Genomic DNA, 56,370 nt, shown 5'->3' on the forward strand with positions numbered 1-56,370 from the left:
TGGGAGGCGGCCTGGGACCACGCGGCCGGCCTGCTCCTCGTCGAGGAGGCGGGCGGCACGCATCTCACCCGCGCCGGCGAGCCGTTCCGCGTGACCGGCGGCAACGCACTGCCGTTCACTGCGGCCCGGGACACCGCAACCGCCCAGCGGCTGACCGAACTGCTGCGCACGGCAGCCTGAGTCCCGCACCAGTCCGCCCTGTCCGCCCTCTCCGCCCCGGTCACCGGTGGCCGGACGGCGCTCGCGATGTGCTGTACGCGGCGGACGGCGATGCCATGGCGTTCCGGCTGCCCCGTGTCCGGCGGTCGCGAAGGTGCTGGCGGGTCCGCTGTGCCGGGCGCCCGGCGCCCTGCGGGCCCGTGCCGTCGCGTCCGATCCGTCATCGGCGGCCGGGTGCGGGTGGCGGTCAGCGCTCAGCTGGGTCCGGCGGACGGTGAGGCCGTGGCGTTCCGCCTGCCTTCGTCCTCGGTCGGGGGCCGGGCGGTGCCGGCGGGTTCGTCGTGCCCGGCGGACGGCGAGGAGGCCGTGGCGTCCGGCCTGCCCCCGTCACCCTGGTCGGAAGGCGCTCGCGGGGTCCACTGGGATGCGCCCGTACGGCTCCTCTCGCCCCCGCCCGCGGGCCGGACGGGGTCGCGCGGTCCACCCGGGCCGGGGGAGTGTCAGTCCTCCGGCATATCCTGGCCCCCAGTGGCCATCGGCTGACGAAGGGGTCCGAAGGTGCCGTCGATGCTCGATGCGGTCGTGGTGGGTGCGGGACCGAACGGACTGACCGCTGCCGTGGAGCTGGCCCGCCGCGGCTTCTCCGTCGCGCTGTTCGAGGCGAAGTCCACCGTGGGCGGCGGCGCCCGCACCGAGGAGCTGACGCTGCCCGGCTTCCGGCACGACCCGTGCTCGGCCGCCCACCCTCTCGGGATCAACTCACCGGCGTTCCGCGCCCTGCCCCTCGACCGCTACGGCCTTCAGTGGCTGCATTCCGGGCTGCCGATGGCGCACCCCTTCCTCGACGGCACCGCGGCCGTGCTCTCCCGCTCGGTCGCCGAGACGGCCGCCTCCTTCGGACCGCGCGACGCGGGCGCGTACCGCAGACTGGTCGAGCCGTTCCTCCCCCACTGGGACACCCTCGTACGGGACTTCATGTCCCTGCCGCTCAGCGCGCTCCCACGCGACCCCGTCACCCTGGCCCGCTTCGGCCTGGCCGGGCTGCCGCCGTCCACCTGGCTGCTGCGCCGCTTCAAGGACGAGCGGGCCAAGGCCCTGTTCGCCGGTCTGGTCGCGCATGTGATCGCGCCGCTCAACGGCCTGGCCACCGGCGCCATCGGCCTGGTCTTCGCGCTGTCCGCGCACGCCCGCGGCTGGCCGGTGCCCCGCGGCGGCTCCCAGGCGATCTCCGACGCCCTCGCCGGCTATCTCAAGGACCTCGGCGGCGCCGTACACACCGACTACGAGGTCAAGCGGCTGGACGACCTGCCCCCCGCGCGGGCGTACGTCTTCGACACCTCGCCCACCGCGCTCGCCCGCATCGCCGGCTTCGGCGACCACTACCGCAGCTACCGCTACGGCCCGAGCGTCTTCAAGATCGACTACGCGCTGGACGGCCCCGTGCCCTGGACCGCGCCCGAGGCCCGCGCCGCCACGACCGTACAGATCGGCGCGAGCAAGGACGAGATCGCCACCGCCCTGCGCGACGCCTCCCGCGAGGGCCGCGCTCCCGCCCGGCCGTTCATGATCACTGTGCAGCCCAGCGTCGTCGACCCGACCCGCGCCCCCGAGGGCAAGCAGGTCTTCTGGGCGTACGGCCATGTCCCGAACGGCTGGTCCGGCGACCTCACCGACGCCATGGAACGCCAACTGGAGCGCTTCGCCCCCGGTTTCCGCGACCGCGTGCTGGCCCGCGCCGTCGCCGGCCCCGCCGAGCTGGCCGCCCACAACGCCAACTACGTCGGCGGCGACATCGCCTGCGGCGCGGCGTCCGGACTGCAGTTGCTGCTGCGCCCGAGACTGTCGCTGTTCCCGTACCACACCCCGCATCCGGCCGTCTTCATCTGTTCCTCGGCCACCCCGCCGGGCCCCGGCGTGCACGGCATGTCGGGGCACAACGCGGCCAAGGCCGTCTGGCGAAGACTGAGGCAGACATGACCACCATCACCCTCGTCCAAGGAGACATCACCCGGCAGAGCGCCGACGCGATCGTCAACGCGGCCAACTCCTCCCTTCTCGGCGGCGGAGGGGTCGACGGCGCGATCCACCGGCGCGGCGGTCCCGCCATCCTGGAGGAGTGCCGCGCCCTGCGCGCCTCCCGCTACGGCAAGGGCCTGCCCACCGGCCGGGCGGTCGCCACGACGGCGGGCGCACTCGACGCCCGCTGGGTCATCCACACGGTAGGTCCGGTGTACAGCCGGAGCGAGGACCGCTCGGCGCTGCTGGCCTCCTGCTACCGCGAGTCCCTGAAGGTCGCCGGTGAACTCGGCGCCCGCACGGTCGCGTTCCCGGCGGTCTCCACCGGCGTCTACCGGTGGCCGATGGAGGACGCGGCCCGGATCGCCGTGGAGACGGTGCGGGCCACGGACACGGCGGTCGACGAGGTCCGGTTCGTGCTTTTCGACGAGCGGGCGTACGAGGCGTTCGCCGCGCAGCTTCGCTGACGGAGTCAGGGTGGGGTTTGCCGTAGTAAGAGGTGAAGCCAGGCACCCCGCCGGCCCGGCCGGCACGGATCCCCGGCTCGCGCCACGCCCCGCCGCCTCCCCCTGGCCCCTGGCCCCGCTCCCCGCGTGACATCATCGGCCGAGGTCAGGAACGCCGTCGTACGAGGAGCACGATGAACTCCGCTCTCACCGTCCCCCCGGCCGTCGGTGCCGCTCTGCTGGACGACTTCTCCCTGGAGATGACCGGCAAGGACGTGCTCCGGCTGGAGGAGGCGCAGGACAGCATCCCGCGGGGCACCCGGATCAACATCACCTACCTCGCCGGTGAGGACCTCGGCATGCGGCTGGCGGCCGCCCGCGCGGTCCAGCGGCTCGGTTTCGTCCCCGTACCGCACATCTCCGCACGCCGCCTGCCCTCCCGCGCCGCCCTGGAGGAGTTCCTGTCCGGCCTGGCCGCGGACGGCACCGCGGAGAACGTCTTCGTCGTCGGCGGCGACCCCGCCCGTCCCGAGGGCCCCTACGAGGACGCCCTCGCCGTCCTGCGCACCGGGCTGCTCCAGCACCACGGCGTCCGCCACGTCGGCATCAGCGGCTACCCGGAGGGCCACCCCGCGATATCCGACCGCACGCTGTGGTCGGCCCTCACCGACAAGGCGGCGGCCCTCGGGGCGCACCGGTTCGGCGGCGATGTCATCACCCAGTTCGGCTTCGACGCCGACCCGGTCCTCGGCTGGCTGGAGGCCGCCCGTGCCCGGGGCGTGCACCTGCCCGTCCGCATCGGCGTGCCCGGACCGGCGGGCGTGCGCCGGCTGCTCGGCTACGCCACCCGCTTCGGCGTCGCGACCAGCGCCTCCGTCGCCCGCACGTACGGTTTCTCGCTGACCAACCTCATGGGCACGGCCGGCCCGGACCGCTTCCTGCACGCGCTCGCCCGCCGCTACGACCCCGAGCGGCACGGCGCGGTGAAGGTGCACTTCTACACGTTCGGCGGACTGCGGCCCACCGCCGAGTGGGTCGCTCGCTTCCGGCAGCAGAGCCGCTCCTAGAAGGACCGTAGGCGGCGACGGCAGGAGCAGTACGGCCACGAGCAGGGTCGGCCCGGACGATCCACGTGCGGCACCTGGAGGTGATGTCCCCGGGCCCCGAAGCCCCGCCCGGAACGGGGAACCCGGCAGGCCCGCGGACGCCGGTGTCGGATTTCCGCCAGCACCGGCTGCCCCGCGTGGCCGATGCTGGAGGCATGCAGACAGCGACCCACCTCGACCGGGAGCACTGCGTACGCGCCGTGCAGTCCAAGGACGCGCGGTTCGACGGGTGGTTCTTCACGGCCGTCCTGACCACCCGGATCTACTGCCGGCCCAGCTGCCCCGCGGTCCCGCCCAAGCCGGAGAACATGACGTTCCACCCGAGCGCGGCCGCCTGCCAGCAAGCCGGGTTCCGGGCGTGCAAGCGCTGCCGTCCGGACACCAGCCCGGGTTCCCCGGAGTGGAACCAGCGTGCCGACCTGGTGGCCCGCGCCATGCGGCTCATCGCCGACGGTGTCGTGGACCGCGAGGGCGTGCCCGGACTCGCCGCCCGGCTCGGCTACAGCACCCGCCAGGTGGAGCGGCAGCTGCTCGCCGAACTGGGCGCGGGACCCCTCGCGCTCGCCCGCGCCCAGCGCGCCCAGACCGCGCGGCTGCTCATCGAGACCACCTCACTGCCCATGGCGGAGATCGCCTTCGCGGCCGGATTCTCCTCCATCCGCGCCTTCAACGACACCGTCCGCGAGGTCTTCGCCCTGACCCCGAGCGAACTGCGCACCCGAGCGCCCGAGTCCGGGACCGGCACGCCGGGCGGAATCAGCCTGCGGCTGCCGTTCCGCGCCCCGCTCAACCCCTCCAACCTCTTCGGCCACCTCGCCGCCACGGCCGTACCCGGCGTCGAGGAATGGTGCGACGGCGCCTACCGGCGCACGCTGCGCCTGCCGTACGGCCACGGGATCGTCGCGCTCACACCCCGCCCCGACCACATCGCCTGCCGCCTCACCCTGAGCGACCTGCGCGACCTGACCGTGGCGATCAGCCGCTGCCGTCGCCTGCTCGACCTGGACGCCGACCCCGTCGCCGTCGACGACCACCTGCGCACCGACCCGTTCCTCGCACCCCTGGTCGACAAGGCTCCGGGCCGCCGCGTGCCGCGCACGGTCGACGAGGCCGAGTTCGCCGTCCGCGCCGTACTCGGGCAGCAGGTGTCCACGGCCGCCGCCCGTACCCACGCGGCCCGCCTGGCCGCCGCGCACGGCAAGCCCCTGGACGACCCCGAGGGCGGCCTCACCCACCTCTTCCCGTCCCCCGAGGCGCTGGCCGCCGTCGACCCCGGGACGCTGGCGATGCCCCGCACCCGGCGCACCACCTTCACCACCCTCGTCCGCGAACTCGCCGACGGCACCCTGCACCTGGGCGTCGACAGCGACTGGTCCGAGGCGCGCGCCAGGCTGCTCGCCCTCCCCGGCTTCGGCCCCTGGACCGTCGACGTCATCGCCATGCGCGCCCTCGGCGACCCCGACGCCTTCCTCCCCACCGACCTCGGCATCCGGCGCGCGGCGGGGGAGCTGGGCCTGCCCTCCACCCCGGCCGCGCTCACCGCCCGCGCCGAGGCATGGCGGCCGTGGCGGGCGTACGCGGTGCAGTACCTGTGGGCGACCGACAGCCACCCGATCAACTTCCTCCCGGTATAAGAAGGTTGCACCCGTGAACGTGACGCCCGTGACTCCGACGACGACCGTGACTTCCATGACGCCCGTGACTCCTATGACCGCTGTGACTCCCGTGGCCTGCCACACCGTGATCGACAGCCCGTACGGCCCGCTCACCCTGGTCGCCGACGCCGACGGCGCCCTGTGCGGGCTGTACATGGCCGGCCAGCGGCACCGCCCGGCCGAGGAGAACTTCGGCCAGCGCGACGACACCCCGGCCGTCTTCGCCGCGGCCGAGGAGCAGCTGACGGCCTACTTCGCGGGGGAGCTGACGGAGTTCACCGTCGAACTCGCCGTCCGGGGAACGCCGTTCCAGCGCAGCGTCTGGGCGCAGCTGACCCGCATCCCCTACGGCGAGACCCGCACCTACGGCGAACTCGCCGACGCCCTCGGCAGCCCCGGTGCCTCCCGCGCCGTCGGCCTGGCCAACGGGCGCAATCCCGTCGGGATCATCGTCCCCTGCCACCGCGTCATCGGCTCCGACGGCAGCCTCACCGGCTACGGCGGCGGCCTGGACCGCAAGCGCCGGCTGCTGGACTTCGAACGGGGAACGGCCCTCTTCTGAGCAGGACACGCCCCTCCGGGGGCGTGACGGGCACGTCAGCCGAGGACCCGGACCGGGGCGCCGTCGAGATAGGCCTGGATGTCCTCCACGGCCTGGCCGTAGTAGCGCGCGTAGTTGGCGCGGGACACATAGCCCAGATGCGGGGTGGCGAGCAGGCGCGGCGCGCTGCGCATCGGGTGGCCGGCGGGCAGCGGTTCCACGTCGAAGACGTCGACACCGGCGCCGGCGATACGGCCCTCGTGCAGCGCGGCGAGCAGCGCGTCCTGGTCGACGATCGCGGCCCGCGAGGTGTTGATCAGGTAGGCGGTCGGCTTGAGCAGGGCGAGTTCGGCGGCGCCGAGCAGCCCCCGGGTCCGGTCGCTCAGCGCGAGGTGTACGGACACGAAGTCGCTGCTCGCGAGGAGTTCCTCCTTGGAAGGGGCGAGGCGTACGCCGGCCTCGTCGGCGCGCTCCTTGGTGAGGTTCTGGCTCCAGGCGACGACCTCCATCCCGAAGGCGAGCCCGACCTGCGCCACCCGGCTGCCGATCCGGCCCAGACCGAGCAGCCCGAGGGTGCGGCCGTGCAGGTCGGCACCGACGGTGGACTGCCAGGGGCCGCCTTCGCGCAGGGTGTTGCTCTCCTGGACGATGCCGCGGGCGAGACCCAGCAGCAGGGCCCAGGTGAGCTCGACCGGCGGTGTGCCGGAGCTCTCGGTGCCGCACACGGTGACGCCGCCGGCCCTGGCCGCCGCGTGGTCGATCACCGAGTTGCGCATGCCGGAGGCGATCAGAAGCCTCAGCCGGGGCAGCCGGTTCAGCAGGCCGGCCGGGAACGGCACCCGCTCGCGCAGGGTCACCACGCAGTCGAAGTCGGCGAGCGCCGCGACGAGTTCGTCCTCGCTCGTGAAGTGCTCGGTGAAGGAGACGACCTCCACGCGGTCACCCAGCACCGACCAGTCGGCGGACGTGACCGCCACGTTCTGGAAGTCGTCGAGTACGGCGCAGCGGAATCGCATGTCATTCCTCCCGGAGAATCGCGCTGTCGAAGCACGGCCATGGGCGGCCGCCCGTCCCGGCGCAGCCACCGCAGGAAGATCTTGCCCCGCCCGTTCGCCGCACCGGACGCGGGGGTGCCGGCGGACACCGACAGGTTCGGCGGCAGGCCGAAGGGGCATGGTGCAGCCCCAGAGGGTCTGCATCAACGCCCCTCGATGGCTCTCCTGAAGCGGGTGTCGGCGCCGGCCGCCCTCCTGTCCGCCGGGCCGGCCGAGCCCGCCGCGGCTGCACATCACCGCGTGGCGCTGGGCGACGGACGTGCCAGATCCGTGGTCATCCTGCTGACCGCGACAGCCACCGATCCGTTTCAGCGGCCCGGCTGATGAACCTGCGCCTGGTTGGACAGCGCCGCCGGCCGAGCAGCCGCAGCCCGAGTACGGCCGCCGCGGCGGCGAGGGTGAGGAGGCAGGAGAGGACGACGGCGGCGTACGCGTCGTGGTCCGAGGTGCCCGACGGGCGGGTCACCAGTGCCGCCCGGCAGAAGAAGCCGGCGGCGAGGGGCAGCAGGGTCAGCGGCACGGCGAGACCAGGCGCAGGCAGCCGCGGTCGTCGTCGGCCCGGCGGGGGCCGGTCATGCCACCCGGTGGCCGTTCTCCAGCTCCGCCGTGCCCGAGCCGGACGCCAGGACGTCCAGGGCGGTCAGGACGCGGCGGCCGAGGGCGCCGGGCAGATGGGCGGTGATCTCCTCGCGCGGGACCAGGCGCCAGGAGAGCAGTTCCGACTCCTGCAGACGGATGGCCTTGAGGTCGGCGTCACTGAGGACACCGCCGTCGTACAGGTACGCCACCAGCGGCGGGCGGTCCTCGCCGTGCGTCCAGTCCACGGCCAGCAGCCGGCCGGGCCGCCGGTCGAGCCCGATCTCCTCCAGAGTCTCCCGGCGGGCGCCCTCGCGCGGGGTCTCCCCATCGTCCGACTCGATGGTGCCGCCCGGAAGCGCCCAGCCCTCGCGGTAGTTCGGCTCGACCAGCAGCACGCGCCCCTCGGCGTCCCTGAAGAGCGCGGCGGCACCGGCGAGGACACGGGGCAGGCTCGCGATGTACGTGGCGAAGTCACCAGTCGTGGTCATTGGGGAAGGGTAACCAGCCGCCGTACGGCTACGGGCCGGCCGTCGCCAGGCGCACGGTGCGTTCCGCCAGCGCACTGATCCGTACGCCGTCGAAGCCGAACACCGCGCTCCGCACCGTGTCCTGAAGCGGGTCCTTCCACTGGGCGGGGATCGCGTCCGCGCCGGTGAGGACGCCCGCCACCGAGCCGGCCGTCGCCCCGTTGGAGTCCGTGTCCAGGCCGCCGCGGACGGTCAGCGCGAGGGTCCGGGTGAAGTCACCGTCGCCGTACAGCAGCCCGGCGGTGAGGACGGCGGCGTTCGGGACGGTGTGGATCCAGCCGAGCCCGGCGGTCTCCGCGGACAGCGTGGCCAGGGTCTCCTCCCAGGGCAGCCGCGTCTCGTGCAGGGTCATGGCCCGCCGTACGGTGCGGGCCAGGCGGCTGCTCGCCGGGATGACGCAGAGCGCGCTCTCCAGCGCGTCCCGCACGGTCGGCGCGGTGAACGCCGCCGCGATCAGCGCGGCCGCCCACATGGCGCCGTACACGCCGTTGCCGGTGTGCGACAGCACCGCGTCCCGGCGGGCCAGGGCAGCGGCGCCGGCCGGGTCGCCGGGGCGGGTCCAGCCGTGGACGTCGGCGCGGATGAGCGCGCCGATCCACTCCTGGTACGGGTTGTCGTACGTCGCCGTCAGCGGCGGCTTCAGCCCGTTCGCGAGATTGCGGTACGCCGCCCGTTCCGCGGTGAACGTCTGCAGGTACGGCAGCCTGAGCAGCCACAGGTCGCCGACCTGCTCGGTGCTGAAACCGAAGCCGTGCGTCTCCAGCAGGTGCAGGCCGAGGATCGCGTAGTCGACGTCGTCGTCCCGGCAGCTGCCGTGGATCCGGCCGCGCACGCAGACACGCCACTCCGGGCGCAGTGCGGCGGTCTCGGCCGGGTCGGCGGGCTCGGGCAGGTAGTCGGTGAGCGGCAGGGCCTCGGCCTTGCGCAGATAACGGTCGATGCGCTCGCGGGTCCACACCTCGCCCTGCTCGACCGGCTTGCCGAGCATGTTGCCCGCGATCCGGCCGAGCCAGCCGCCGTGGATGCGGTCGGCGAGGGCGGCGGATCCGGGGCGCTGGCTGGTCATGGCTGGGGTCTACCCGTTTTCCCCGGCTTCTTCCCAGGGTCTTCCCGGGTGCCTGCCCGGCGCTTCCCGGCCGTTCCAGGTGCTTCCCAGCCTTCGGTCGGGGCATGACGGCGAGGGTGTCCTCCGGTTAAGGTCGCAGCGGCGCGACTGGCCCTGACGTGCGCAGGGCCCGGAGAGCAAGGGGAAAGCAAGGTGGCGGACGCTGCAGTGAACGAGACCCGTCGGGTGCTCATCGCCGCGGACAAGTTCAAGGGCTCGCTGACGGCCGTGCAGGTCGCCGAGCGGGTGACGGCCGGGCTGCGCCGGGTCGTGCCGGACCTCGCGGTCGAGGCGCTGCCCGTGGCCGACGGCGGCGACGGGACGGTGGACGCGGCGGTCGCGGCCGGTTTCGAGCGCCGGGAGGTCCGGGTCGCCGGGCCGCTGGGCCAGGAGGTGCCGGCCGCGTTCGCGCTGCGCGGCGACACCGCGGTCGTGGAGATGGCCGAGGCGAGCGGCCTCCAGCGTCTCCCGGCCGGCGTCTTCGCGCCCCTGACGGCCTCGACGTACGGCTCCGGCGAGCTGCTGCGGGCCGCGCTCGACGCGGGCGCGCGGACGATCGTGTTCGGCGTCGGCGGCAGCGCCACGACGGACGGCGGCGCGGGCATGCTGGCGGCGCTGGGCGCGCGGTTCCTGGACGAGGACGGGGAACCGGTCCCGCCGGGCGGCGGCGGGCTCGCCGATCTGGCGCGGGCGGACCTGTCCGGCCTGGACGCGCGGCTGTCGACCGTGGAGCTGGTCCTCGCCAGCGACGTCGACAATCCGCTGACCGGGCCGAAGGGCGCGCCGGCGGTGTACGGCCCGCAGAAGGGCGCCTCCCCGGACGACGTGGAGACCCTGGACGCGGCGCTGGTCCACTTCGCGAAGGTGCTGGAGGCGGCCGTGGGCCCGCGTGCCGCGCAGTACGCGGCGGCGCCGGGTGCGGGTGCGGCGGGCGGCATCGGCTACGGCGCGCTGCTGCTGGGGGCCCGGTTCCGGCCCGGCATCGAGGTCATGCTGGACGTCCTCGGTTTCGCGCCCGCGCTGGAGCGGGCCTCTCTGGTGATCACCGGTGAGGGCTCGCTGGACGAGCAGACGCTGCACGGGAAGGCACCGGCGGGGGTCGCCGCGGCGGCCGGGGCCGCCGGCAAGGAGGTCGTGGCGGTGTGCGGGCGGCTGGCGCTGTCCCCGGAGGCGCTGCGGGGGGCGGGGATCGCCCAGGCGTACCCGCTGACGTCCGTCGAGCCCGATGTCGCCAGGTGCATCGCGGACGCGGGACCGATTCTCGAGCGGGTCGCCGCCCGTATCGCCGAGGACCGCCTGCGCTGAGGCGCCTGGGGCTCCGCCCCCAGACCCCGGCCTGAGCTGTGGGCACACAGGGGCCTGGGGCCGGAGCACCCAGGCCCCCGACAGGGCCACGTCCCGGCTCAGGACACGATTCGTCCCGCGCTCGCCTCCGGGTGCCACCGCCGCTACGCCGTGGCCCTCAGGATCCGCCGGTACGGCGACAGCCGCCCCGGGGTCCTGCATGACCGGGACGACCCGGCGAACGTGCTGACCGGCGCCGGGGAACGGCGGGAGGCGGCCCGCCCGCCGCGCGGCTGCCCCGACGGCTGCCGTCGGGTGTCCGGGCCCGGCCCCCTGTCCGCTCGGCCACCGAACGCCTCGAACGGCCGCGCGACCGCCCGGCCCGGCAGCGCCCGCATCCCGCCCCCGGAACACGGGCAAAAGGCGAAGGGCCCTGGACCAACCCGGTCCAGGGCCCTTCTGCCGTCGGCTTCCCGCTACGGCAACTGCGCCGCGCGAGCCTCGCGGCGGTTGCCGCGGAAGTTGTTCACCCGCCGGGCCGTGGCGAACAACGGAATCACCGCGCCCATGACCAGCTGCAGCGCACACCCCGTCTGCAGCAGGAGCTGGCCGCTCGGCGCGTCGAAGGCCCATGCCGCCAGCAGGCCCATGGACAGCACGATCCAGCACAGCATGGCCCCGGCCAGGCGCCCCCTCGGCTTCGGGTACTCCACCCGGCTCACCATCAGCCAGGCGGTCCCGAGGATCGCCAGCAGCGTCGCCACGAACGGCAGCTCCAGCAGCACGATCGAGACGACCGTCAGCGCGCCGAACGGCGAGGGCATGCCCTGGAACATGCCGTCCTTCATCGTCACGCAGCTGAAACGGGCGAGTCTGAGCACCACCGCCAGCAGCACCACGATCGCCCCCACCGCCGCCACCCGCTGGTGCGCGTCGTCCGCGACCATGCCATAGACGAGCACGAAGTACGCGGGGGCGAGCCCGAAGCTGATCAGGTCGGAGAGGTTGTCCAGCTCCGCGCCCATGGGGGACGAACGCAGCTTGCGGGCCACCAGTCCGTCGAACAGGTCGAAGACGGCCGCGCAGAGCATCAGGATGACGGCCGTGGCGGCGCTGTGCCGCGCCATGCCCGCGGACTCGTCATTGCCCGTCAGATGCGGGATCAGGATGCCGGTGGTGGTGAAGTACACCGCCATGAAGCCGCACGTGGCGTTCCCCAGGGTGAGGGTGTCCGCTATCGACAGGCGGAGCGAGAGGGGCATCTCCTCTTCTTCGTCCACCTCGTCGGCCTCGGGCACCCAGCCCGCCTGGGTCTCCGGATCAATCACGGTCAATGCGAGTCACCCCAGCCACGGTCTTCTGTCCGACCTCGACCGCGACCTCCACGCCCTCGGGCAGGTAGAGGTCGACACGCGAGCCGAAGCGGATCAGACCGATACGGTCGCCCTGCTCGACCTTCGTGCCCTCCGGGATGTAGGGCACGATGCGGCGGGCCACCGCGCCGGCGATCTGGATCATCTCGATGTCGCCGAGTTCGGTGTCGAAATGCCAGACTACGCGCTCGTTGTTCTCGCTCTCCTTGTTGAAAGCCGGAACAAAGCCGCCGGGGATGTGCTCGACGGACGTCACCGTGCCCGACAGGGGCGCGCGGTTGACGTGGACGTTCAGCGGGCTCATGAAGATCGCGACGCGGGTACGCCCGTCCTTCCACGGCATGATGCTCTGCACCACACCGTCGGCGGGCGAGATGACCCGGCCCGGGGCGACCTCGCGCTCGGGGTCGCGGAAGAACCACAGCATGCCCGCCGCCAGCGCGGTGGCGGGCACGGCCACGGCCCGGGCCGCGCCGGAGCGTCGGGCGCGGGCCAGGCTGAGGGCTGCGGTGGCGACGGTCGGGAGAAGCCACGGCGATGCTCCGCGCGCGAGGCGTACGCCGGCCCGGCTGTCGCGAGGTGCAGAGTTTTGGCTGTGGGGCATGGATGACCTTCGTAGCGGATGATGCCGCGCAATGACGGGGGACGGCGGCTTTCCGGGGATCGTACCGGTCGTGGGCTGCAACTGGGCAAGCCGGGCAGTCGAGTCGGCGGCCGAAGACCGTCGACGGGGTGTGATCTTCTTCTCGAAGAAAACACCCCGTAACCGGACATTCAGCCCTGGAACCGATACTCTTCGAGCAGTCGGCGGCCGATGATCATTTTCTGGATCTCGGCGGTACCTTCACCGATGAGCAGCATCGGGGCCTCGCGGTAGAGGCGCTCGATCTCGTACTCCTTGGAGAAGCCGTAGCCGCCGTGGATCCGGAAGGCGTCCTCCACGACCTCCTTGCAGTACTCGGAGGCGAGGTATTTCGCCATTCCGGCCTCGAGATCGTTTCGCTCGCCGGAGTCCTTTTTGCGCGCCGCGTTGACCATCATCGCATGCGCGGCCTCGACCTTGGTCGCCATCTCCGCCAGCTTGAACTGGATGGCCTGGTGCTGGGCGATCGGCTTGCCGAAGGTGTGCCGCTGCTGGGCGTACTGCACCCCCAGCTCGAAGGCGCGCTGGGCGACGCCGCAGCCACGCGCCGCCACGTTGACCCGGCCGACCTCGACACCGTCCATCATTTGGTAAAAACCTCGGCCGGTGACGCCGCCGAGCACCCGATCGGCCGGTACCCGCAGGCCGTCCATGATCAGCTCGGTGGTGTCGACGCCCTTGTAGCCCATCTTCTCGATCTTGCCGGGGATGGTCAGGCCCGGGCGGACCTCGCCGAAGCCCGGCTCCTTCTCGATCAGGAAGGTCGTCATGGACTTGTGGGGCGCGGTGCCCTCGGCGTGTCCTTCGTCACTCCGGACGAGAACGGCCACGAGCGAGGACGTGCCGCCGTTCGTCAGCCACATCTTCTGGCCGTTCAGAACGTACTCGTCGCCGTCCTTGACCGCCTTCGAGGTGATCGCCGACACGTCGGAGCCCAGGCCCGGCTCCGACATCGAGAAGGCTCCGCGGATGTCGCCGGCCGCCATGCGCGGCAGGAAGTGGTCCTTCTGCTCCTGCGTGCCGTGCTGCTTGAGCATGTACGCGACGATGAAGTGGGTGTTGATGATGCCGGACACCGACATCCAGCCCCGGGCGATCTCCTCCACGCACAGCGCGTAGGTGAGAAGCGACTCGCCCAGGCCCCCGTACTCCTCGGGGATCATCAGGCCGAAGAGGCCGAGTTCCTTCAGGCCGTCGACGATCTGCTGCGGGTACTCGTCACGGTGCTCCAGCCCGGTCGCGACCGGAATGATCTCTTTGTCGACAAAGTCACGGACCGTCGAGAGGATCTCCTGCTGGACGTCGGTCAGACCGGCGGTCTGGGCGAGACGGGCCATGGCTTACTTCTCCGACTTCTTCTCCGCGGGTGCGGTCAGCTCCGGGCGGCCGGGCTGCTCGCCGCCGCGCTCCTTGATGTACGTCTCGGTGGGCACCATGACCTTGCGGCGGAAGACGCACACCAGGGTGCCGTCCTGCTTGTAGCCCTTGGTCTCGACGTAGACGATGCCGCGGTCGTTCTTGGACTTCGACGGCCACTTGTCGAGCACGGTCGTCTCGCCGTAGATCGTGTCGCCGTGGAAGGTCGGCGCCACGTGCTTGAGCGACTCGATCTCCAGGTTGGCGATCGCCTTGCCGGAGATGTCCGGCACGGACATGCCGAGCAGGAGGGAGTAGATGTAGTTCCCGACGACGACGTTCTTGCCGAAGTCCGTCGTCTTCTCCGCATAGTTGGTGTCCATGTGGAGCGGGTGGTGGTTCATGGTGAGGAGACAGAACAGGTGGTCGTCGTACTCCGTGACCGTCTTGCCCGGCCAGTGCTTGTACGTCGCCCCGACCTCGAACTCCTCGTAGGTACGTCCGAACTGCATCGCGCTCAGGGCTCCTTAGCTGGCGGGAATCTCGAACTTCGACGTGCGCTGCATGCCGGCGGCCCGGCCCTTGCCCGAGACGACCAGGGCCATCTTGCGGCTGGCCTCGTCGATCATCTCGTCGCCGAGCATCGCGGAGCCCTTCTTGCCGCCCGCCTCGGACGTGTAGTAGTCGTACGCGTCCAGGATCAGCTCGGCGTGGTCGTAGTCCTCCTGGGACGGCGAGAAGATCTCGTTGGACGCCTCGACCTGGCCCGGGTGCAGCACCCACTTGCCGTCGAAGCCGAGCGCGGCGGCGCGCCGGGCGACCTCGCGGTAGCCTTCGACGTTGCGGATCTGCAGGTAGGGGCCGTCGATCGCCTGGAGGTTGTTGGCGCGGGCGGCCATCAGGATCTTCATCAGGATGTAGTGGTAGGCGTCCGCCGGGTAGCCGGGCGGCTGCTCGCCCACGACCAGGGACTTCATGTTGATGGAGGCCATGAAGTCGGCCGGGCCGAAGATGATCGTCTCGACGCGCGGGGAGGCCTGCGCGATCGCGTTGACGTTGTTGAGGCCCTGGGCGTTCTCGATCTGCGCCTCGATGCCGATCTTCCCGACCTCGAAGCCCATGGTCTTCTCGATCTGGGTCAGCAGCAGGTCCAGCGCGACGACCTGCTCGGCGTTCTGCACCTTCGGCAGCATGATGCAGTCGAGGTTCTGGCCCGCGCCCTCGACGACCGTGACGACGTCGCGGTACGTCCACTCGGTCGTCCAGTCGTTGACGCGCACGACCCGGGTCTTGCCCGTCCAGTCGCCCTCGTTGAGGAACTTGACGATGGTGTGCCGCGCCTCCGGCTTGGCGAGCGGCGCGCACGCGTCCTCCAGGTCCAGGAAGACCTGGTCCGCCGGCAGGCCCTGCGCCTTCTCCAGGAAGCGCGGGTTGCTGCCCGGCACGGCCAGGCAGGAGCGCCGCGGGCGAAGGCGGTTGACGGTCGTCATGCGGGGACCTCCAGAGGGTCGAGCTGGTTCGCTTTCCGGATCTCGTCGACGATGCGGCCGATGATTCCGGTGATGTCGAAGTCCTTCGGGGTGAAGACGGCGGCCACTCCGGCGGCCCTGAGCTGGTCGGCGTCACCATTCGGGATGATGCCACCAGCGATCACGGGTATATCTGTGGCACCGGCCACACGCAGCCGCTGGAGCACGTCCGGCACCAGCTGGGCGTGCGAGCCGGACAGGATCGACAGGCCCACCGCGTGCACGTCCTCGGCGAGGGCCGCGTCCACGATCTGCTCCGGGGTGAGCCGGATGCCCTGGTAGACCACCTCGAAGCCGGCGTCACGGGCCCGTACGGCGATCTGCTCGGCGCCGTTGGAGTGCCCGTCCAGGCCCGGCTTGCCGACCAGGAAGCGCAGCTTGCCGACGCCCAGGTCGCGGGCGGTGGCGTCCACCTTGGCGCGGACCTCGGCGAGCGCGGAGCCCGGCTCGGCGGCGACCGCCACCGGCGCGGAGGACACCCCCGTGGGCGCCCGGAACTCGCCGAACACCTCGCGCAGGGCGCCGGCCCACTCGCCGGTCGTGACCCCGGCGCGGGCGCACTCCAGCGTGGCCTCCATCAGGTTGTCGGTGCCCTTGGCGGCCTCCTTCAGCCGCTCCAGCGCCTTGCAGGGGCGCGGGTGGTTGAAGGGCGGCTGGTAGCGGGTGTCGCGCCAGTGCTCCAGCCCGGCGATGACCCGGGCCTCGACCGCCGGATCGACCGTCATGATGGCGGTGTCCAGGTCGGCCGTCAGAGGGTTCGGCTCGGTGCCCTCGAAGGCGTTGACACCGATGATCTTCTCCTCGCCGGACTCGATCCGCGCCCGGCGCTCCGCGTGCGAGGAGACCAGCTGGGACTTCAGGTAGCCGGACTCCACGGCGGCCATCGCGCCGCCCATCTCCTGGATGCGGTCGATCTCCGCGAGGGAGTCCGCGACCAGCTGGTCCACCTTCGTCTCGATCACCTTCGAGCCCTCGAAGATGTCCTCGTACTCCAGCAGATCGCTCTCGTAGGCGAGGACCTGCTGGATGCGCAGCGACCACTGCTGGTCCCAGGGCCGGGGCAGGCCCAGGGCCTCGTTCCATGCGGGCAGCTGCACGGCACGCGCGCGTGCGTCCTTGGAGAGGGTGACCGCCAGCATCTCCAGCACGATCCGCTGGACGTTGTTCTCCGGCTGCGCCTCGGTCAGGCCGAGCGAGTTGACCTGGACGCCGTAGCGGAAGCGGCGCTGCTTGGGGTTCTCGATGCCGTACCGCTCACGCGTGACCTTGTCCCAGATGCGGCCGAACGCCCGCATCTTGCACATCTCCTCGATGAAGCGGACGCCCGCGTTCACGAAGAAGGAGATGCGGGCGACCACGTCGCCCATGCGTTCCTGCGGCACCTGGCCGGAGTCGCGCACGGCGTCGAGGACGGCGATCGCGGTGGACATCGCGTACGCGATCTCCTGCACCGGCGTGGCCCCGGCCTCCTGCAGGTGGTAGCTGCAGATGTTGATCGGGTTCCACTTCGGGATGTGGGAGACCGTGTACGCGATCATGTCCGTCGTCAGGCGGAGCGACGGCCCCGGCGGGAAGACATGCGTCCCGCGGGACAGGTACTCCTTGACGATGTCGTTCTGGGTCGTGCCCTGGAGCTTGGTGATGTCCGCGCCCTGCTCCTCGGCGACGACCTGGTAGAGCGCCAGCAGCCACATGGCGGTGGCGTTGATCGTCATCGAGGTGTTCATCTGCTCCAGGGGGATGTCCTGGAACAGCCGGCGCATGTCACCGAGGTGCGCGACGGGCACGCCCACCCGGCCGACCTCGCCGCGGGCGAGGATGTGGTCGGGGTCGTAGCCGGTCTGCGTCGGCAGGTCGAACGCCACCGACAGACCGGTCTGGCCCTTGGCGAGGTTGCGCCGGTACAGCTCGTTGGACGCCTCCGCCGTCGAGTGGCCGGCGTACGTCCGCATGAGCCACGGACGGTCCTTCTGACGCTCTGTCATCTATGGCTCTCAGACGTTCCGGAAGCGGTTGATGGCGTCGATGTGCTTGGCCCGCATCTCCTCGTCGCGCACACCGAGGCCTTCCTCGGGCGCGAGGCACAGGACGCCGACCTTGCCCTGGTGCAGGTTGCGGTGGACGTCGTAGGCCGCCTGGCCGGTGTCCTCGAGCGAGTAGACCTTCGACAGGGTGGGGTGGATCTTGCCCTTGGCGATGAGGCGGTTGGCCTCCCAGGCCTCGCGGTAGTTGGCGAAGTGCGAGCCGATGATCCGCTTCAGGGACATCCACAGGTAGCGGTTGTCGTACTCGTGCATGTAGCCCGAGGTCGAGGCGCAGGTGGTGATGGTGCCGCCCTTGCGGGTGACGAACACGGAGGCGCCGAAGGTCTCGCGGCCGGGGTGCTCGAAGACGATGTCGATGTCCTCGCCGCCGGTGAGCTCGCGGATGCGCTTGCCGAAGCGCTTCCACTCCTTCGGGTCCTGGGTGTTCTCGTCCTTCCAGAACTTGTAGCCCTCGGCGTTGCGGTCGATGATCGACTCGGCGCCCATCGAGCGGCAGATGTCGGCCTTCTGGTCGCTGGAGACGACACAGATCGGGTTGGCGCCGCCGGCCAGCGCGAACTGCGTGGCGTAGGAGCCGAGTCCGCCGCTCGCGCCCCAGATGAGGACGTTGTCGCCCTGCTTCATGCCGGCGCCGTTGCGGGACACCAGCTGGCGGTAGGCGGTGGAGTTCACCAGGCCCGGGGCGGCGGCCTCCTCCCAGCTCAGGTGGTCCGGCTTCGGCATCAGCTGGTTGGACTTGACGAGCGCGATCTCGGCGAGGCCGCCGAAGTTGGTCTCGAAGCCCCAGATGCGCTGCTCGGGGTCGAGCATCGTGTCGTTGTGGCCGTCGGAGGACTCCAGCTCGACGGAGAGGCAGTGGGCCACGACCTCGTCACCGGGCTTCCAGGCGTTGACACCCGGGCCGGTGCGCAGGACGACGCCCGCGAGATCGGAGCCGATGATGTGGTACGGCAGGTCGTGGCGCTTGGCCAGCTCGTTGGTGCGGCCGTAGCGCTCCAGGAACCCGAACGTGGACAGCGGCTCGAAGATCGAGGTCCACACCGAGTTGTAGTTGACCGAGGAGGCCATGACGGCCACCAGGGCCTCGCCCGGGCCGAGTTCGGGCACGGGCACCTCGTCGAGGTGGATCGACTTGCGCGGGTCCTTGTCGCGGCTCTCAAGGCCCGCGAACATCTCCGTCTCGTCCTTGTGCACGGTGATCGCGCGGTACGAGTCGGGGAGCGGCAGGGCGGCGAAGTCGGCGGACGTGGCGTCCTTCGACTGGATCGCGTCCAGGATGTCCTTCACGGTCACGGTGTTGCCTCCGGCGGTGAGCGCCCTGAGGGAGGGGCGCTGGGGGATCGTCGGTGCTGCTGAGGGTTTTGGGTGTGCCGTCGGTTCGGCTCGGTGGTGCTTCGGCAGCGCTTTGTGGCGCGGGAGGTTGCCTGTGACGCAGGCGTTCGGGCGCGCAGGCGGTGGGCCTGCCGGGACAGCCCGGACACCTTCAACGTATGACACCGCGTGTCAGGTGACAAGGCACTGAGTGCCAGAACTTGCCCTCAGATGAAATCTTTACGTAACAAATGAGCGATGATCGATCGAACGGGGTCTGGAATCTGCGCGAAAACGGGCCCTGACATGGCAAAACGGCCACCCGGTCGGGTGGCCGTCGTCACAGCGGGGGAGCGGGCTCAGCGCTCCTTCAGCGCCGCCTCGATGGTCCGCATGACCTCGTCCAGCGGGGCGTCGGTGCGGGCGACCGTGACGAGGACCTCGCCGTGCGCGGACACCGTCGCGGGGGCCGTGGCCGCCGGCCGCTGGGCCGTGCCGCGGCCGGCGCCGATGCCCGTGCCGAACGTCTTGCGCACGATCGCGAAGGCGTGGTCCAGCTGCGCCTCCACGTCCCCCTGGCCGCCCGCCCTCAGCCAGCGCCTGAGGACGTGGTTGTGGGCGGTGACGACCGCGGAGGCGGCCACCTCGGCCAGCAGCGGGTCGTCGTTGGCGTCGTCGGCGTGCGCGTGCTCGTCGAAGTGGCCGAGGAGATAGCGGGTGAAGAGGCGCTCGTAGCGGGCGACCGAGGCGATCTCGGCCTCGCGCAGGGTGGGCACCTCGCGGGTGAGCTTGTAGCGGGCGACCGAGATCTCCGGCCGGGCCGCGTACATCTTCATGACTTCCTTGATGCCGCGGCACACGGTGTCGAGCGGATGCTCGTGCGCCGGGGCGGCGTTGAGGACCGCCTCGGCGCGGATCAGCGTGTCGTCGTGGTCCGGGAAGATCGCCTCTTCCTTGGAGCGGAAGTGGCGGAAGAAGGTGCGGCGGGCGACCCCGGCGGCAGCCGCGATCTCGTCGACGGTGGTCGCCTCGTACCCCTTGGTCGCGAACAGCTCCATGGCTGCGGCCGCCAGTTCTCGGCGCATCTTGAGCCGCTGGGCGGCGGCGCGACTGCCTGCGGCACTTTCCGGCGCGTCGGGCGTAGCTGGTGTACGGGAGGACTTGGCGGGCTGGGACATGACCCGAACGTACTGCATGTGCGCAGTTCGGTGCGCGGGTGAGGGGTTTCTCCCGCCCCGGGAGCCGTCCCCGCCCCAGGAGGGCGGGGGCAGGTCCGCGGGGCCCAGCAGTCCGCCCCAGTCCGTCTCCGCGGGGGACCAGTCGCCGCCGCCGTCAGCGGCGGGCATACTCGCGGAAGCCGCGGCCGGTCTTGCGGCCGAGGCAGCCCGCGGCCACCAGGTGCTCCAGCAGCGGGGCCGGGGCGAGGCCGGGGTCGCGGAACTCGCGGTGCAGGACCTTCTCGATGGCCAGCGAGACGTCCAGACCGACCACGTCCAGCAGCTCGAAGGGGCCCATCGGGTAGCCGCCGCCGAGCTTCATCGCCGCGTCGATGTCGTCCAGGGACGCGTAGTGCTCCTGGACCATCTTGATCGCGTTGTTGAGGTACGGGAACAGCAGCGCGTTCACGATGAAGCCGGCCCGGTCGCCGCAGTCCACCGCATGCTTCCTGATCTTCGCGCAGACCTCGCGGACGGTCGCGTGGACGTCGTCGGCCGTCAGCACGGTCCGCACGACCTCGACCAGCTTCATCGCCGGCGCCGGGTTGAAGAAGTGCATGCCGATCACGTCCTGCGGGCGCGAGGTGGCGCGGGCGCAGGCGACGACGGGCAGCGAGGAGGTGGTGGTGGCGAGGACCGCGCCGGGCTTGCAGATCTTGTCCAGCGTGGCGAACAGCTGCCGCTTGATCTCCAGGTCCTCGGCGATCGCCTCGACGGCCAGGTCGACCTCGGCGAAGGCGTCGTACGAGCCCGCCGGCACGATCCGGTCCAGGATCTGCGCGGCGGCCTCGGCGGTCAGCCGGCCCTTGTCGACGGAGCGCGAGAGCGACTTGCCGATCCGGGCCTTGGCGGCCTGGGCCTTCTCCGCGCTGCGGGCGGCCAGGACGACGTCGTAGCCCCCCTTGGCGAAGACCTCGGCGATGCCGGACGCCATGGTGCCGGAGCCGGCGACACCGACGGAGCGGACTTCGCGCCCCTGAGCCGTCGCACCGTCCGCCGCCGGGGTCAGCGCGTCCGGCACGACCGTGGCGCTGCCCGGCGCCGCGTAGGTGTAGAAGCCCCGCCCGGACTTGCGGCCGGTCAGGCCCGCCTCGCTGAGCTGCTTCAGGATCGGCGCCGGGGCGTGCAGCCGGTCGCGGGACTCGGCGTACATGGCCTCCAGCACCGTACGCGCGGTGTCGACGCCGATCAGGTCCAGCAGTGCCAGCGGGCCCATCGGCAGGCCGCAGCCGAGCCGCATCGCCGCGTCGATGTCCTCGCGGGAGGCGTACCGGGCCTCGTACATCGCGGCAGCCTGGTTGAGGTAGCCGAAGAGCAGGCCGTCCGCGACGAAACCGGGGCGGTCGCCGACCGCGACCGGCTCCTTGCCCAGCTCGATCGCGAGGTCCGTGACCGCGGCGACGGCCTGCGGCGCGGTCAGCACCGAGGAGACCACCTCGACCAGCTTCATCGCCGGGGCCGGGTTGAAGAAGTGCAGGCCGAGCACCCGCTCGGGGCGGGCCGAGTCGGCCGCGAGCCGGGTGACGGAAAGGGCGTTGGTGCCGGTCGCGAGGATCGTCCCGGGGCGGACGATGCCGTCCAGCTCACGGAAGATCTGCTGCTTGATCTCGTACGACTCCGGGGCCACCTCGATGACGAGGTCGGCGTCGGCCGCAGCGGCGAGGTCGGTGCTGGTCCGGACCCGGGCGAGGGCTTCGGCGCGCTCCTGGCCGGTGAGCCGGCCGCGCTCGACACAGCGGGCGGTGGAGGCCTCCAGGGCGGCGAGCGACGCAGCGGCCTGGGCCTCGCTGATGTCGATGCCGATCACCTCGCGTCCCGCCTTCGCGAGGACCTCGGTGATGCCGGTGCCCATGGTGCCGAGGCCGACGACGGCGATCGTCTTGAGCGGGGACAGAGCTGGGCCGGAAAGGGGAGTGGCCATCGCGGGACTCCAGGAATGAGGGTGACGACGAGGAACGCGCCGGGTGCGCCGAGGGGCGCACCGCGGAGCGGAAAGGAGTGCGGGTGTTGCCGGGCTGCTGAGCGCACACGCCCGGTGCTGCCGGTGCCACGGGCGATGCACACGCCCGCGAACGGCAATCGGCAGGGAATCCGACCGGCCCTGTCCCGGAGCCGGGTCGTACTGCGGTACACGTCGTACCGAACCGACCAATGCTCACGACGGCCGCGTCACCAAACCGTCGTCAGCGGAAGTGCGAGTGGGTAACTCGCTCGTCTGAGCTTAACCGGCGAGTAACGAGCGCGCCAGCCCTCGGTTCGCACCGGACTTTGTGATGTAGCTCCCTCCGGCCTCGCCACCCGCCTACGCTGGCCTTCGTGGACGAAGAGTTGCGATCACTCACGGAGCGCTTACGGCAGGAGTCGGGTGGCTCGGCGGCGTACGACCGGCTGCTCGCGACCGAGGACCACGACGAACTCGCGGAGGTGCTCACCGCGCCCGGACAGCCGCTGTGGGCCAGGGAGCTGGCCGCGTTCCGGCTCGGCCTCGCGGGCGACCGGCGCGCCTTCGAGTCCCTGGTGCTCCTCCTCAACCACCGTGACCCGCCGCGCTGCGCCGGTGCCGCCCACGCCCTCGCCTGCCTGGGCGACCCCCGCACGGCCCGCGCGGCGGCGGCCCTCGCGACGAACGAACTCCGCGTGGCCTATGCCCTGCAGCCGGTCCGCCTGCTGACCGGCCTGCGCGCCCCCGAGTCCGTGCCCGCCCTGATCACCACCCTGGAACGCCGCCTGCGCCCGCACGACCCCTACCGCCGGGTCGCCCTCGCCTGCGTGGAGGGCCTCGGCACACTGGGCGACCCCCGCGCCCGCCGGGTCCTGACCGAGGCCCTGGCCCACCCGGCCCTGGCCGAGGCGGCGGTGTACGCGCTGGCAAGGATCCCGCCGGAGGAGGAGACGAGGTGACCGCCCTTCGGGCCGCAAGGCGTGCCGGACGGGCAAGCCGGCCCGGAAGGCGTGCGGTTCCCGGCTGAGCCGAGCACCGGCGCCGCACGCTCCGGAGCCCGGGAAGGCGGCGGCCGGATCCTGGCGGACTACCACCTCAGGGTGAGGCCCCTCCCTCCAAGGGTCATGAGTCACCCACCACCGCAAGCGCCTCGATCTCCATCAGGAACTCCGGCGCCACCAGCGCGGCCACCTGCACCGCGGAGGACGCCGGGAGGCGGTCGTCGGGTATGTGGGCGGCGCGGGCCGCGCGGATCGCGGGGAGGTGGGCCGTGTCGGTGACGAAGTACGTCAGCTTGACGACGTGTGGGAAGCCGGCGCCGGCCGCGGCCAGGCAGCGCTTCAGGTTCTCGAACACCTGGCGGGCCTGGGCCACGGGGTCGCCCTCGCCGACCAGCTTGCCCTGCTCGTCCAGGGCGAGTTGGCCGGAGACGGCGACGAAGCGGCCGCTCGCCGAGACGACATGGCTGTACTGGGCCGCGGGGGCGACGCCGTCCGGGGCGGCGATCCGGGTCGGTTCACTCATGGCCCCATGATGGACCGGCCCACTGACAACGCCTCGAAGGGCAGCGCCCCGAGGGCTTGGGATCACATGGGCCCGGAGTCGCGGGGAAGCAGCAACGCCGAGTCCGTGTGCAGCGTGATGCGCACCGGTGTGAACGCGGTGGCGTCCGCCGGCGGCTCCCCGGTGCCCGTACTGCGGGCGTACCGCGGATGGGCGCCTCCGCTGATCTGCCAGCGTATGCGGTGACCGGCGGCGAAGCGATGGGCGGTGGCACTCATCGGCACGGTGACCTGCGAGGGCGCGGCATCCGTCGTCCGAAGCCGGCCCAGTCCGTCACAGACGTTGACGGAGCGGCCCTGTGCGTCCACGTCGCACAGGCGGGTGAAGACGTCGGCATGCCCGGTGTCCGTGGAGATGCTCAGCCGTGCGGAGACCGGGCCCAGGATGTCCACGGGCTCGGTCAGCACGGGGCCGGTGAACGTCAGGACGTCGTCCCGGGCCTCCAGACGGCCGTTGTCCCTGGGGCCGGCGGTGCGGGAGAGCAGCGGGCCGCCGAGGGAGGGGGTGGGGTCGGCCGGGTCGTAGCGGAACGACGCCAGTGGTGCGCGGTCCGTGGGGGCCTGCTGGGTGAGATGCCCGCCCGGGGTGGGGTACCACGGGGTGGCGGCGCGGGCCGGCGGCCAGTCGTCGAGGTCCCGCCAGGCGTTCTCGCCGCCGAGGTGCACGCGCACCGCGGTGGGACGCAGACCGGAGGGGTCGCCGTACAGGTGGGCGCGCAGCCAGGCGAGGCTTTCGGTGAACACCTCGGGCCATCCCCGCTGCAGGGCGGAGGTGTGGGTCCAGGGGCCGACCAGCAGGGCGGTCTCGCATCCGGCGTGACGCAGCCGGTCGTACTGCCCGAAGGTCTGGTCGGCCAGCGCGTCGTGCCAGCCGGTGATCAGAGCCGTGGGGACGCGGAGCCGCTCCGCCGGCTCCGCCAGCGACGCCCCGCGCCAGTAGGCGTCCTCGGCGTCCGGGTGTGTCATCACGCCGTCCAGCCAGGGCACTTCGCCGCCGAGGGCGGACACGTACGCCCCCCGAAGGGGCTGCGCGGTGGTGACGGCGCGCAGGCGGCGCTGCAGGCGCAGTGTCGCCCTCACGAACGGTGCCATGCCCTGGTGCTGATAGGTCATGCCCACGCCGACGGCGAGGGCGTTCTCCAGGCGCAGCGCACCGTCCGTGTGGAACAGGGCATGGGGATCGTGCAGGCCCACCTGCACCACCATGGCCTTCAGTTCCGGCGGCGGCTCCAGGGCGAGGGCCCACTGCGTGTAGCCCAGATAGCTGGGGCCGACGGTCCCCAGGGTTCCGCCGAACCACGGTTGCCCGCGCAGCCAGGACACCGTGGCCCGGCCGTCGACGGCCTCGTTGCGCCACAGGTCGAACGCGCCGCCCGAACCTCCGGTGCCGCGGCAGCTCTGCAGGACGACGTGAAAGCCCTGTTCGGCGAAGAGTATGCCGTACATGGCAGACCACGGCAGGCCTCGGCCATAGGGCGAGCGCACCAGGAGGGTGGGGAAGTCGCCCTCCGCGCGCGGGAAGTAGTGGTCCGTGATCAACGGGCTGCCGTCGGCGGCCGGCACCACCAGCCCCGGCTCCCATCCGGCCTCGTGGCGTTTCGCCGGCAGACCTCGCCAGGTGGCCCTCAGCATCCGTGCGGACAGCGGTGGCTTTCCGGCGGGCTGCACCCAGACCGGTCCGGCCACGACGTCGGGCGTGCGTGATGGCATGGTTCCCCTCCTTAATTCCGTACGATGTACGAGAATAGAGGATGCTTGGATGGCCTTCGCAAGAGCCGCCTCGGTGACCAGGGGAAGGAACGCGAGTCCGTGCCGCACGACAGGGGGTCCGGCGCCGTGGGTGTCGACCCGGAACAGCTCTGGCTGCGTCCTGCCGAGCCCCGCAGGGGACGCAGGCCCTCCTTCAGCCGGGAGGCGATCGTCGAGGCGGCGGTCACCCTGGCGGACAGCGAAGGGCTCGAAGCGGTCACCATGCGGCGGGTGGCCGCAGAGGTCAGAGCCGGAGTGATGTCGCTCTACAGCTACGCCCCCGACAAGGAGACACTGCTGGAACTGATGGTCGACCACATCAGCGGTGAACTGATGGTCACGGAAGCGCCCAGCGGTGACTGGCGTGCCGATCTGAAGACCATCGCCCATCTGCAGCGCGCCCACATGCTGCGCCACCCCTGGCTGCCCGCCGCCCTGTTCACCCGTCGCGTTCCGGGCCCGAACACGCTGGCCTTCCTGGAGCACGCGCTCGCCGTCCTGCGGCCCACCGGACTGGACGGCGCGGCGAAGCTGGAGGTCTTCGCCCAGCTCACCGCATTCGTGGCCGGACACGTCGCCCACGAGGTCGCGCAGACCGCGGTCTCCCGGTCCCCGGACCGGGCCGCGGCCGAGGCCCGCTACCTCGCCGCTGTCGCCGCCGACGGCTGCCACCCGGAACTCGCCGAGGCCCTTGCCGCCCCCGGCCGCCCCCTCACCCCCGAAGCCACCTTCACCCGGTTCCTGGGCCGCCTGATCGACGGCCTCGACACCCGCTGACGGCAGCGCCGGTGACCGTGTCCCGCGCGGCCCCCGGCGGGCCCAGGCCCTGTCGTCACATTCCCGCCTGCCCGGCGACGCCTGGCACGAGCGCTCGCCGCGTTGCCGAACCGCCCACGTGGCTCCGCCAGGAGGGCGCTCCGGCGCCTTGCGGTCGCACGCACCAGACGCCGCCGGGCCCGCCCGGCGGGCGGACGACGGGAATGTGACGACAGGGCCTAGCGGAAGCCCAGCAACCGGTGCAACGCCAGCCCCCGCGCCACCGCCGGCACCGCCCTCGGCGCCACCGGCTTCGGGTCGGGGGACTTCGCGCAGACCGCGTCGGCGACCCCCGTGCCCCGCGGTACCCGGCCGTCCGTCAGATACGCGGCCAGATACCTGTCCAGGCAGTCGTTGCCGCTCAGCGTGATGCCGTGGTTGCCGCCGCCCTCCTCGACCACCAGGCTGGAGCCGGCGAGCAGACGGTGCACCGTGACACCGCCGGAGTACGGCGTGGCCGCGTCGTCGGTCGCCTGGAAGAGCAGGACCGGCGGCAGCTTGGCGTTGGCGATGTCCACCGGCTTGCGCCGCGCGGTCGGCCAGAACGCGCACGGCGCGTTGTACCAGACGTTGTTCCAGGCCATGAAGGGCGCCTTGGCGTACACCGCCCAGGTGTCCGTGCGCCACTGCTGCCAGCTGCCGGGCCAGGACGTGTCACGGCACTGCACCGCCGAGTAGACGCTGTAGCCGTTGTCGCCGGAGCCGTCCACAGCGCCGAGGTTCTCGTACGCCTCCAGCAGTGGCCCGGTGTTCCTGTCGCGCGCATAGGCCGCGAACGCCTCCGCGAGGTCGGGCCAGTAGCCGGTGTAGTAGCCGCCGGGGACGAAGGTGTCCTCCAGCTCCGAGGCGCCCACCTTGCCGCCGGCCGGCTTCTTCGCCAGGGCCGCCCGCATCGCGTACCACTCGGCCTCGACCTTCTGGGGGTCCCTGCCGAGGTGGTACGTCGCGTCGTACCGGGCGATCCAGGCCATCAGCGCGCGGTGGCGGTCGTCGAAGGCGAGGTCCTGGCCGAGGTTGTCCTCGTACCAGACGCCGGTCGGGTCGACGATCGAGTCCAGCACCAGACGGCGGACCCGCTCCGGGTACAGCTTCGCGTACACCGCGCCGAGGTAGGTGCCGTAGGAGTAGCCGAAGTAGCTGATCTTCGGCGCGCCGACGGCCGCACGGATCAGGTCCATGTCGCGCACGGTGCTGACCGTGTCGATGTACGGCAGCACATCGGCGTACTTGCGGCCGCAGGCGGCGGCGAAGGACCGCGCGCGGTCGAGGTTCGTCCGCTCCAGCGCGGCCGTGGCGGGCACGGTGTCCGGGCGCACCGGCTTGAAGTGTCCGGGCACGCAGTCCAGGTCCGGGCTGCTCGCGCCGACGCCGCGCGGGTCGAAGCCGATGACGTCGTACTGCGCCGCGACGCTCCTGGGCAGTGCCCCGGCCACGAGTCCGGCGAGCTCCAGTCCGCTGCCGCCGGGCCCGCCGGGGTTGACCAGCAGCGGGCCCTGGGAGGTCTGCGCGGTGTGCGGGACGCGGGAGAGGGCGAGCGTGATCTGCCGGCCCGACGGGTTGGCGTGGTCCAGCGGCACCTTGAGCCGGGCGCACTGCAGCGTCGGATAGTCGTCGGTGCCGCACTCGGTCCAGGCGAGCCGCGCCGCGGGGGCGGCCGGGGCGGCCTGCGCGGGCGGGGTGGTGACCGAGCCCGCCAGCACGGCGGCGGCTGCGCACAGCACGGCTGCGCGTGTTCTCATGCGTCCTCCCGGGACGGAGGTTTCTGCGGACCGCGAGGGTCACCTCTCTCGCCGCATCGTCCCGGAATCGGCGCCCTGAAGAACGCCTTATAGACATAGTTGACCCTTTTGGGTTGCCCGAAGCCCTCGAACGCCCTCACCCGGGGCCGGGCGGGTCTCTCCCCCGGGCGAGGCCCTCACAGGAGCGTCAGCTGCGTCGGCTCGGGCACTCCGGCGGGCTGCGCCGGGCGGATCCGGCGGGCCGGGCCCGCGTGCGTGGGCCCGATGCCGTACTCCTGCGCCAGCTCGTGCACCTGACGGGTGATCCGGCGCTGGTACCACCTGGGGGCGTAGGCGCCCTCCGCGTACAGCCGCTCGTAGCGCCGCACCAGGTGCGGGTGGTGCCGGCCGAGCCAGGCCATGAACCACTCCCGCGCACCGGGGCGCAGATGCAGCGTGAGCGGGGTCACCGAGGTGGCCCCGGCCTCCGCCACCGCCCGTACCGTGGCGCGCAGTTGCGCCGGATGGTCGCTCAGGAACGGGATCACCGGCGCCATCAGCACCCCGCAGCCGATGCCGTGCTCGCCCAGGGTGCGTACGACGTCCAGCCGGCGCTCGGGCGCCGGTGTGCCCGGCTCCACCGTGCGCCACAGCTCGGTGTCGAGGAAGCCGACGGAGACCGAGATGCCCACGTCCGTCACCTCGGCCGCCCGGACCAGCAGGTCCAGGTCGCGCAGGATCAGGGTGCCCTTGGTGAGGATCGAGAACGGGTTGGCGTGCTCGGTGAGGGCGCCGATGATGCCCGGCATCAGCCGGTAGCGGCCCTCCGCGCGCTGGTAGCAGTCGACGTTCGTGCCCATCGCCACGTGATCGCCCTGCCAGCGCCGGGAAGCCAGCTGGCGGCGCAGCACCTCGGGCGCGTTCACCTTGACGACGATCTGGGTGTCGAAGCCGATGCCGGTGTCGAGGTCCAGATAGCTGTGTGTCTTCCTGGCGAAACAGTAGACGCACGCGTGCGTGCAACCGCGGTAGGGGTTGACCGTCCACTCGAACGGCATGCGCGAGGCACCCGGCACCCGGTTCAGCACCGAGCGTGCCCGGACCTCGTGGAAGGTGATCCCGCGGAACTCGGGCGTGTCGAAGGTGCGGGTGGTGACGGCGTCCGCGCCGAACAGCGCGGTCCCCGCCCGGCCGTGTCCGCTCTCACCTGTGAGGTTCTCCCAGCGCATGACGCCCTCCTCGCTAGCCCTGCGCACAGAATAGAACATGTGTTCCCGTGATCGTGCGACCCCCGATTTGGGTGGCCGGGCACCGGGGTGGTTGGCTTGCCCCAACCCCGAGAAACCAGGTCGTGGAGGAAGCAATGGCGCAGGTCGAGGCCACTACGGAGCGGGTCGTCGCGGCGGACGCGGAGAAGGTGTTCGACGCCCTCGCCGACTACCGCGGCACGCGGCAGAAGCTGCTGCCCGAGCACTTCAGCGAGTACGAGGTCCGCGAGGGAGGCGACGGCGAGGGCACCCTCGTCCACTGGAAGCTCCAGGCCACCAGCAAGCGCGTGCGCGACTGCCTCCTGGAGGTCAGCGAGCCCACCGACGGCGAGCTGGTCGAGCAGGACCGCAACTCCTCCATGGTCACCACCTGGCGCGTCACCCCCGCCGGCGAGGGCAGCTCCCGGGTCGTCGTCACCACCACCTGGAAGGGCGCCGGCGGCATCGGCGGCTTCTTCGAGAGGACCTTCGCGCCCAAGGGCCTCGGCCGGATCTACGACGCCGTGCTCGCCAGGCTGGCCGCCGAGGTCGAGAAGTAGCCCGAACGCCGCGACGGTGAAGGGGCGTTGCCCCTCGGGGGACCCCTTCACCGGTTCGAGTGGACCTCCTCCTCGTCCCGAACCGTGCCGTAACTCGCCGAAGTTGTTCGCAGTTGTCGCCTTACGCGGGAAATGTGACAGGTGCGACGAGGGGAGCGGTACGTGGGCGGCACGACTCTGATGCGGGACCAGTCGCTCACCGCGCCCCCCGGCGCGCCCGCGGCCCCACCGGCCGGGACCGCCGAACCCGGCGCCCGCCGCGTCGGGCTCGTGTTCTCCGGGCTGATGCTCGCCCTGCTGCTCGCGGCCCTCGACCAGATGATCGTCGCGACCGCGCTGCCGAAGATCGTCGGCGAACTGCACGGCCTGGACCGGATGTCCTGGGCGATCACCGCCTATCTGCTCACCTCCACCATCGGCCTGCCGCTGTACGGCAAGCTCGGCGACCTCTTCGGCCGCAAGGGCGTCTTCCAGTTCGCCATCGCCGTCTTCGTCGTGGGCTCCGCGCTCGCCGGCCGGTCGCGGTCGATGGACCAGCTGATCGCCTTCCGCGCGCTCCAGGGTGCCGGCGCGGGCGGGCTCATGACCGGCGTGCAGGCGATCATCGCCGACATCGTGCCGCCCCGGCGGCGCGGCCGCTACATGGGCCTGATCGGCGCCGCCTTCGGCCTCGCCTCCGTCGCCGGGCCGCTGCTCGGCGGCTACTTCACCGACCACCTCTCCTGGCGCTGGTGCTTCTACCTCAACGTCCCCTTCGGCCTGGTCACCCTCGCCGTCGTCACCCTCGTCCTGAAACTCCCCGAGCCGCCCAGCCGCGGCCGCCTCGACGTGCCCGGCGCGCTGCTGCTCGCCACCGCCTCCACCTGCCTGGTCCTGCTGACCACCTGGGGCGGCACCCAGTACGCCTGGGACTCCCGGCGGATCATCGGCCTCGGCGCCGGCGCCTTCGTCGCCGCCGTCCTCTTCCTCGTCGCCGAGCGCTTCGCCGCCGAACCCCTCATCCCGCTCCGGCTGTTCCGCGACTCCGTCTTCAACGTCAGCGGCCTGGTGGGACTCGTGACGGGCGTCGCCCTGTTCGGCGCCGCCAGCTATCTGCCGACCTTCCTGCAGATGGCCGACGGAGCCAGCGCCACCGAGTCCGGGCTGCTGATGCTGCCCATGATGGCCGGGATCGTCGGCGCCTCCGTCGTCGGCGGACAGCTCGTCAGCCACACCGGCCGCTACAAGATCTACCCCGTACTCGGCGGCGCCGTCTCGGCCGCCGGCATGTGGCTGCTCTCCCACCTCGAAGCGGACACGCCCCGGCTGCACTACAGCATCTGGATGGCCGTCCTCGGCGCCGGCATCGGCCTGGTGATGCCCGTCCTCGTCCTCGCCGTGCAGAACTCCGTACGGCCCGCCGACCTCGGCACCGCCACCAGCGCCGGCAACTACTTCCGGCAGATCGGCGGCAGCGTCGGCGCCGCGGTCTTCGGCACCCTTTTCGCGAACCGGCTCACCTCCGCGCTGCACAAGGAGCTGCCCCCGCGCGCGGGCACCGCGCTGCCCGACCCCGACTCGGTCACTCCGCAGCTCGTCCACGCGCTGCCCCCGGCGCTGCGCGACGCCTACATCCGCGCCTACGCCGACGCGATGCCCCGGATCTTCCTCTACCTCGTCCCGGTGCTCGTCCTCGGCGTGCTCGTCGCCTTCTTCCTCAAGGAGAAACCACTGGTGTCCCACCACACCACCGAAGCCGAGCCCGATCCCGAGCCTGAGACCGTGAACCCCCCGATCCCGCAGGCGCGTTCCCCCTACGCCGCCGGAGTCCCCGTCTGCGGTACGGTGCAGCACCCCGACGGCACCGTGGTGCCCCGCGCCGCGCTCACCCTGATCGACGTCGCCGGAGCACAGATCGGCCGGGGCGCGAGCGGCGAGGACGGGCGGTACGCGCTCAGCACACCCGGCTCCGGGTCGTACGTGCTCATCGCCGCCGCCGGCGGCCACCAGCCGCAGGCCGTCTCCGTCACCGTCGGCGAACGGCCCGTCGAACTCGACGTCGTACTCGGCGGCGCCGGACGCCTCGCCGGCAGCGTGCTCACCGCCGACGGCACCCCCGTGCGCGACGCCACCGTCACCCTCACCAATGTGCACGGCGAGGTCGTCGCCACCACCCGCAGCGGCCGTGAGGGCGGCTACGTCATCACCGAACTGGTCGCCGGCGAGTACACCCTCGCCGCCGGCGCCCCCGCCTTCCGCCCCGCCGCCCTCCCGGTCACCGTGCAGGCCTCCCGGGAGACCCGGCAGGACGTCGAACTCGCGGGCGGCGCCGTGCTGAAGGGCACCGTCCGGTCGAGCGGCGGACGGCCCGTGGAGGACGCCCGCGTCACGCTCCTGGACGCCGCCGGGAACGTCGTCGACACCCTCACCACCGCAGCGGACGGAATGTTCCGGTTCGTCGACCTCGCGTCCGGCGAGTACACCGTCATCGCCGCCGGTTACCCGCCGGTCGCCACCGTGCTCCAGGTCGCGGGCGGCGGCCGTACCGAACGGGACCTCCAGCTGGGCCACGAGGACTGAGCGGGCCGAGCGGGGGCGCGCGCAGGACTGCGAGCTGCGCGCCGGTGCGATCCGGTGAAACCAATTCCAGGATTGCCACACATCGCGACCGGCCGCCGCCGTACCGTAGTGGCGGGCGGCACAGATCGTTTGCGGACAGCCGTGGGGAGAGAGGGCCTGGGCCATGGACCGAGGCAGCGAGCGGGAGACACCTCCCGGGAGCGGCGCCGGCGGCGCGGCGGCGGGCCGGATTCCGCTGGCCGTGGTCGTCGTCGACCACGACGGCCTGGTGTCCCACTGGAGCAGCGGCGCCCGGCGCCTGTTCGGCGTGGGCAGGGAGGACGCCGTCGGCCGTGCCGCGGCCGACCTGCTGCCCGTCTCCGGCGCCCTGCCCGAGGACCTGCGCGGCGACGCGATGCCGGACGCCTACGAGGAGTACGGCGCACTCGGCCCCGGCCTGGAGGCCTCGCTCGGCGGGCACACCGGCTACGCTACCGCCGGCCGCGCCCGTCTCTTCCCGCCCGCGCAGGAACCGGACGGCGAGCGGCTGGACGTGCTGTGGTGGGCCTACCCGCTGGTCGGGCCCGGACCCTTCCGGTTGCTCGTGCTCGCCGCCGACGCCACCCGGCTGCGCGACGAGCGCGGCTACGACGACGAGACCGCCGAACGCATCTCGCCCGGCTTCGCCCGCCACACCGAACTGCCCGCCTTCGAGGAACTGGAACGGCGGCTGCCCGAGATCCTGCCCAACATGGGCCCCGGACTGAGCGGCCGCATCGTCTCGCAGGTGCTCGAACTGGGCTATCCGGTCCTGGAGTTCAGCCAGTTCGACCGGGTGCCCGTCACCCCGTACTGGGGCGTGCCCCGCCGTCCCGGGCGCCCGCGCGCCGAGGCCGTCGTACCACAGCAGCGGCCGGCGGCCGTCGCGGTCCCGGAAGGCGCCGAGCAGGACCTGGAGTACGCCGCCGTGCGCGAGCGGCTGGAGTTCCTCAACGAGGTCAGCTCCGCCATCGGCACCTCCCTCGACCTCGGCGCGACCATCCGCGAGGTCACCAGCGCCGCCGTACCCCGGTTCGCGGACTTCGCCGGCACCCACCTGCGCGCCGCCGTCCTCGCCGGCGAGGGATTCCCGGACGGCCCGCCGGACGCCCACACGGTGATGTTCCGCGTATGGGTCGAACACAACGACGAACCCGGCCGCTGGGACGACACCGTGCCGGTCGGCGAGTCCTTCGCCTTCCCCGAACACACCCCGTTCTACCAGTGCATGGTCACCGGCGAACCGGTGATCGTCCCGCGGGTGACCGAGGAGCTGGGCGACCGCATCTCCGGCGAGTTCGAGAAGCGCGACCTCAGGCCGCTCATCACCGGCCGCTCCCTGCTGATCGTCCCGCTCAAGGCCCGCAACGTCGTCCTCGGCTTCATGGTGCTGATGCGCCGCCCGGACCGCCCGGCCTTCGACGACATCGACCGCACCACCGGCGCCGAACTCGCCGCCCGCGCGGGCCTCGTACTCGACAACGCCCGCATGTACACCTACCAGGAGAACGTCGCCGACACCCTGCAGGACAGCATGCTCCCGCAGGTCAGCCCCCGGATGGCCGGCTGTGACATCGCCACCCGCTATCTGCCCGGCACCCGGCTCGGCCGGATCGGCGGAGACTGGTTCGACACCATCAAACTGCCCGGCTCGCGCACCGCCCTCGTCGTCGGCGACGTCATGGGACACGGCCTCAACTCGGCCGCGATGATGGGCCAGTTGCGCACCGCCGTGCAGACCATGGCCGCCATGGGGACGCCGCCCGCCCAGCTTCTGCGCAACCTCGACGACCTGGCCCGCAGGCTCGGCGACACCTACCTCGCCACCTGCCTCTACGCCGTCTACGACCCGATCCGCGGCGAACTGCACCTCGCCAACGCCGGACACATCCCGCCCGTCCTGGTCCGCGCCGAGGACGGCAGCAGCGAACTGCTCGAACTGCCCACCGGCGCCCCCATCGGAGTAGGCGGCGTCCCCTTCGAGGCCACCCGGGTCAGGGTGGGACCCGGCGACCGGCTGGTGCTGTGCACCGACGGCCTGGTCGAGGTGCGCGGCTGCGACATCGGCGAGGGCCTCGCCGCGCTCTGCGAGTCCGCCGCGCATCCCGCCGCCTCCATGGACGACGCCTGCGACACCATCATCCGCGCCCTGAACACGCGCGGCGGCCGCAAGGACGACGTCGCCCTGCTCATGGCCCGCCTCAACGGCATCCCCGACGACCACGTCGCCGAGTGGCGCTTCGACGCCGACCCGCGCGAGGTCGGCCGGGCCCGCCGCGAGGTCCGCGCACAGCTCCTCACATGGGGGCTGCCGCAGACGGTGGAGACCGCCGAGCTGCTGGTCAGCGAGGTCGTCACCAACGCCGTCCGGCATGCCCAGAGCGAGCCCGTCGGGCTGCGCGTGGTCCGCACCGACGCACTGCTGTTCGAGGTCACCGACGACGAACCCGGACTGCCCGAGATGCTCAGCGCCGGGCCGTACGACGAGTCCGGCCGCGGCCTGCGCGTGGTCAGCCGGCTGGCCCGGGAGTGGGGCGCCAGCGCCACCGGGCACCGTAAGACCGTGTGGTTCGAACAGGCCATCACCGGAAGAGCCGCAAGAGGATGACGAGCAGGGGGCGTGCGGCCGCCGGTGCGCGCCCCCCGGCTCCACTGGCGTCCGTACATCCGGTGAAGGTGGCCGCCCGCCCCTTGCCCCACCGCGGGTCCCCGCGATATCCCGATCACGGAACCGAACCGTGGGGAGATCGCATGAACGTCTCGGACAAGTACCGCAGCAACTGGGAGAGTTACTGGAGCGAGACCTCCGACGAGGCGGGGGAGGCGATCTGGGACTGCGACCCGGCCCTGTCCGCCGCACCGCACAGCGCCCTGCTGCTGCCCCACGCGGACCCGGCGCGCACCATCGTCGACCTCGGCTGCGGCAACGGCACCCAGACCCGCTACCTCGCCACCCGGTTCGCGCGCGCCGTCGGCGTCGACCTCTCGCACGCCGCCGTCGAGCACGCCCGCCGCACCACGCAGGACGACGCCGTGGAGTTCCAGCAGCTCGACCTCACCGACGGCGGCGCCGTACACGCCCTGCACGAGCGGCTCGGCGACGCCAACGTCTACATGCGGGCCGTCATCCACCAGAGCGAACCCGAGGCGCGGCCCGCGGTCGCCGCCGCCGTCGCCGAGATCATCGGCACCGAGGGGCGCGCGTTCGTCGTCGAACTGACCTCCGGCTCCCGGGACGTCCTGGGACGCGCCGTGTCCGAGGGCCCGGGGCCCAAGCTGCAGCGCGTCTTCCACCACGGGCTCAAGCCCGCCGACGCCGACGACGAGGAGATCCCGCGGCTGCTCGACGCGGCCGGCCTGAAGGTCCTCGCCGAGGGCGACACCGCCCTGCCGCAGACCGAGCACCTGGCCGACGGCACCCGCATCGACCTGCCGGCCCGCTGGTTCGTCCTCGCCCGGGCGTAGGCCCTCAGGGGTGTGCAGCCCACCGTGCCGCACACCCCGCTTCGCTGCCCGGCACAGGACGGTCCGAGATCCGGGCACCGGCAGAAGAACCGGCGGACGGCGAACCGGCGGACGGCGGACCTGACGGTGCCGTCGGGGTCGTAGCATGGCCGCGCCCCGGCGCGTAACGTGACGCAGCATGAAGATCCTCATCAGCGCCGACATGGAGGGGGCCACCGGCGTCACCTGGCCGGCCGACGTGCTGCCGGGGACGCCGCAGTGGGAGCGGTGCCGGTCGATGTTCACCTCGGACGTGAACGCCGCCGTGGCGGGCTTCCTCGACGGCGGAGCAGAGCACGTCCTGGTCAACGAGGCCCACTGGACCATGCGCAACCTGCTGCTGGAACAGCTCGACGAGCGGGTCGAGATGCTCACCGGGCGGCACAAGTCACTGTCCATGGTGGAGGGCGTGCAGCACGGCGACGTGGACGGCATCGCGTTCGTCGGCTACCACGCGGGCGCCGGCATGGAGGGCGTCCTCGCCCACACCTACCTGGCCAACCAGATCACCGGGGTGTGGCTGAACGACGTCCGCGCCAGCGAGGGCCTGCTCAACGCGCACGTCGCCGCGGAGTACGGCGTCCCCGTCGTTCTCGTCACCGGTGACGACGTGGCCTGCGAGGACGCGCTCGGGTACGCACCGGAGGCGCTGAAGGTCGCGGTGAAAGACCATGTGTCGCGGTATGCGGCGGTCTGCCGCACCCCGGCCCGGACCGCCGCCGACATCCGCGCAGCCGCCAAGGAGGCCGCACAGCTGGCGGTGCGCCACGCACCCGTTCAGGCCGGGCCGTTCACGCTCGCCGTGGAGTTCGACGCCGAGCATCTGGCGATGGCCGCGACCGTCGTGCCCGGGGTCGCACGGACCGGGGAGCGGAAGGTGGCGTACACCAGCGCCACCATGTACGAGGGGATCAGGACGTTCAAGGCGGTCACCACGATCGTCTCCGCCGCCGTGGAGGAGCAGTATGGCTGACCAGCAGGCCGACGACCTCGCCCTGGAGGAGGTGGTGGAGTTCACCTCCGGCCTGATCCGCATCGACACCACCAACCGGGGCGGCGGGGACTGCCGGGAGCGGCCCGCCGCCGAGTACGCGGCCGAGCGGCTGGCCGGTGCGGGGGTGGAGCCGCTGCTGCTGGAGCGCACGCCGGGCCGCACCAACGTCGTCGCCCGGATCGAGGGCTCCGACCCGTCCGCCGACGCGCTGCTGGTGCACGGTCACCTCGACGTGGTGCCCGCCGAGGCCGCCGACTGGAGCGTCGGCCCGTTCTCCGGCGAGATCCGCGACGGGGTGGTGTGGGGGCGGGGCGCCGTCGACATGAAGAACATGGACGCGATGATCCTCGCGGTCGTCCGCGGCTGGGCCCGGGCCGGCGTACGGCCGCGCCGGGACCTGGTGATCGCGTTCACCGCCGACGAGGAGGCCAGCGCCGAGGACGGCTCCGGCTTCCTCGCCGACGAGCATCCCGAACTGTTCGAGGGCTGCACCGAGGGCATCAGCGAGTCGGGAGCCTTCACCTTCCACGACGGCGCCGGCCGGCAGATCTACCCGATCGCGGCGGGGGAGCGGGGCACCGGCTGGCTGAAGCTCACCGCACGCGGCCGGGCCGGGCACGGCTCCAAGGTGAACAGGGAGAACGCGGTGACCCGCCTCGCCGCCGCCGTCACCCGGATCGGCGAGCACGCCTGGCGCCCGAGACTCACCCCGACCGTGCGGGCCGCGCTCACCGAACTCGCCGCCCTCTACGGCATCGAGCCCGACCTCACCGACGTGGACCGGCTGCTGGAGAAGCTCGGCCCGGCCGCCCAGCTGGTGGAGGCGACCGTCCGCAACAGCGCCAACCCGACGATGCTGAACGCCGGTTACAAGGTGAACGTCATCCCGGGCGAGGCGGTCGCCTACGTCGACGGCCGCTGTCTGGCAGGCACCGAGGAGGAGTTCACCGCCACCCTCGACCACCTGACCGGCCCGGACGTGAGCTGGGAGTTCGCGCACCGGGAGGTGGCCCTGCAGGCGCCGGTGGACTCGCCCACGTTCGCCGGGATGCGGGCCGCGGTAATGGAGTTCGCGCCCGACGGGCACGTGGTGCCGTACTGCATGTCGGGCGGCACGGACGCCAAGCAGTTCTCCCGGCTCGGCATCACCGGCTATGGGTTCACCCCGCTGAAGCTGCCCGAGGACCTCGACTACCAGGCGCTGTTCCACGGCGTGGACGAGCGGGTGCCCGTCGAGGCGCTGCACTTCGGCGTCCGGGTGCTCGACCGCTTCCTGCGGACGGCCTAGGGGACGGAGGCGAGGTGCTGACGTCACCGTACGGATCATGGCCGTCGCCCATCGACGCCGAGCTGGCCGCCGCGTACGACGGGCAGCCGGAGTGGGTGGGCTTCGTCGGGGACGAGGTGTGGTGGACCGAGCCCCGGCCGGCCGAGGGCGGCCGGCGGACGCTGGTGCGGCGCACGGCCGCCGGCACGGAGGAGGTCGTGCTGCCCGCGCCGTGGAACGTGCGCAACCGGGTGGTCGAGTACGGGGGCCGGCCCTGGACCGGTGCGGTGGACGACGGCGGACCGCTCGTCGTGTTCACGCACTTCGCCGACCAGCGGCTGTACCGGTACCGGCCCGGCGGCCGGCCGCGCCCGCTGACCCCGGTCTCCGCGGTGGGCGGCGGCCTGCGCTGGGCGGACCCCCATCTGGACCTCGCGCGCGGCGAGGTGTGGTGTGTGCTGGAGGAGTTCACCGGCGACGGCCCCTCGGACCTGCGGCGGGTTCTGGCGGCCGTACCGCTGGACGGCTCCGCCGCCGAGGACCGGTCCGCCGTGCGTGAACTGACCGACGGCCGGCACCGGTTCGTCACCGGACCGCGCGTCTCGCCCGACGGCCGCCGGGCGGCCTGGCTCGCCTGGGACCATCCGCGGATGCCGTGGGACGGAACGGAACTGCTCGTCGCCGAGATCGGTGCCGACGGCATGCTGCATACCGTCGACACCGTCGCCGGCGGGCCCGAGGAGGCGATCGCACAGGCCGAATGGTCGACGGACAACCGTCTTCTGTATACGAGCGACCGCAGCGGCTGGTGGAACCTGTACCGGGACGGCACCCCGCTGTGCCCGCGCGAGGAGGAGTTCGCCGGACCGCTGTGGAAGCCGGGCCTGCGCTGGTTCGCGCCGCTGGACGACGGTCTGGTCGCGGTCGTACACGGTCGGGGGTCGACCGTACTCGGGATACTGGATACAGAATCCGGGGAGATCGTCGACGTCGCCGGACCGTGGACCGAGTTCGGCGCCACCCTTGCCGTCCACGGCGGGCGCGTGGTCGGCGTCGGCGCCAGTCCGCGTTCCGCGTACGAAGTGGTCGAGCTGGACACCGCCACCGGCCGGGCCCGCGCCATCGGCTCCCGGCACCGGGACGCCGTCGACCCCGCCTACTACCCCGAGCCGCACATCCGCACCTTCACCGGCCCGGACGGCCGCGAGGTGCACGCCCACGTCTACCCGCCGCACCACCCCCGGCGGACCGCACCCGACGGCGAGGCACCGCCCTACGTCATCTGGGCGCACGGCGGCCCGACCAGCAGGGTGCCGCTCGTGCTGGATCTCGCCATCGCCTACTTCACCTCCCGGGGCATCGGGGTCGCCGAGGTGAACTACGGCGGCTCCACCGGGTACGGCCGGGCCTACCGGGAGCGGTTGCGCGGGCAGTGGGGCGTGGTCGACGTCGAGGACTGCGCCTCCGTCGCCCGCGCCCTCGCCGAGGAGGGCACCGCCGACCCGGACCGGCTCGCGATCCGCGGCGGCAGCGCCGGCGGCTGGACCAGCGCCGCCTCCCTGGCCACGACCGACGTCTACGCCTGCGGCACCATCGTCTACCCGGTCCTCGACCTGGCCACCTGGGGCCCCGGCGACACCCACGACTTCGAGTCCCGCTACCCGGAGTCGCTGATCGGGCCGCTCGCCGAGGTCCCGGCCCGGTACGCCGAACGGTCGCCGACCGCGCACGCCGACCGGCTGACCGTGCCGTTCCTGCTGCTCCAGGGCCTGGACGACGTGATCTGCCCGCCCGCCCAGTGCGAACGCTTCCTCGCCCGGATCGCGGGCCGGGACCTGCCGCACGCCTACATCACCTTTGCGGGGGAGGGACACGGGTTCCGCCGGGCCGATACGATGATCCGCGCCCTGGAGGCCGAAATCTCCCTGTACGCCCAGGTGTTCGGGCTGGATGTGCACGGCGTCCCGAGACTGGAGCTGCACACGTGAAGGAACTGACACGGCCGAGGCGGCTGGCCCCGGGCGCCCGGGTGGCCGTCGTCGCCACCAGCGGGCCGGTGCCCGAGGAGCGGCTCCAGGCGGGGCTCGACGTGCTGCGCGGCTGGGACCTCGACCCGGTGGCCGGGCCCCATGTCCTGGACCGGCACGCCGAGTTCGGCTACCTGGCCGGCACGGACGCCGGCCGCGCCGCCGATCTGCAGAACGCCTGGTGCGACCCGGCGGTGGACGCGGTGCTGTGCGCCCGCGGCGGATACGGGGCACAGCGCATGACCGACCTGCTGGACTGGGAGGCGCTGCGGGCGGCCGGGCCGAAGGTCTTCGTCGGGTTCAGCGACGTCACCGTCCTGCACGAGGCCTTCGCCACCCGCCTCGGGCTGGCCACGCTGCACGGGCCGATGGCGGCCGGCATCGACTTCGTCAAGAACGCCCGGGCACAGGAGCATCTGCGGGCGACGCTCTTCGCCCCCGAGACCGTCCGCACCATCGCCTCCGGCGGCAGGGCCCTCGTGCCCGGCCGGGCCCGCGGCGTCACCCTCGGCGGCTGTCTGTCCCTGCTCGCCGCGGAACTCGGCACCCCGCACGCGCGCGCCTCGGCGGCCGGCGGGCTGCTGTGCCTGGAGGACGTGGGCGAGGAGACGTACCGGCTGGACCGGTATCTCACCCAACTGCTGCGCGCCGGCTGGCTGGAGCGGGTGCGCGGGGTGCTGCTCGGCTCCTGGCAGCAGTGCTCCGGTTACCAGGAGATACGGCCGCTGCTGGCCGACCGGCTCGGAGCGCTCGGGGTACCGGTGGTGGAGGAGTTCGGCTTCGGCCACTGCGCCGGCGCGCTGACGATACCCTTCGGCGTCGCGGCCGAACTCGACGCGGAAGCCGCGACGTTGACGCTCGACGAGCCCGCGCTGCGCTGACCGCGTCCCCTGAATCCCCGTCAAGAAACCATGCGCGCGACGATCGACCCGCGCCTGACACGTGTCACAGCATGCTCCTCGGCCAGACCTACTGGTCGGTATCCGTGTGCCCCAGTGTGGAGGACCCCGTGCCCCGACGTGTGCCCCGACCGGCGCGCCGCCGCGCGTCCCGACCCCGTGCCGCCCTAGGACAGAAGGCGCTCACCGCGCTCCTCGGCGTGGCCCTCACCGCCCCCCTCACGCTCGCCGCCGGCCCGGCCCACGCCACCGGTCAGTACACCGTCACCCCACTGAAGTTCACCGTGCAGGCCGGCGGCCGCAGATGTACGGTCGACGCCGACCTGTACCGTCCCGCCGGCGCCGACCACGCCCACCCCGCGCCCGCCGTCCTCGGCACCAACGGCTTCGGCGGCAGCAAGTCGGACGGCTCCACCGACGCCATCGGCAAGGTCTTCGCCGAGCGCGGTTACGTCTCCCTCGTCTACTCCGGCCTCGGCTTCGGCCAGACCGGCTGTCTGATCTCCCTGGACGATCCCGGCATCGACGGCAGAGCCGCCTCCCGGCTGGTCGACTTCCTCGGCGGCAAGCGCACCGCCGACGACGGCACCCGCGCCGACTTCGTCACCCTCGACGCCCCCGGCGATCCCCGCGTCGGCATGATCGGCGGCTCCTACGGCGGCGCGATCCAGCTGGCCACCGCTGCCGTCGACCACCGCGTCGATGCCCTCGCCCCGCTCATCACCTGGAACGACCTCGCCTACTCCCTGGACCCGAACAACGCCGTCGACGCCCCCCACGTGCCCGGCGCCTTCAAGTGGCAGTGGACCAACGGCTTCTACCTGGCCGGCGAGAGCCAGCCGCTGACCGTCCCGAACCTCGACCCGTCCCGGATCAACTCGCTGGCCTGTCTGCACTTCGTCTCCGACGTCTGCGACACCGTCCGCACGTTGAACTCCGGCAACTACCCGCCCGACCGCACCGCCCGGCTGCTCGCCTACACCCGCAGGGTCTCCCCGGCGAGCTACCTCCCCCGTGTGCAGGCGCCCACCCTGCTCGTCCAGGGCCAGGCCGACAGCCTGTTCAACCTCAACGAGGCGACGGCCAGCTACCGCACGCTCAGGGCCCAGGGCACCCGGGCCGCGCTGATCTGGCAGTCCTGGGGGCACAGCGGCGGAATCACCGACCCCGCACCCGGCGAACTCAACATGGTCCGGGGCGACCTGGAGTCCAGCTATGTCGGCCGGCGCATCCTCGCCTGGTTCGACCACTACCTGAAGAAGGACAAAAGCGCCGGCGCCGGCCCCTCGTTCGCCTACTACCGGGACTGGATCACCGACCCCGCCCACACCTACGCCACCGCCGGCCGGGTCCCCGCCCTCAGCCGTACCCTCTACCTCTCCGGCGACGGCAAGCTGGTCGACAACCGCGCCGAGGTGACCCGCGGCAGCCGCAGTTACGCCAACGGACCCGTCCCCACGAGCCATTCGGAAAGCTCCCTGACCGGGTCCGTCGGCCTGCCCGACCCGGAGCCGTACGACACCAAGGGCACCTACCTCGCCTGGACCGGCGCGGCCCTCACCAGGAACCTCGACGTCGTCGGCGCCCCCAGGGCCACCCTCAGGGTCGTCTCCCCGCAGGCCGAACGCACCCAGAACTCCGGCGACGCCGCCGACCGGCTGGTGCTGTTCGCCAAGCTGTACGACGTCGCGCCCGACGGCACCCAGACGCTGGTCCACCGGCTGGTCGCACCGGTCCGGGTGCCGGACGTGACCAAGAGCTTCACCGTCACCCTGCCGGGCATCGTGCACCGGTACGCGCCCGGGCACCGGCTGCGGTTCGTGATCGCGGCGAGCGACGACGCCTACTTCGGCAACCGGGGGATCAAGCCGGTGACCGTGGTCAGCGCGCCCGGGGACACCGGGGTGCTGCGGCTGCCGGCCGTCGGCGGCTGAGCCGGGCCCGGGGCGAGGCGGGCGGGGTGCGAAAACCGGGCGACCGCACGGCCGGCCACGCCGTAGCGCCGTAAGCTGGGCCGATGCCGCACACCGCACCCCCCTACCTCGCCGAGGGTCCCCGCGTGGCCATCCGTCACTTCACCCTGGAGGACGGCCCCGAGTTCACCGCACGGACCCGCGAGAGCAAGGACCTGCACCGGCCCTGGCTGTTCCCGCCGGACACCGAGGAGGCCTACGCAGGCTACGCCGGCCGGCTGATCGAGGACCCGGCCAAGGCCGGCTTCCTGGTGTGCGAGAAGGACAGCGGGGACATCGCCGGGTTCATCAACATCAACAACATCGTGCGCGGCGGCTTCCAGTGCGGCGCCCTCGGCTACGGGGCCTTCGCGCACGCCGCCGGGCGCGGCCTGATGCGCGAGGGCCTCGACCTGGTCATCGGGTACGCCTTCGGGCCGCTGGGACTGCACCGGCTGGAGATCAACGCGCAGCCCGAGAACACCGCCTCCGTCGCGCTCGCCCGGGGCGCCGGGTTCCGGCACGAGGGCTTCTCACCGAACATGATCTACATCGACGGCGCCTGGCGCGACCACGAACGCTGGGCGCTCACCACCGAGATGCGGCCCGCCCCGTGAGCGCCGCGAGCGCCTTTGCGCAATCCTGACCAGCAGGCCCCCTGACCCAGTGCCGCGTCGCCGGGTTCCAGGGTCACCGTGACGAGGATCCGACGTGACGGCATCGACCGCACTCGCCCCCTCAACGGCCCCTGCACCGCGACTACTTCCACGAGGTGCCGGACGGCCACCGCCGCCGGATCGCCGCGCTGGACGCCGACGGGCACGGGCTCGTACAGACCTTTCCGGATGCGGTCCCGGACGCCCTGAGCACCGGGTGGGGGCCGGGCGGCTCAGCTGCGCTGGTCGACGTACTCGAAGACCGAGCCGTCCGGATGCATCGCCAGCAGATTCCGGCCCACCGGCGTCGGCACCGGCCCCGCGACGATCCGGGCACCGAGGTCGGTCAGCAGCCGGTGCGCCTCGTCGACGTCCTTGACCGCGATGGTCGCCGCCACCCGGCGCAGGATCTCCAGCTCCGCCTCCGGGCCGCTCATCAGCAGAAAGGAGCCGATCGCGGCGACCTGGACCCCGCCGCGCTCGAAACGCAGGGCTCTGCCGCCCGCCAGCCGCTCGTAGAAGGGGATCGCGGTCTCGAGGTCGTCGACGCAGATGCGCAGCGAGGCGCCCAGAATCTCCATGCGTCCGAGCCTAGTTGGGGCGGCCCCGGCCGTGCAGAGGGCCCGCGTTACCCGCTGTGTCCGCCGGGTACCCGCAGGGTATGGACCGTTTGGAGCACCTGGAACACCTGGACAAGCACCTTGTCGAAGAGCTGGCACAGGTGGCACGCGAGACGGTACGCGACGAACTGCGCGAGCAGAGCCGCAAACAGCGCCGCACCGCCCTCCTCTACGCCGCCTCCGGCGCCGCCGCCCTGTACGCGGGCGCGGCCGTGGCCCTGGCAGTGGGCCTCGCCCTGGCGATCGGCCTGCCCGGCTGGGCTGCCGCCCTGATCACGGCGGCGATCCTGGGCGCGGCCGCATACGCCCTGCGGGGGGCCGCCCACCCGAAACACGGTGCCCCCTCCGCGCCGGGCCGCGTCATCGGCGGTACCGCGCCGGCCGCCCCGCCGGGTGGCCTGGGCGTGCCGTACCCGCCGATGCCGACGGAACCTCCGGACACGGGCCACCACAGGGCCTAACCCAGCAGCTGGGGCAGTACCTTCGTCCGGTAGAAGTCGAAGAACCCCTTCTGGTCCGCGCCGATCTGGTTCACATACACCCGGTCGAACCCGGCGTCGGCGAACGCCTTCAGCGTGGACACATGCTGCTCGACATCGTCCCCGCACACCACCTTCTCGCGGACCATCTCCTCGGTGACCAGCTCGTGCAGCTGCTCGAAGTGCCGCGGCGACGGCAGCACCTGCCCCATCTCGCCGGGCAGCAGCTCGTTGTACCAGAGCGAGTGCACCGTACGCACGCACTCCTCGCGATCGGCGCCGTAACACACCTTCGTGCCGCCGCTGACCGGTTTCGTCCCGCCCCCGCCCTTGCGGAACCGCGTGACCATCTCCTCCTCCGGCATCATCGTGATGTAGCCGTCGCCCACCCGTGCGGCCAGCGAGGTCGCCTTCGGGCCGAAACCGGAGATGTCGATGGGGACGGGTTCGTCGGGCACCGTGTAGAGGCGCGCGTTCTCCACGGTGTAGTGCGTGCCGTGGTGGCTGACCTCCTCCCCGGTGAACAGCCGGCGCATCACCTGGATCGCCTCCTCCAGCATCTCCAGGCGGACGTTGAGCGGGGGCCAGTGGTCGCCGAGTATGTGCTCGTTGAGCGCCTCACCCGTGCCGACGCCGAGCCGGAACCGGCCGTCGGTCATCACCGCGCTCGTCGCCGCGGCCTGCGCCGTCACCGCCGGATGCATCCGCACGGTCGGACAGGTCACGGCCGTCTCGATCGGCAGCGACACCGCCTCCGACAGGGCACCGATCACCGACCACACGAACGCGCTCTGCCCCTGCGCGTCGTTCCACGGGTGGAAGTGGTCGGAGATCCACAGCGCCTGGAAGCCGGCCTGCTCGGCCATCCGGGCCTGCTCGACGAGCGCGGCGGGGTCGTGCTCCTCGCTCGCCAGGAAATAGCCGTACTCGGGCATGGCACGTACCTCCGTGTCGGCGCCACCGGTCCGGGTGTGATCCGGTCCGGGCCCGGGTAACCGGGGGCCCCGGCGCGAAACGCGGGCGGTGCCGCGTCCGGGTGCCGTGACCGGCGTACGGGTGACCCGCCCGGCGTTTGGGTGCCCCGGCCCCGGTTACGCGGAAGGCCTCGGACGAGCCACACCGCCGGAGGCGCACCGTGAGCCGACCTCATGTCGTGATCGTCGGCGCCGGTTTCGCCGGGTACCGGGCTGCCCGCACACTGGCCCGCCTCACCCGCGACCGGGCCGACATCACCCTGCTGAACCCGACCGACTACTTCCTGTACCTGCCGCTGCTGCCCCAGGTCGCCGCCGGCATCCTGGAGGCCCGCAGGGTCACCGTGTCGCTGCCGGGCACCCTGCGCGGGGTGCGACTGGTGCTCGGCGAGGCGGACCGCGTCGACCTCGACACGCGCACCGTCCACTACACCGGCCCGGAGGGCGGCACCGGCACCCTCGGGTACGACCGGCTGGTGCTCAGCGTCGGCAGTGTCAACAAACTGCTGCCCGTCCCCGGGGTCGCCGAGCACGCGCACGGGTTCCGCGGGCTGCCGGAGGCGCTGTACCTGCGGGACCACGTGACCCGGCAGGTGGAGCTTGCCGCCGCGGAGGAGGACGCGAAGAACTGCGCCGCCCGGTGCACGTTCGTGGTGGTGGGCGCCGGCTACACCGGCACCGAGGTGGCCGCCCAGATGCAGCTGCTCACCGACCGGCTGGCGCGCATGAACCCGCTGCCCGGCGGGACGCGGCCCCGCTGGCTGCTGCTGGACGTGGCGGAGCGCGTGCTGCCGGAGCTGGACCGGCGGCTGTCCCGCACCGCCGACCGGGTGCTGCGGGCGCGGGGTGTGGACGTACGGACGGGTACGTCGGTGAAGGAGGCCACGCGTGACGGGGTGCTGCTCACCGACGGGGAGTTCGTGCCGACCCGGACCCTGGTGTGGTGCGTGGGCGTACGCCCGGATCCGCTGGTGGAGACCGTCGGGCAGCCACTGGAGCGGGGCCGGCTGATCGTCGACCCGCATCTGCGGGTGCCGGGCCGGCCCGAGGTGTCCGGCTGCGGGGACGCGGCTGCCGTCCCGGACCTGGAGCGGCCCGGGTCGTTCACGCCGATGACGGCCCAGCACGCCTGGCGGCAGGGCCGGGTGGCGGGCGAGAACGTGGCCGCCTCGCTCGGCCTCGGCCGGCGTCACCGGCCCTACCGCCACCACGACCTGGGGTTCGCCGTCGACCTCGGCGGGGTGCAGGCCGCCGCCAACCCGTTCGGCATCCCGCTGTCCGGTCCGGCGGCCGGCGCGGTCACCCGCGGCTACCACCTGGCCGCACTGCCCGCGGGCCGCGTCCGGGTGGCCGCCGACTGGCTGCTGGACGCCGTACTGCCGCGCCAGGGCGTCCAGTTGGGCCTCGTACGCTCCTGGTCCGTCCCCCTGGACACGGCCACCCCCGAACTGGCACGCGTCCCGGCCGAACCACCCGGACTCGACGGACCGGCCCAGGCGAACGGGCCGGGACGGTCGGGCGGCCCGGACCGCGCGGAGGTGCCGGGGCGGTCGAGCGGGCCGGAAGGTGTGGGTGGATCGGATCGTGCGGAGGAGCAGGAAGGGGTGGGCAGGCCGGGCCAGGCGGAGGGGCCGGGACGGTCGGGCGGGCGGGATCGCACGGGCGGGCCGGAAGGCGTGGGGGGCCCGGAACGCGCGGAGCAGCCGGGACGGTCGGGAGGACCGCAGCGGGCGCAGGGCCCGGCACGCGCAGGCGGCCCTGAACCGGCGGGCGGGCCGGCGGCCACCGAGCGCGGGGACCACCCCGCGCCCGGGCCCGTCAGGCGCGCCGACGCCCCGGACCAGCCCCCTCCCGTGCCGAACAGGCATACGGACCCTCCGGATCATCCGGCCCCTGGCCCGGTCCGGCGTACCGATGTCCCGGGCCACCCTGCCCGCGTCCGGCGTACCGATCCGCCGGATCACCCCGCCCCCGGCCCCAACAGGCATACGGACCCTCGGGATCACCCGGCCCCCGGCCCGGTCCGGCGTACCGACCCTCCGGATCACCCCGCCCCCGGCCCCGTGAAGCGTGCCGATCCGCCGGGCTCCGCCGGCCGGTGACCGGTCGGTCGGGATCGCCGGCCGGTGTCCGCCGGGCCGTGCCGTCCCTCGGACCCCACTCGACTCTGTGCAAGGAGACTCATGAACACCGCCGAACTCGCAGAACTGGGACAGCAGTTGCGCGTGGACAGTGTGCGGGCGTCCGCCGCCGCGGGATCCGGGCACCCCACCTCCTCGATGTCCGCCGCCGACCTGGTGGCCGTCCTCCTCGCGAACCATCTGCGCTACGACTTCGAACGCCCCGAACACCCCGCCAACGACCGCTTCGTGCTGTCCAAGGGACACGCCTCGCCGCTGCTGTACGCCGCGTACAAGGCGGCCGGTGCCATCGAGGACGGCGAACTGCTCACCTTCCGCAGGATCGGCAGCCGGCTCGAAGGGCATCCGACGCCCCGGCGGCTGCCCTGGGTGGAGACCGCCACCGGATCCCTCGGCCAGGGCCTGCCGGTCGGCGTCGGCATCGCCCTCGCCGGAAAGCGCCTGGAACGCACCGGCTACCGCGTGTGGGTGCTGTGCGGCGACAGCGAGCTGGCGGAGGGCTCGGTGTGGGAGGCCGCCGAACACGCCGGGCACGAGCATCTCGACAACCTGATCGCGATCGCGGACGTCAACCGGCTCGGCCAGCGCGGCCCCACCCGGCACGGCCACGACCTGGACGCCTACGCCCGCCGCTTCCAGGCCTTCGGCTGGCACACCGTCGAGATCGACGGCCATGACGTCGACAAGATCGACCGGGCCTACGGCGAGGCGCTGTCCACGGCCGGGCAGCCCGTCGTGATCCTCGCCCGCACCCTCAAGGGCAAGGGCGTCGCCGCCGTCGAGGACCTCGAGGGCCACCACGGCAAACCGCTGCCGGACGCCGAGGAGGCCATCGCCGAACTGGGCGGACCGCGCGAGCTGCACGTCCGGGTCAGCGAGCCGCCGGCCGCCGCCGCGCTGCGCGACCTGACCACCGAGGTGCTCCAGCTGCCGCGCTACGACGAGGGCGACGAGGTCGCCACGAGGGACGCCTTCGGCGCGGCCCTCGCCGCGCTCGGCACCGCCCGCGGCGACGTCGTCGCCCTGGACGGCGAGGTCGGCGACTCCACCCGCACCGAGGAGTTCGCCAAGGCGCACCCCGAGCGGTTCTTCGAGTGCTACATCGCCGAGCAGCAGCTGGTCGCCGCGGCCGTCGGCATGGCCACCCGGGGCCTGCTGCCGTACGCCTGCACGTTCGCCGCGTTCCTCACCCGCGCCCACGACTTCGTCCGCATGGCGTCCATCAGCGGCTCCGGCATCAATGTGGTCGGCTCGCACGCCGGTGTCGCGATCGGGCAGGACGGGCCGTCGCAGATGGGCCTGGAGGACCTGGCGATGTTCCGCGCCCTCCACGGTTCGACCGTGCTGTACCCGTGCGACGCCAACCAGACCGCCCGGCTGGTCGCGGCCATGGCCGGCCTCGACGGCATCCGCTATCTGCGCACCTCGCGCGGCAAGACGCCGGTGATCTACGGCCCCGACGAGGAGTTCCCGGTGGGCGGCAGCAAGACGCTCGTCAGCAGCGAGGAGGACCGGCTGACGGTCGTCGCGGCCGGGGTCACCGTGCCGGAGGCGCTGGCCGCGGCCGACCGGCTCGCCGAGGACGGCATCCGGGTGCGGGTGATCGACCTGTACTCGGTCAAGCCCGTCGACGCGGACACGCTGCGCCGGGCCGCCGAGGAGACCGGCTGTCTGCTCACCGTGGAGGACCACCACGCCGAGGGCGGCCTCGGTGACGCCGTCGCGGAGGCCTTCGGCGACGGCCGGCCGGTGCCCCGGCTGGTCCGGCTCGCGGTGCGGACCATGCCGGGTTCGGCGGCGCCCGACGAGCAGCTGCACGCGGCCGGTATCGACGCCGTGGGCATCGCGGCGGCGGCCAAACTGCTGGTGGAGGAGGCGGTCGTGCGATGAGCGACGACGCCGGCGCGCGGACCCTGCGGGCGGGCCGCCGTTCGGTCGCGGTCCAGCGGCCCGGGAAGGTGCTCTTCCCGGGCCGCGGGGGCGCCAGGGAGTACACCAAGGGCGACCTCGCCGACTACTACCGGTCCGTCGCCCCCTACCTGCTGCCGCACCTGCGGGGCCGTCCGCTGATGCTGGAGCGGTATCCGGACGGCGTGGACGGGCAGCGGTTCCTGCAGAAGAACACCCCGGAGCACTATCCGGACTGGATCGAGCGGGCCGAGGTCGCGAAGGAGGGCGGCACCGTCACGCACGTCGTCTGCGGCGACACCGCCACCCTGCTCTACCTCGCCGACCAGGCCTGTCTCACCCTGCACCGCTGGCTCTCGCGCACCGACCGGGCCGGCGGCGCCGATCACCCCGACCGGCTGGTCTTCGACCTGGATCCCCCCGGCGACGACTTCCGCCGGGTGCGTGAGGCGGCCGGATGGCTGCGGGAGCTGCTGGAGGAGCTGGGGCTGCCCGCCGCGCCCATGACCACCGGCTCGCGCGGACTCCATCTCGTCGTCCCCCTCAACGGCCGCCACGACTTCGACGACGTGCGGGAATTCGCCCACGAGGTGGCCGGGTGCGCCGAGTCCCGGCATCCGGACCGGCTCACCACCGCCGCCCGCAAACAGGACCGCGGCGACCGTCTCTACCTCGACGTGCAGCGCAACGCCTACGCGCAGACCGCCGTCGCCCCCTACACCGTCCGGGCCCGCCCCGGCGCCCCCGTCGCCGTACCCCTCGCCTGGGAGCAGCTGGACGACCCCGGGCTCGACGCCCGCCGCTGGACCATCGCCGACGCCCTCGACCAGGCCCGCACCGACCCCTGGGCCGGCCTGCCGAACCGCGGGCGCGGCCTGGGCCCGGCCCGGCGGCGTCTCGCGGACATCCGCTCCTGAAGGTTTGGCCAGGGCATGAGCGGCCACCCGCAGGGGGAGGTGGCCATGTCGAACACAAAAAACACACCCCAGTCACAGAGTTCACCAGAAACCCAAGACTCACAGGAGTCGCAGGAGTCACAGAACGACACGCGGCACAAGGCGGACGAGCGGCGGCCGGCCCCCATGGAGGTGCTGCGCCAGGCCCGGAGCCAGCTCGCCGAACTCACCGGACTGGCCCCTGAGTCGGTGACCTCCTTCGAGCAGACCGAGGACGGATGGGTGCTCGAGATGGAGGTCCTCGAACTGGCGAGGGTGCCGGACACGATGAGCCTGATGGCGAGCTACCAGGTCGACCTCGACGGCGACGGGCAGCTCACCGGCTACCGGCGCGTTCGCCGCTACGAACGCGGCCGGTCCGACGCGCGCCGGCCCGGCGGCCGGTAGGCCGCCCCATCGCCCGGCGCGTCCGCGGAGCCACCGTGCTACCGACTATTCAAGAGGAGGAACGGCCGGCATGACCGTTGTCCCGGCACAGCAGACCGGAGGCGGAGGCGGCAGCAGCGGCCTCTACGACGTACTGGAACTGGTCCTCGACAGGGGACTGGTGATCGACGCCTTCGTGCGGGTCTCCCTGGTCGGCATCGAGATCCTGAAGATCGACGTACGGGTCGTGGTGGCCAGCGTCGACACCTACCTGCGGTTCGCCGAGGCGTGCAACCGTCTCGACCTGGAGGCGGGCCCCCGCAAGAGCCCCGGGCTGCCCGACCTGGTCGGCGAGATCACCGAGTCCGGTGCCCACGGCAAGTCCAAGGGCGCCCTGTCCGGTGCCGCCGAGACCATCTCCGACGCCTTCAAGCAGGCCCGCGAGGAGGGCGGCGAGGCCCGGCCCCGCCCGCGTAAGTCCGCGCCCCGCCGGAAGGAGGAGCAGGAGTGAGTATCTACGTCTACGGGATCACCGCCCGCTCGCACCCCGCCCTTCCCGAGGGCATGACCGGCGTGGGGGAGCCGCCCCGGCCGGTGCGGGTCCTCACGGCGGGCGAGCTGGCCGCCGTGGTCAGCGACGCCCCCGAGGGGCTGCGGCCCAAGCGCCGGGACCTGCTCGCGCACCAGAACGTGCTGGCCGAGACCGGCGCGGGCGGCTGTGTGCTGCCCATGCGGTTCGGGAACCTGGCGCCCGACGACGACACCGTCGTCCAGGTGCTCGGCGAGCGCGCCGAGCACTACCTGGAGCGGCTGAAGGCCCTGGACGGCAGGGTCGAGTACAACGTCAAGGCCAACCATGTCGAAGAGGCCGTCCTGCATCGCGTGATGGCCGAGAACGCCGAGATCCGCACCCTCGCCGAGGCCAACCGGCATGCCGGGGGCGGCAGTTACGAGGACAAGCTGCGGCTCGGTGAGATGGTCGCGGCCGCCGTCAAGGCCAAGGAGGCCGAGGACGCCGCCGAGGTGCAGGCCGAGCTGGAGCCGGGCGCCGCCGCGGTCAGCGCCGGCCCGCAGTCCACCGGCTGGCTGCTCAACGTCTCGTTCCTGGTGGCCCGGGACGCGGCCGAGGACTTCCTCGCCGCCGTCGAGCGGGTCCGCGCCGGCCATCCCCATCTCGAGCTGCGCGTCAACGGCCCGCTGCCGCCCTACAGCTTCGTCGATCCCGGTCCCGCGCAGCCGGCGGCCGACACCGCCGGCGCGGACCAGGCCGCGGACACCGGGGCATAGGCGGGAGGGACGGGCCCAGGCGGAAGGAGGAGTCCATGGGACTGATCAAGGAGGTGCTGCTGCTGCCGTTCGCACCGGTGCGCGGCAGCGGCTGGGTGATCGGCCAGGTCCTCCGCGAGGCGGAGCGGATCTACTACGACCCCGCCACCGTACGGGCCGAACTCGCCCGACTCGAAGAACAGCTGGAGGCGGGTGAGATCACCGAGGAGGAGTTCGACCGGCGCGAGGACGAGCTGCTCGACCGGCTGGAGACCGCCCTGCACTCCGGCGACACCACAGGCGACGGGACGTGATGATGAACCGCACCGCACTGGGCCTCGCCCTAGGGGCCGGCTATCTGCTCGGACGCACGAAGAAACTGAAAATGGCGCTCGCGGTGGGCTCCCTGGCCGCCGGCAAGAAGCTGAACCTCGGCCCCGGGGCGCTCGCGGCGATGGCGCGGCAACAGCTGCGCGACAATCCGCAGTTCAAGGAGATCGGCGACCAGCTGCGCGAGGACCTGAGGGGCGTCGGCAAAGCCGCGTCCGGAGCCATGGTCGAGCGGCAGATGAGCACGCTCGCGGACCGGCTGCACGACCGTACCGCCCAGGTACGCGACCAGCTGTCCGGAGCGCTGCCCGCGGCCGGCTCCGACGAGGAGCGGGAGGAGGAAGACGGCGACCGCGGGGCGCGGGACGAGAGCGACCGTGAGGAGCGGGAGCCCAGCGACCGCGACGCGTCACAGGCCGGCGACCGGGACGAGCAGGAGGACAAGCCGTCCGCCAGGAAGGCGGCCAAGAAGTCCCCGCCGAAGCAGGCCACCGCCAAGAAGGCCGTCGCGAAGAAGACGGCCCCCGCGAAGAAGGCGGCGGCCAGGAAGACCGACGGGGACCGCAAGACGGCCGGGAAGAAGACGGCCGGCACCCGGCAGCCCAAGGGTGGTGAAGACCGATGACCGAGACCCTGGGGTCGGCCACGTCCGCGGTCGGCAAGGCCACGGGCGCGGCCAAGGACAACCCGCTCGCCGACCTCGCCCACAGCGAGGCCGCCGACCGGCTCAAGGCCGAGGCCCAGGAGTACCTGACGGCCCAGGCCCAGCGGCTGCTCAGCGGCCTCGGCCGCAAGCTCGGCGAGACCACCGTGAAGCTCAACGACATCGCCGAGGGCAACAGCCCCGGCTTCGCCAAACTCGCACTCGACGGCGGCCGCAAGCTCGCCGAGGGCAAGGGCCCGCTGCGCTCCGCACTGGAGCTCGGGGCCTCCCGCGCCAAGGAGAACGTGATGGACGCGGTCAAGAACCTCGGGGGCGGCGGGGGCGGGAAGAAGGGCGGAGGCGGCAGCAAACCCACCGTCATCATGGAATCCGTCGACGTGGGCGTGCCGCTGCGCACCGCCTACGACCAGTGGACCCAGTACCAGGAATTCTCCACCTTCGCCAAGGGCGTCAAGAGTGCCGACCGGGCCGGCGACACCGACTCCGACTGGCGGGCCAAGATCTTCTGGTCCAGCCGCAGCTGGAAGGCGCACACCACCGAGCAGATACCCGACCAGCGCATCCAGTGGACGTCCGAGGGCGCCAAGGGCAGCACGAAGGGTGTCGTCACCTTCCACCCGCTCGGCGAGAACCTCACCCGGATCCTGCTGGTCATGGAGTACTACCCGACCGGCCTGTTCGAGAAGACCGGCAATCTGTGGCGTGCCCAGGGCCGCCGGGCCAGGCTGGACCTGAAGAACTTCGCCCGTTTCATCACTCTGAAGGGAGAGGCGGAGGACGGCTGGCGCGGCGAGATCCGCGACGGCGAGGTGGTCCGCAGCCACGAGGACGCGGTGGCCGACGAGGAAGAGGGAGAGGAAGAGCGGGAGCCCGAGGACTACGAGGACGAGGAGGAGGAAGAGGAGGAAGAGGAGGAGCCTGAGGAGTACGAGAACGAGGCGGAGGAGCCGTACGAGGAGGAACCCTCCGAAGCGGACGCGGAAGAAGACGCGGAAGAAGACGAGGGAGAAGAGGGCGAGGAAGAGGACGAGTACCCGGACGAGGAAGAAGACGAGGAAGAGGGCGAGGAAGAAAAGGAGCCCGAGTACGTCGGGCGCGGGAGCCGTCGATGACGACGCCCAGCCGGTTCCCCGAGCCGTACGGCCACAGCAGCGGAGCCAACCTCGCCGACATCCTGGAGCGCGTGCTCGACAAGGGCGTGGTGATCGCGGGTGACATCCGGATCAATCTGCTCGACATAGAACTGCTGACCGTCAAGCTCAGGCTCATCGTCGCCTCGGTCGACAAGGCCAAGGAGATGGGCATCGACTGGTGGGAGAGCGACCCGGCCCTCTCCTCCCGGGCCCGCCGTGACGAGCTGACCCGGGAGAACGCCGAGCTGAGAGAACGGCTGGCCCGGCTGGAGGAGCTGGAGCCGGGCCATGTGCCGAAGGAGGCGCCATGACCGGACTGCGTTACGTCTACGCCGTCTGCCGCCCCTTCGGGACGCCCCTGCAGTCCCAGCTCACGGGCATCGGGGGCGCCCCGCCGGGTCTGCTGCACCACCACGGGCTGGTCGCGGTCGTCAGTCAGGTCCCGGAGGCCGACTTCAACGAGGAGGCCCTCAGGGCCCACCTGGAGGACCTGGACTGGCTCGCCGCGACCGCCCGTGCGCACCAGGGTGTGATCGACGCGCTCACCACCGTCACCACCCCGCTGCCGCTCCGGCTCGGGACCGTCTTCCGGGACTGCAGCGGGGTGCGCTCGATGATCGAGGCCCGCGAGGACGACTTCCTGCGCATCCTCGACCGGCTGGACGGCCGGGTCGAGTGGGGCGTGAAGGTGTATGTGGAGCCCGAGCCCGCCGAGGCCGCACCCGCCGAGCCCGCCGTCGCCGCGAAGCCCGCCAGCGGCCGGGACTATCTGCGCCGACGGCGCGAGAGCACCCACGCCCAGGAGGAGAAGTGGCAGCGCGCCGAGGCGTTCGCCCAGTCGCTGCACGAGCGGCTGTGCCGGTACGCCGAGGATTCCCGGATGCACCCCCCGCAGAATTCAGCGCTTTCCGCGGCGCCCGGCCGTAACGTCCTCAACGCCGCCTATCTCGTACCGCGCATGCATTCCGAGGAATTCGTGGAACTCGTGGACCGCACAAAGGACGAGGCACCCGGAATCCGGGTGGAACTCACCGGGCCCTGGGCCGCCTATTCCTTCACGGGGGAGGCCGAGTCGTGACCGTCGTGGAACGGCGCGAGATCGCACTCGTCGACCTGCTCGACCGGCTGCTGGCCGGCGGTGTCGTCATCACCGGCGACATCACCCTCAGGATCGCGGACGTCGACCTGGTCCGCATCGACCTGAACGCCCTGATCAGCTCGGTGAACGAGTCGGTCCCCTCACCCTTCGAACTGGTCCTGCCCCCGCCCGAGGAGCCCGAGGAGGTCGTGTGAGCCCACGCAACCGGCTCGACCTGGAACCCGACACGGTCGAGCGTGACCTGGTGAAACTGGTCCTGACCGTGGTGGAACTGCTGCGTCAGCTCATGGAACGGCAGGCCGTGCGCCGCTTTGACACCGGTGAGCTGACCGAGGAGCAGGAGGAGCGGATCGGGCTCACCCTGATGCTCCTGGAGGAGCGGATGGCCGAGCTGCGCGAGCGCTACGGACTGCGGCCCGAGGACCTGAATCTGGACCTCGGGCCGCTCGGGCCGCTGCTTCCGCGCGGCTGATCTCACCTCACCACCGATACCAGCGGCCCCTGCCGCCGCCGGCGGTGGTGCTGCGGACCAGGAAGCCCAGCAGCCAGACGACGAGCACCGCCAGGGCAATCCACCAGAGAATCTTCACCGCGAATCCGACCCCGAAGAGAATCAGGGCCAGGAGCAGTACCAGCAGTATGGGAACCATAGTGTCAACCTCCTGCAGTCCGGGTTTCCCGAATTCTGCGAATCAGGCTTCCTTGCGGCACAGAATCTCCCCGTGCAGGACCGCGAACCAGCCGTCCTCCCGCCGTCCCCACTCCCGCCAGGCCTCGGACACCGCCCGCAGCCGGTCCCCGGTCGCGTGACCGCCCTGCGTGGCCCGCTCCGCGTAGGCGGAGGCCAGGGTGCGGTCCGCCCACAGGCCGCTCCACCAGGCCCGCTCCTCGGGCGTGGCGAACGTCCAGGTGCTGGAGGTGGCCGTGATGTCTGTCAGACCGGCGGCCAGCGCCCACGTCTTCAGCCGGCGCCCGGCGTCGGGCTCACCGCCGTTCGCGCGGGCCACCCGCTCGTAC

General features: G+C 72.4%; 54 protein-coding genes (2 of these 54 running past the window's edge). 33 read left to right on the forward strand and 21 right to left on the reverse strand.

The genetic code is table 11. The features are described 5' to 3' along the window. The 6 genes from ABZ624_RS04560 to ABZ624_RS04585 all read left to right on the forward strand — a co-directional run. On the forward strand, window positions 1-180 hold the end of the coding sequence (locus ABZ624_RS04560) for an inositol monophosphatase family protein (RefSeq protein WP_360082542.1). It extends 666 nt beyond the left edge of the window; the window shows 180 of its 846 coding nt (coding positions 667-846); its start codon lies off the left edge, out of view; the stop codon is at window positions 178-180. Window positions 181-717: 537 nt separating this feature from the next. Further along, the gene (locus ABZ624_RS04565) at window positions 718-2,136 is read left to right on the forward strand and encodes an NAD(P)/FAD-dependent oxidoreductase (RefSeq protein ID WP_360082544.1); all 1,419 of its coding nucleotides are present in this window, start codon (window positions 718-720) and stop codon (window positions 2,134-2,136) included. Then, entirely contained in the window at window positions 2,133-2,642 is a 510-nt protein-coding gene (locus ABZ624_RS04570) for an O-acetyl-ADP-ribose deacetylase (RefSeq protein ID WP_360082546.1), read from the forward strand. The genes ABZ624_RS04565 and ABZ624_RS04570 overlap by 4 nt, the downstream gene beginning before the upstream one ends. A 173-nt stretch (window positions 2,643-2,815) precedes the next feature. Then, window positions 2,816-3,688, forward strand: a complete 873-nt coding sequence (locus ABZ624_RS04575; RefSeq protein ID WP_360082548.1) for a methylenetetrahydrofolate reductase — start codon at window positions 2,816-2,818, stop codon at window positions 3,686-3,688. A gap of 194 nt (window positions 3,689-3,882) precedes the next feature. Further along, window positions 3,883-5,361, forward strand: coding sequence for an AlkA N-terminal domain-containing protein (locus ABZ624_RS04580; RefSeq protein ID WP_360082550.1), 1,479 nt, complete (start codon window positions 3,883-3,885; stop codon window positions 5,359-5,361). A 91-nt stretch (window positions 5,362-5,452) separates the two neighbouring features. Then, a complete protein-coding gene (locus ABZ624_RS04585; RefSeq protein WP_360083191.1) occupies window positions 5,453-5,944 on the forward strand; it encodes a methylated-DNA--[protein]-cysteine S-methyltransferase in 492 nt (163 codons plus the stop codon). A gap of 35 nt (window positions 5,945-5,979) precedes the next feature. On the opposite strand, the gene ABZ624_RS04590 is transcribed toward ABZ624_RS04585, so the two are convergent. The 4 genes from ABZ624_RS04590 to ABZ624_RS04605 form a co-directional block, all read right to left on the reverse strand. Further along, window positions 5,980-6,939, reverse strand: a complete 960-nt coding sequence (locus tag ABZ624_RS04590; protein WP_360082552.1) for a D-2-hydroxyacid dehydrogenase family protein — start codon at window positions 6,937-6,939, stop codon at window positions 5,980-5,982. A gap of 313 nt (window positions 6,940-7,252) precedes the next feature. Continuing rightward, window positions 7,253-7,498: a hypothetical protein gene (locus ABZ624_RS04595; RefSeq protein WP_360082554.1), complete on the reverse strand. Its 246-nt coding sequence runs from the start codon at window positions 7,496-7,498 to the stop codon at window positions 7,253-7,255. Between the two features lie 52 nt (window positions 7,499-7,550). Further along, window positions 7,551-8,045 carry an NUDIX hydrolase gene (locus tag ABZ624_RS04600; RefSeq protein WP_360082556.1) on the reverse strand — a complete coding sequence of 165 codons (495 nt, stop codon included), beginning with the start codon at window positions 8,043-8,045 and terminating at the stop codon, window positions 7,551-7,553. A 28-nt stretch (window positions 8,046-8,073) separates the two neighbouring features. Then, a complete protein-coding gene (locus ABZ624_RS04605) occupies window positions 8,074-9,150 on the reverse strand; it encodes an ADP-ribosylglycohydrolase family protein (RefSeq protein ID WP_360082558.1) in 1,077 nt (358 codons plus the stop codon). A 207-nt stretch (window positions 9,151-9,357) separates the two neighbouring features. Here ABZ624_RS04605 and ABZ624_RS04610 point away from each other — a divergent pair, with 207 nt between their 5' ends. Next, on the forward strand, window positions 9,358-10,494 hold the full coding sequence (locus ABZ624_RS04610; protein WP_360082560.1) for a glycerate kinase: 1,137 nt from the start codon (window positions 9,358-9,360) through the stop codon (window positions 10,492-10,494). Between the two features lie 455 nt (window positions 10,495-10,949). Here ABZ624_RS04610 and pssA read toward each other — a convergent pair whose 3' ends face one another. The 9 genes from pssA to ABZ624_RS04655 form a co-directional block, all read right to left on the reverse strand. Next, window positions 10,950-11,771: a CDP-diacylglycerol--serine O-phosphatidyltransferase gene (gene pssA, locus ABZ624_RS04615; RefSeq protein ID WP_360083193.1), complete on the reverse strand. Its 822-nt coding sequence runs from the start codon at window positions 11,769-11,771 to the stop codon at window positions 10,950-10,952. Between the two features lie 22 nt (window positions 11,772-11,793). Beyond that, window positions 11,794-12,450, reverse strand: coding sequence for a phosphatidylserine decarboxylase (locus ABZ624_RS04620; protein WP_360082562.1), 657 nt, complete (start codon window positions 12,448-12,450; stop codon window positions 11,794-11,796). Between the two features lie 170 nt (window positions 12,451-12,620). Then, window positions 12,621-13,826 (reverse strand): acyl-CoA dehydrogenase family protein, encoded by a 1,206-nt coding sequence (locus ABZ624_RS04625; protein ID WP_351244413.1) that lies wholly within the window; start codon window positions 13,824-13,826, stop codon window positions 12,621-12,623. Window positions 13,827-13,829: 3 nt separating this feature from the next. After that, window positions 13,830-14,357: a MaoC family dehydratase gene (locus ABZ624_RS04630; protein WP_031168225.1), complete on the reverse strand. Its 528-nt coding sequence runs from the start codon at window positions 14,355-14,357 to the stop codon at window positions 13,830-13,832. Between the two features lie 15 nt (window positions 14,358-14,372). After that, window positions 14,373-15,335 (reverse strand): CoA ester lyase, encoded by a 963-nt coding sequence (locus ABZ624_RS04635; protein ID WP_360082564.1) that lies wholly within the window; start codon window positions 15,333-15,335, stop codon window positions 14,373-14,375. Continuing rightward, on the reverse strand, window positions 15,332-17,359 hold the full coding sequence (locus ABZ624_RS04640) for a protein meaA (protein ID WP_360082566.1): 2,028 nt from the start codon (window positions 17,357-17,359) through the stop codon (window positions 15,332-15,334). The genes ABZ624_RS04635 and ABZ624_RS04640 overlap by 4 nt, the downstream gene beginning before the upstream one ends. A gap of 9 nt (window positions 17,360-17,368) precedes the next feature. Further along, complete coding sequence (gene ccrA, locus ABZ624_RS04645; RefSeq protein WP_360082568.1) at window positions 17,369-18,712, reverse strand: crotonyl-CoA carboxylase/reductase; 1,344 nt, start codon at window positions 18,710-18,712, stop codon at window positions 17,369-17,371. 377 nt (window positions 18,713-19,089) lie between these two features. After that, window positions 19,090-19,908 (reverse strand): TetR family transcriptional regulator, encoded by an 819-nt coding sequence (locus tag ABZ624_RS04650; RefSeq protein ID WP_360082570.1) that lies wholly within the window; start codon window positions 19,906-19,908, stop codon window positions 19,090-19,092. Window positions 19,909-20,062: 154 nt separating this feature from the next. Beyond that, window positions 20,063-21,868 (reverse strand): 3-hydroxyacyl-CoA dehydrogenase family protein, encoded by a 1,806-nt coding sequence (locus ABZ624_RS04655; RefSeq protein ID WP_360082572.1) that lies wholly within the window; start codon window positions 21,866-21,868, stop codon window positions 20,063-20,065. A gap of 395 nt (window positions 21,869-22,263) precedes the next feature. Between ABZ624_RS04655 and ABZ624_RS04660 the strand changes: the two genes are divergently transcribed. Further along, window positions 22,264-22,848, forward strand: coding sequence for an adenylosuccinate lyase (locus tag ABZ624_RS04660; protein ID WP_360082574.1), 585 nt, complete (start codon window positions 22,264-22,266; stop codon window positions 22,846-22,848). Between the two features lie 163 nt (window positions 22,849-23,011). Here ABZ624_RS04660 and ABZ624_RS04665 read toward each other — a convergent pair whose 3' ends face one another. Both ABZ624_RS04665 and ABZ624_RS04670 read right to left on the reverse strand, forming a co-directional pair. After that, window positions 23,012-23,413 (reverse strand): RidA family protein, encoded by a 402-nt coding sequence (locus ABZ624_RS04665; RefSeq protein ID WP_360082576.1) that lies wholly within the window; start codon window positions 23,411-23,413, stop codon window positions 23,012-23,014. A 62-nt stretch (window positions 23,414-23,475) separates the two neighbouring features. Further along, on the reverse strand, window positions 23,476-25,083 hold the full coding sequence (locus ABZ624_RS04670; protein WP_360083195.1) for a CocE/NonD family hydrolase: 1,608 nt from the start codon (window positions 25,081-25,083) through the stop codon (window positions 23,476-23,478). 177 nt (window positions 25,084-25,260) lie between these two features. Here ABZ624_RS04670 and ABZ624_RS04675 point away from each other — a divergent pair, with 177 nt between their 5' ends. After that, entirely contained in the window at window positions 25,261-25,977 is a 717-nt protein-coding gene (locus tag ABZ624_RS04675; protein WP_360082578.1) for a TetR/AcrR family transcriptional regulator, read from the forward strand. A gap of 218 nt (window positions 25,978-26,195) precedes the next feature. Here the strand turns inward: ABZ624_RS04675 and ABZ624_RS04680 are convergent, their stop codons facing one another. Continuing rightward, complete coding sequence (locus tag ABZ624_RS04680) at window positions 26,196-27,755, reverse strand: alpha/beta hydrolase (protein WP_360082580.1); 1,560 nt, start codon at window positions 27,753-27,755, stop codon at window positions 26,196-26,198. A 176-nt stretch (window positions 27,756-27,931) separates the two neighbouring features. Then, entirely contained in the window at window positions 27,932-28,963 is a 1,032-nt protein-coding gene (locus ABZ624_RS04685) for an Rv2578c family radical SAM protein (RefSeq protein ID WP_360082582.1), read from the reverse strand. 134 nt (window positions 28,964-29,097) lie between these two features. On the opposite strand from ABZ624_RS04685, the gene ABZ624_RS04690 reads away from it, so the two are divergent. The 10 genes from ABZ624_RS04690 (at window position 29,098) to ABZ624_RS04735 (ending at window position 43,378) form a co-directional block, all read left to right on the forward strand. After that, window positions 29,098-29,541: an SRPBCC family protein gene (locus tag ABZ624_RS04690; protein WP_360082584.1), complete on the forward strand. Its 444-nt coding sequence runs from the start codon at window positions 29,098-29,100 to the stop codon at window positions 29,539-29,541. A 162-nt stretch (window positions 29,542-29,703) separates the two neighbouring features. Next, window positions 29,704-32,100 (forward strand): MFS transporter, encoded by a 2,397-nt coding sequence (locus tag ABZ624_RS04695; protein ID WP_360082586.1) that lies wholly within the window; start codon window positions 29,704-29,706, stop codon window positions 32,098-32,100. A 163-nt stretch (window positions 32,101-32,263) separates the two neighbouring features. Continuing rightward, window positions 32,264-34,726 carry a SpoIIE family protein phosphatase gene (locus ABZ624_RS04700; RefSeq protein ID WP_360082588.1) on the forward strand — a complete coding sequence of 821 codons (2,463 nt, stop codon included), beginning with the start codon at window positions 32,264-32,266 and terminating at the stop codon, window positions 34,724-34,726. 143 nt (window positions 34,727-34,869) lie between these two features. Then, on the forward strand, window positions 34,870-35,583 hold the full coding sequence (locus ABZ624_RS04705) for a methyltransferase domain-containing protein (protein ID WP_360082590.1): 714 nt from the start codon (window positions 34,870-34,872) through the stop codon (window positions 35,581-35,583). 178 nt (window positions 35,584-35,761) lie between these two features. After that, window positions 35,762-36,595 carry a M55 family metallopeptidase gene (locus ABZ624_RS04710; protein WP_360082592.1) on the forward strand — a complete coding sequence of 278 codons (834 nt, stop codon included), beginning with the start codon at window positions 35,762-35,764 and terminating at the stop codon, window positions 36,593-36,595. Continuing rightward, window positions 36,588-37,904, forward strand: a complete 1,317-nt coding sequence (locus ABZ624_RS04715; protein ID WP_360082594.1) for a M20/M25/M40 family metallo-hydrolase — start codon at window positions 36,588-36,590, stop codon at window positions 37,902-37,904. The genes ABZ624_RS04710 and ABZ624_RS04715 overlap by 8 nt, the downstream gene beginning before the upstream one ends. A gap of 14 nt (window positions 37,905-37,918) precedes the next feature. Beyond that, window positions 37,919-39,871 carry a prolyl oligopeptidase family serine peptidase gene (locus tag ABZ624_RS04720; RefSeq protein ID WP_360082596.1) on the forward strand — a complete coding sequence of 651 codons (1,953 nt, stop codon included), beginning with the start codon at window positions 37,919-37,921 and terminating at the stop codon, window positions 39,869-39,871. Then, a complete protein-coding gene (locus ABZ624_RS04725) occupies window positions 39,868-40,791 on the forward strand; it encodes an LD-carboxypeptidase (protein WP_360082598.1) in 924 nt (307 codons plus the stop codon). The genes ABZ624_RS04720 and ABZ624_RS04725 overlap by 4 nt, the downstream gene beginning before the upstream one ends. A gap of 218 nt (window positions 40,792-41,009) precedes the next feature. Continuing rightward, window positions 41,010-42,743, forward strand: a complete 1,734-nt coding sequence (locus ABZ624_RS04730) for a CocE/NonD family hydrolase (RefSeq protein WP_360083197.1) — start codon at window positions 41,010-41,012, stop codon at window positions 42,741-42,743. 83 nt (window positions 42,744-42,826) lie between these two features. Further along, window positions 42,827-43,378, forward strand: a complete 552-nt coding sequence (locus ABZ624_RS04735; RefSeq protein WP_360082600.1) for a GNAT family N-acetyltransferase — start codon at window positions 42,827-42,829, stop codon at window positions 43,376-43,378. A gap of 272 nt (window positions 43,379-43,650) precedes the next feature. Here the strand turns inward: ABZ624_RS04735 and ABZ624_RS04740 are convergent, their stop codons facing one another. Continuing rightward, window positions 43,651-43,998, reverse strand: a complete 348-nt coding sequence (locus ABZ624_RS04740) for a VOC family protein (RefSeq protein ID WP_360082602.1) — start codon at window positions 43,996-43,998, stop codon at window positions 43,651-43,653. Window positions 43,999-44,078: 80 nt separating this feature from the next. Between ABZ624_RS04740 and ABZ624_RS04745 the strand changes: the two genes are divergently transcribed. Beyond that, window positions 44,079-44,498, forward strand: a complete 420-nt coding sequence (locus ABZ624_RS04745) for a phage holin family protein (protein ID WP_360082604.1) — start codon at window positions 44,079-44,081, stop codon at window positions 44,496-44,498. On the opposite strand, the gene ABZ624_RS04750 is transcribed toward ABZ624_RS04745, so the two are convergent. Then, window positions 44,495-45,451, reverse strand: a complete 957-nt coding sequence (locus ABZ624_RS04750) for an LLM class F420-dependent oxidoreductase (RefSeq protein WP_360082606.1) — start codon at window positions 45,449-45,451, stop codon at window positions 44,495-44,497. The genes ABZ624_RS04745 and ABZ624_RS04750 overlap by 4 nt on opposite strands. 200 nt (window positions 45,452-45,651) lie before the next feature. Here ABZ624_RS04750 and ABZ624_RS04755 point away from each other — a divergent pair, with 200 nt between their 5' ends. The 13 genes from ABZ624_RS04755 to ABZ624_RS04815 all read left to right on the forward strand — a co-directional run bounded on the left by ABZ624_RS04755 (window position 45,652) and on the right by ABZ624_RS04815 (window position 55,825). Next, window positions 45,652-47,592: an FAD-dependent oxidoreductase gene (locus ABZ624_RS04755; protein ID WP_360082607.1), complete on the forward strand. Its 1,941-nt coding sequence runs from the start codon at window positions 45,652-45,654 to the stop codon at window positions 47,590-47,592. 81 nt (window positions 47,593-47,673) lie between these two features. Further along, window positions 47,674-49,521 (forward strand): transketolase, encoded by a 1,848-nt coding sequence (locus ABZ624_RS04760; RefSeq protein ID WP_360082608.1) that lies wholly within the window; start codon window positions 47,674-47,676, stop codon window positions 49,519-49,521. Further along, window positions 49,518-50,456 (forward strand): non-homologous end-joining DNA ligase, encoded by a 939-nt coding sequence (gene ligD, locus ABZ624_RS04765; protein WP_360082610.1) that lies wholly within the window; start codon window positions 49,518-49,520, stop codon window positions 50,454-50,456. Before ABZ624_RS04760 ends, ligD begins: the two co-directional genes overlap by 4 nt. Before the next feature lie 45 nt (window positions 50,457-50,501). Then, window positions 50,502-50,882, forward strand: coding sequence for a gas vesicle protein (locus tag ABZ624_RS04770; protein WP_360082612.1), 381 nt, complete (start codon window positions 50,502-50,504; stop codon window positions 50,880-50,882). 70 nt (window positions 50,883-50,952) lie between these two features. Continuing rightward, a complete protein-coding gene (locus ABZ624_RS04775) occupies window positions 50,953-51,372 on the forward strand; it encodes a gas vesicle structural protein GvpA (RefSeq protein ID WP_360082614.1) in 420 nt (139 codons plus the stop codon). Beyond that, the gene (locus tag ABZ624_RS04780; RefSeq protein ID WP_360082616.1) at window positions 51,369-52,148 is read left to right on the forward strand and encodes a GvpL/GvpF family gas vesicle protein; all 780 of its coding nucleotides are present in this window, start codon (window positions 51,369-51,371) and stop codon (window positions 52,146-52,148) included. The genes ABZ624_RS04775 and ABZ624_RS04780 overlap by 4 nt, the downstream gene beginning before the upstream one ends. Before the next feature lie 35 nt (window positions 52,149-52,183). After that, window positions 52,184-52,441, forward strand: a complete 258-nt coding sequence (locus ABZ624_RS04785; protein ID WP_360082618.1) for a gas vesicle protein GvpG — start codon at window positions 52,184-52,186, stop codon at window positions 52,439-52,441. Between the two features lie 2 nt (window positions 52,442-52,443). Continuing rightward, complete coding sequence (locus ABZ624_RS04790) at window positions 52,444-53,082, forward strand: DNA primase (RefSeq protein ID WP_360082620.1); 639 nt, start codon at window positions 52,444-52,446, stop codon at window positions 53,080-53,082. Then, entirely contained in the window at window positions 53,079-54,233 is a 1,155-nt protein-coding gene (locus tag ABZ624_RS04795) for an SRPBCC family protein (RefSeq protein WP_360082622.1), read from the forward strand. Before ABZ624_RS04790 ends, ABZ624_RS04795 begins: the two co-directional genes overlap by 4 nt. Next, window positions 54,230-54,565: a gas vesicle protein gene (locus tag ABZ624_RS04800; protein WP_351244477.1), complete on the forward strand. Its 336-nt coding sequence runs from the start codon at window positions 54,230-54,232 to the stop codon at window positions 54,563-54,565. Before ABZ624_RS04795 ends, ABZ624_RS04800 begins: the two co-directional genes overlap by 4 nt. Beyond that, window positions 54,562-55,332: a GvpL/GvpF family gas vesicle protein gene (locus ABZ624_RS04805; protein ID WP_360082624.1), complete on the forward strand. Its 771-nt coding sequence runs from the start codon at window positions 54,562-54,564 to the stop codon at window positions 55,330-55,332. The genes ABZ624_RS04800 and ABZ624_RS04805 overlap by 4 nt, the downstream gene beginning before the upstream one ends. Beyond that, window positions 55,329-55,547 (forward strand): gas vesicle protein, encoded by a 219-nt coding sequence (locus ABZ624_RS04810; protein WP_360082626.1) that lies wholly within the window; start codon window positions 55,329-55,331, stop codon window positions 55,545-55,547. Before ABZ624_RS04805 ends, ABZ624_RS04810 begins: the two co-directional genes overlap by 4 nt. Then, window positions 55,544-55,825 carry a gas vesicle protein K gene (locus tag ABZ624_RS04815; RefSeq protein ID WP_360082628.1) on the forward strand — a complete coding sequence of 94 codons (282 nt, stop codon included), beginning with the start codon at window positions 55,544-55,546 and terminating at the stop codon, window positions 55,823-55,825. Before ABZ624_RS04810 ends, ABZ624_RS04815 begins: the two co-directional genes overlap by 4 nt. 7 nt (window positions 55,826-55,832) lie before the next feature. Here the strand turns inward: ABZ624_RS04815 and ABZ624_RS04820 are convergent, their stop codons facing one another. Together ABZ624_RS04820 and ABZ624_RS04825 are read right to left on the reverse strand one after the other, a co-directional pair. Beyond that, window positions 55,833-56,003: a hydrophobic protein gene (locus ABZ624_RS04820; RefSeq protein ID WP_351244485.1), complete on the reverse strand. Its 171-nt coding sequence runs from the start codon at window positions 56,001-56,003 to the stop codon at window positions 55,833-55,835. Window positions 56,004-56,045: 42 nt separating this feature from the next. Next, window positions 56,046-56,370, reverse strand: the 3' end of a protein-coding gene (locus ABZ624_RS04825) for a methyltransferase domain-containing protein (protein ID WP_360082630.1). The gene runs 497 nt beyond the window's last position; the window shows 325 of its 822 coding nt (coding positions 498-822); its start codon lies off the right edge, out of view; its stop codon occupies window positions 56,046-56,048.

Source organism: Streptomyces sp. NPDC007205, assembly GCF_040634095.1.
GTDB lineage: Bacteria > Actinomycetota > Actinomycetes > Streptomycetales > Streptomycetaceae > Streptomyces.

Coding starts and splice junctions, on each gene's coding strand:
- ABZ624_RS04570 (WP_360082546.1), top strand. CDS start 2,133: ATGACCACCATCACCCTCGTCCAAGGAGACATCACCCGGCAGAGCGCC.
- ABZ624_RS04575 (WP_360082548.1), top strand. CDS start 2,816: ATGAACTCCGCTCTCACCGTCCCCCCGGCCGTCGGTGCCGCTCTGCTG.
- ABZ624_RS04580 (WP_360082550.1), top strand. CDS start 3,883: ATGCAGACAGCGACCCACCTCGACCGGGAGCACTGCGTACGCGCCGTG.
- ABZ624_RS04590 (WP_360082552.1), bottom strand. CDS start 6,939: ATGCGATTCCGCTGCGCCGTACTCGACGACTTCCAGAACGTGGCGGTC.
- ABZ624_RS04600 (WP_360082556.1), bottom strand. CDS start 8,045: ATGACCACGACTGGTGACTTCGCCACGTACATCGCGAGCCTGCCCCGT.
- ABZ624_RS04605 (WP_360082558.1), bottom strand. CDS start 9,150: ATGACCAGCCAGCGCCCCGGATCCGCCGCCCTCGCCGACCGCATCCAC.
- ABZ624_RS04620 (WP_360082562.1), bottom strand. CDS start 12,450: ATGCCCCACAGCCAAAACTCTGCACCTCGCGACAGCCGGGCCGGCGTA.
- ABZ624_RS04625 (WP_351244413.1), bottom strand. CDS start 13,826: ATGGCCCGTCTCGCCCAGACCGCCGGTCTGACCGACGTCCAGCAGGAG.
- ABZ624_RS04630 (WP_031168225.1), bottom strand. CDS start 14,357: ATGCAGTTCGGACGTACCTACGAGGAGTTCGAGGTCGGGGCGACGTAC.
- ABZ624_RS04635 (WP_360082564.1), bottom strand. CDS start 15,335: ATGACGACCGTCAACCGCCTTCGCCCGCGGCGCTCCTGCCTGGCCGTG.
- ABZ624_RS04640 (WP_360082566.1), bottom strand. CDS start 17,359: ATGACAGAGCGTCAGAAGGACCGTCCGTGGCTCATGCGGACGTACGCC.
- ABZ624_RS04650 (WP_360082570.1), bottom strand. CDS start 19,908: ATGTCCCAGCCCGCCAAGTCCTCCCGTACACCAGCTACGCCCGACGCG.
- ABZ624_RS04655 (WP_360082572.1), bottom strand. CDS start 21,868: ATGGCCACTCCCCTTTCCGGCCCAGCTCTGTCCCCGCTCAAGACGATC.
- ABZ624_RS04665 (WP_360082576.1), bottom strand. CDS start 23,413: ATGAGTGAACCGACCCGGATCGCCGCCCCGGACGGCGTCGCCCCCGCG.
- ABZ624_RS04670 (WP_360083195.1), bottom strand. CDS start 25,083: ATGCTGAGGGCCACCTGGCGAGGTCTGCCGGCGAAACGCCACGAGGCC.
- ABZ624_RS04680 (WP_360082580.1), bottom strand. CDS start 27,755: ATGAGAACACGCGCAGCCGTGCTGTGCGCAGCCGCCGCCGTGCTGGCG.
- ABZ624_RS04685 (WP_360082582.1), bottom strand. CDS start 28,963: ATGCGCTGGGAGAACCTCACAGGTGAGAGCGGACACGGCCGGGCGGGG.
- ABZ624_RS04690 (WP_360082584.1), top strand. CDS start 29,098: ATGGCGCAGGTCGAGGCCACTACGGAGCGGGTCGTCGCGGCGGACGCG.
- ABZ624_RS04700 (WP_360082588.1), top strand. CDS start 32,264: ATGGACCGAGGCAGCGAGCGGGAGACACCTCCCGGGAGCGGCGCCGGC.
- ABZ624_RS04705 (WP_360082590.1), top strand. CDS start 34,870: ATGAACGTCTCGGACAAGTACCGCAGCAACTGGGAGAGTTACTGGAGC.
- ABZ624_RS04710 (WP_360082592.1), top strand. CDS start 35,762: ATGAAGATCCTCATCAGCGCCGACATGGAGGGGGCCACCGGCGTCACC.
- ABZ624_RS04715 (WP_360082594.1), top strand. CDS start 36,588: ATGGCTGACCAGCAGGCCGACGACCTCGCCCTGGAGGAGGTGGTGGAG.
- ABZ624_RS04735 (WP_360082600.1), top strand. CDS start 42,827: ATGCCGCACACCGCACCCCCCTACCTCGCCGAGGGTCCCCGCGTGGCC.
- ABZ624_RS04740 (WP_360082602.1), bottom strand. CDS start 43,998: ATGGAGATTCTGGGCGCCTCGCTGCGCATCTGCGTCGACGACCTCGAG.
- ABZ624_RS04745 (WP_360082604.1), top strand. CDS start 44,079: ATGGACCGTTTGGAGCACCTGGAACACCTGGACAAGCACCTTGTCGAA.
- ABZ624_RS04750 (WP_360082606.1), bottom strand. CDS start 45,451: ATGCCCGAGTACGGCTATTTCCTGGCGAGCGAGGAGCACGACCCCGCC.
- ABZ624_RS04760 (WP_360082608.1), top strand. CDS start 47,674: ATGAACACCGCCGAACTCGCAGAACTGGGACAGCAGTTGCGCGTGGAC.
- ligD (WP_360082610.1), top strand. CDS start 49,518: ATGAGCGACGACGCCGGCGCGCGGACCCTGCGGGCGGGCCGCCGTTCG.
- ABZ624_RS04770 (WP_360082612.1), top strand. CDS start 50,502: ATGTCGAACACAAAAAACACACCCCAGTCACAGAGTTCACCAGAAACC.
- ABZ624_RS04775 (WP_360082614.1), top strand. CDS start 50,953: ATGACCGTTGTCCCGGCACAGCAGACCGGAGGCGGAGGCGGCAGCAGC.
- ABZ624_RS04785 (WP_360082618.1), top strand. CDS start 52,184: ATGGGACTGATCAAGGAGGTGCTGCTGCTGCCGTTCGCACCGGTGCGC.
- ABZ624_RS04790 (WP_360082620.1), top strand. CDS start 52,444: ATGAACCGCACCGCACTGGGCCTCGCCCTAGGGGCCGGCTATCTGCTC.
- ABZ624_RS04795 (WP_360082622.1), top strand. CDS start 53,079: ATGACCGAGACCCTGGGGTCGGCCACGTCCGCGGTCGGCAAGGCCACG.
- ABZ624_RS04800 (WP_351244477.1), top strand. CDS start 54,230: ATGACGACGCCCAGCCGGTTCCCCGAGCCGTACGGCCACAGCAGCGGA.
- ABZ624_RS04805 (WP_360082624.1), top strand. CDS start 54,562: ATGACCGGACTGCGTTACGTCTACGCCGTCTGCCGCCCCTTCGGGACG.
- ABZ624_RS04820 (WP_351244485.1), bottom strand. CDS start 56,003: ATGGTTCCCATACTGCTGGTACTGCTCCTGGCCCTGATTCTCTTCGGG.